The following is a 57671-nucleotide window of genomic DNA, read 5'->3' on the forward strand; positions in this document are numbered from 1 at the left end:
CCGAAGACGCACCAGGACCGGGAGGTGCGTCTTCGGGGACGCCACGGCACCCTACGGGACGACGGGACGGCGAAACCCCGGGCCGTCCCCCGTCATCGCGCTCCGGGGCGTGGCCGACTGCCCCCGGCGATGGTATGACAGTGCATCGTGAGCGCGGGCGGGCTTCGGCCTTGCCGGTCGGTCCCAGGGATCGATTCCCCGACCGCAGGCCGGATGTCCTGACCTGCCGACCCACCGTCCCCACCCCTGTTTTTTCCCCGAGATCCCCGACGAGGTGCCGCCGTGTCGAGTCAATCATTCGAGCCCCTGACCCTGGGCGTCTGCAGCTGGAGCCTCCAGGTCACCAGCATCCCCGAGCTGAACCGCCTGCTCGCCGAGCTGGGGGTCAAGGCCACCCAGATCGCCTGCGGCGACCCGCACCACGCCTCCTGGGACGAGGGGGACGCCATGCCCCAGGCCGCCCTCGCCGCCGATTTCGCCATGACCGGCGCCATGCTCGGCTTCCCCGGCGAGGACTACACCAGCCCCCAGATCATCAAGGAGACCGGCGGCTTCGGCCCCGAATCCCTCCGCGCCGAGCGCATCGATCGCCTCAAGTGGGCCTTGAGCCGGACCAAAGAACTCGGCCTCACCCACCTCATGCTCCACGCCGGCTTCATCCCCCACCCCGGCGACCCCGGCCGCCCGGCCTTCCTCGACACCCTCCGCGAGGCCGGTCGACTCGCCGCCGAGCAGGGGATCACCCTCGCCTTCGAGACCGGCCAGGAGCCGGCCGACCTGCTCCGCCAGACCCTCGACGAGCTGGCCTCCCCCACCCTCAAGGTCAACTTCGACCCGGCCAACATGCTCCTCTACGACATGGGCGACCCGATCCGGGCCGTCGAGATCCTCGGCCCCGACATCGTCAGCGTCCACCTCAAGGACGCCCGACGCCCCACCACCCCCGGCCACTGGGGCGAGGAGGTCCCGCTCGGCCAGGGCGAGGTCGACATCCCCCGCTTCCTCGACACCCTCAAGGCCGTCGGCTACGCCGGCCCCCTGATGATCGAGCGCGAGGTCGGCGACCAGGCCGCCCGCATCCGCGACATCGGCCTCGGCCTCGACCTCGTCCGCGATCACCTGGCCCGGACCCCGTAATCCCCCGCGTTGACCTCCGAGGCCCCCGATTGACGGATGACGTCGCGTCGGTGTCGGTTCTGGGGTCCCGTCGAGTCCTCGAAGACGCACCCCGGGGCGGCCCCGGTTGCTCGCCAACCGGGGCGGCGCAGCCGCGTGAGGCCGCCCCGAAATCGCTCGGCGCCCCGCGCCCTCGGTTGGCGAGCAACAGGGGGTCACCCACGTATCGTGAATGCGGTGGAAGCCAGGCGATGGGAAACCCTCCTTCAGGCAACGATTCTCGGGAAGAACCGCCGCGATCGTCCCCCCCCGCACCGGAGCCACCGACGGCGTTGGCATGAGGCTTGCTCATCCCGATCCTCGATCACGATTCGCCCGATCCCGTTGACCGACCGCCCGTCGGGGTGGCGGACCGGATCGGCCTTCCAGGCAGGAGCATTCCGACCATGCAACCGCGACACCGCCCGTCAACCGTCCCCGCCCTGATCCTCGGCGCCGGCCTGCTGCTCGCGACGCCGCCGGCCCCGGCGTCCGCCCAGGCCCCCGAACCCGGCCCGCAAGACCGCGGGGCCGCCGAACGCGCCGGGGAGCAGGTCGACCGCTTCCTCAATCGCCTCCAGCAGAACTTCCGCAACCTGTCCGACGACGTCCGCCAACGCGCCGCCGAGGTGCAGCAGCGGGTCGAAGACCTCGGCGTCGAGGCCCGCGTCTACAGCCGGATCCGCTGGGACAAGGCCCTGACCGGGGCCGAGATCGCCATCGAGTCCAAGGAAGGGGGCGTGGTCGTCCTGCACGGCACCGTGCCCGACGCCGACCTGCGCCGCAAGGCCGTCCGACTGGCCGTCGAGACCGTCGGCGTCGAACGGGTCCAGGATAACCTAACCATCGCCGCCGTGGCGCCGGCCGACGATCCCGCCTCGGCCCCCGCGCCGGCCGAGTCTCCTCGCTGAACTCCCCTTCGCGATCGGCCCCGGCACGCATCCATCCCCGAGGGCGTCCGACGCCCCCGGGCTGCGGGGGTCGGCGTCATCCGCGCTTGCTGCCGGGGCGGCCCGGCGATCGACCCGCACTCACGAGCGAAGCCGTGCTGCCGATCGGGAAGGGCTCCCGCCGGCAACACGGCCTTCAATCATCCAGACAAACCGGCATCACCAACGAGGTGGGCGACAAACGCAGCCAAACGAGACCGGTAACTTAAGAGGGGGGGAGGGCGTCGGGCGTCGGCAATCCCAAACAACGATGGATCGGCCAAAGGTGAGGGTGATCAGACGATGGCGTCGACCACCTGGGCCAGTTCCCGGCCGGCATCGGTCAGGTAGTAATAATTATGCTTGCCCGTCCGTCGCGGCTCGATCAACCGGCCGTGACGCAGCAGGGCCAGGTGATGGCTGACGGCCGGCTGGCTGGTCGAGCCCAGGTCGGTGCAGAGCTCGGAGACGTTGCGTTCCTTCTCGGTCAGCAACATCAAGACTTGCAGCCGGGTCGGATCCGACACCTGTTTGAGCAGCTCGGCGGCCTGCCGGACGTTGGCCGACGGGCCCTTGCCCCGCTTCGGGGCGGATCGGCGGGCCGTGGCGGTCGCGGTCGAGGAGGCCGAAGACTTCGACGCGCCGGCAGACTTCGTCGCGGTGGTCGACTTTGAAGGCATGTGCGGAACTCAGACATCGTTCAGGAAAGGAAATCGGCCCACGACTCCACGATCGCCGCAAGCCACGTCATGCAATGCAGCGGAAAGCGCATGCATGGGCATGAGCATTCCGTCGTAATTATACTTAAGTCGCCAGGGAGTCAAGCACCGTTGCAAAAGATGTTCGTCATGAGCAACCGTCACGGGGGAAATGCACCCTCGTATGCATCCTCAGGGCGTGATTGATCGAGACGCGAGACGCGAGGCAACGACTGCCGAGGGCCCGTCGACGGGCCGACCATCGCGCGGAGCCCGCCGCCCGGCCCGGCGGAGCAGGGAACAGGCTTGCATCGGAACGGCTGTTCAGGTTACAATCCGCCCGGCCCTGAGGTCTTGTCCCCATTGGCCCCCGAGGACGCAGGAGGTCCCGCACCATGTTGGTCTTGAGCCGCAAGATCGGGGAACGGATTCGGATCGGAGACACCGTGACCTTGACCGTGGTCCGCGTCCACGGCGACAAGGTCCGCCTGGGCATCGAGGCGCCCGACACCGTGAGCATCCATCGCGAGGAGGTCTATCAGCGGCTGCAGCACGGCCCGGCGCCGGCCGCCGACGCCCCGGCCCCCGACGACCCGGACGTCGGGGCGCCGGCCGACGCCTCCTTGTCGAGCGGCCCCTCGCGCCGCTAAAGTACAAGGGCCTGGCGACCTGGCGACGGCCCGCTCGACCGCGTTCCTCGAACACGCGGGCCGACCCGGCCCGCCGGATCGGGGGAGTGCGGGTCGCTCGGTCACCCGACCGACCCTCGTGCCACGCCGCCAATCCGCTCGGAACGCCGCGAGGAACGCCGCGATGACCGTCTCGACCTCGACCCTGCCCCGGACCGACACCGACCTGGCCTATCAGCGCTGCATCAACCCGCGTTGCGGTGTCACCCTGCCGGTCGATCGCGCCGTCTTCTCCTGCCCCGACTGCGGCGACCTGCTCGACGTCATCTACGACTGGGACCGCCTGCCGGTCCCGTCCCGCCTGAGCGACTTCGAGGCAAAGTGGTCGCGGCGGCTCGACCCGCTCTGCTTCTCCGGCGTCTGGCGGTTCCACGACCTGATGCCCTTCGTCCCGCCGGAGAAGGTCGTCACCATCGGCGAGGGGCAGACCTTGCTCCGCCCCTCGACCAAGGCCGCCCAGTACGTCGGCGTCAACGAGGGGAACCTCCTGCTCCAGTACGAGGGGATGAACCCCTCGGGCAGCTTCAAAGACAACGGCATGACCGCCGCCTTCAGCCACGCCAACATGGTCGGGGCCCGCCGCGTCGCCTGCGCCAGCACGGGCAACACCTCGGCCTCTTTGGCCGTCTTCTGCTCGGCCACCGACTTCGGCTTCAAGGCGATCATCTTCATCGGCTCGGGCAAGATCGCCTACGGCAAGCTCGCCCAGGCCCTCGACCACGGCGCCCTGACGATCCAGATCGTCGGCGACTTCGACGACGCCCTGGCCCGGGTCCGCGAGGTGGCCGACCGCCTCGGCATCTACCTGATGAACTCGGTCAACCCCTTCCGCCTCGAAGGCCAGAAGGCGGTGATGCTCCGGGTCCTCGAGGCCCTCGGCTGGGAGGTCCCCGACTGGATCGTCGTGCCGGGCGGCAACCTCGGCAACTCGTCGGCCTTCGGCAAGGCCTTCCAGGAGCTGCACTACCTCGGCCTGATCGACCGCATCCCCCGCCTGGCGGTCATCAACGCCGCCGGGGCCCAGACCCTCGACCAGCTCGTCCGCTCCCGCGGCCTGCTCTGGAACAGCGGCCTGCCGGACGAGTCGATCTCGAAGGCCTACTACGACCACCTCGACCTGGAGCACATCCGGGCCTCGACCATCGCCTCGGCCATCGAGATCAACCGCCCGGTCAACCTGAAGAAGTGCCTCCGGGCGCTCGACGTCTGCGACGGCGTCGTCCGGCAGGTCTCCGACCAGGAGATCATGGACGCCAAGGCCCGCGTCGGGGCCGGCGGCCTCGGGTGCGAACCGGCCTCGGCCGCCAGCGTCGCCGGGGCGAAGCGGCTCCGGGAGGAAGGGATCATCGCCCCGTCCGATCGGGTCGTCTGCATCCTGACCGGCCACCAGCTCAAGGACCCGAACGCGACGGTCGCCTACCACTCGGCCGACCGCGAGGAGTTCGATCGCGTGCTCGGCTCGCGGGGGGTCAAGCGGGCCGGCTTCGCCAACCGGCCGGTCGTCGTCCCGAACGAGCTGGACGCGATCATCCGGACCATCGGCCTCTACTCCGACGCCCCGCCGACGGCCTGAGCCGGGCCCCGGCCCGGACCCTCATTCCCCCCTTCGGAGACGACCGACCGTGAGCGCTGGACCCCTGAACCTTGCCATGCACGGCGCGACCGGCCGGATGGGTGCCCGGATCCTCTCCCTGATCGACGAGGCCGACGACCTGACCCTGACCGCGGCCATCGAGCGGGCCGAGCACCCCCGGATCGGCGGCGACGTGGGGCCGATCGTCGGCCTCGGCCCGCTCGGCGTCTGCCTGGGCAGCGCGATCGAGCCGGGCACGCCCGTCGACGTGGTCATCGACTTCTCGGTCCCCGAGGCCTCGCTGGCCATCGGCCGCTGGTGCGGCGAGCACGGCGTCCCGCTGGTCGTCGGCACGACCGGCTTCGAGCCGGCCCAGCGGACCGAGCTGGAGCAGCTGGCCGACCGCATCCCGATCCTCATCGCGGCGAACTTCAGCAAGGCCGTCAACCTGCTCTTCCACCTCGTCGGCGTGGCGGCCCGCACGCTCGGCCAGTCGGCCGACATCGAGATCGTCGAGCGGCACCACCGCTTCAAGAAGGACGCCCCGAGCGGCACGGCCCTCCGCCTGGCCGAGGTGGCGGCCGAAGGCATCCAGACCGACCGATTCGTGCATGGCAGGCACGGCCTGGTCGGCGAGCGGCCGACCGGCGAGATCGGCCTGCACGCGCTTCGGACCGGCGACAACCCCGGCGAGCACACCGTCGTCTTCGGCCTGATGGGCGAATGCCTGGAGCTGTCGCACCGCGCCCTGAACCGCGACGGCTTCTCCCGGGGGGCGCTCGACGCCGCCCGCTACCTGGCCGGCAAGCCGCCGGGACGGTACGCGATGGAAGACCTGTTGCAGCTTGGGGACCGATAATTCCGGGCGATCGGCGGTTCGCCTTGTCGAGCGGCCCCTTGCCTCGCTATCGTGGCTCCGCCCGAAGGTCGGGTGGAGAGAATGCATCCAGGAGGGTTCGGACGTGAGGACGGTGATCACCGGCGGGGCGGGGTTCGTGGGGTCGCACCTGTGCGAGCGGTTCCTGGGCGAGGGGCACGAGGTCGTCTGCGTCGACAACCTCCTGACCGGCCTCGAGCGGAACATCGCACACCTGCGCAACGAGCCCGGCTTCAGCTTCGTGCTGCATAACATCTCGGAGCCGTTGACGATCGACGGCCCGGTCGATCACATCCTGCACTTCGCCAGCCCGGCCAGCCCGGCCGACTACCTGGCCCACCCGATCCCGACCCTGAAGGTCGGCTCGCTCGGCACGCACAATGCGCTCGGCCTGGCCAAGGCCAAGGACGCCCGCTTCCTGCTGGCGAGCACCTCGGAGGTCTACGGCGACCCCGAGGTCCACCCGCAGCGGGAGGATTACTGGGGCCACGTGAACCCGATCGGCCCCCGGGGCTGCTACGACGAGGCCAAGCGGTTCGCCGAGGCGATCACGATGGCCTATCACCGCTACCACGGGGTCGAGACGCGGATCGTCCGGATCTTCAACACCTACGGCCCCCGGATGCGCCTGAACGACGGCCGCGTCTTGCCGGCCTTCATGAGCCAGGTCCTGCGGGGCGAGCCGCTGACCGTCTTCGGCGAGGGGCAACAGACACGCAGTTTCTGCTATGTCGATGACCTGGTGGATGGCATCTACCGGCTCCTGCTCTCCGACGAATCGATGCCGGTCAATATCGGCAATCCTTCGGAGATCACGGTCCTGGAACTGGCCCAGGAGATCATCGCGATGGTGCCCAACACCAAGAGCACCATCGACTACCGGCCCTTGCCGCAGGACGACCCCAAGCGGCGGCGGCCCGACATCACCCGGGCCCGCGAGATCCTGGGCTGGGAGCCGAAGGTCGAGCGGGCCGACGGCCTGAAGCGGACCCTGGAGTTTTTCCGGTCGGTGGTCTGATCTGAACGCGGCGAGCCTGCGGGCCCCGCGGCTCAGCGGGCGCGGGCCCGGAGCGAGACGGCGGTCGGGCGGTCGGTCTGGATCCGGAGGAGCTGGGCGGCTTCGTCGTACCAGACGGAGACGATGGCCGACGGGTCGGCCGCGCGGGCCTCGGCCGGGAAGCCGGGGGGGAAGACCAGGCGGGGGACGAAGATCTCGGTCGGGCCGCGATCGGGGTGGTGAATCCAGTCGTATTCGAGTGTGCTCGCCTTGAATCGCGGGGATCCGCGGTCGAAGGCGAAGCGGGTCGGCTCGCCGGCAGTGGCGCGGGGGTAGGGGCGGGGGCGGTAGTTGGGGCGGAGGCGGCCGGAGGGGTCGAGGATGCTGAAGTCCTCGCCGTTCCAGCCGTCCTTGAGGTGCTCGGTCCAGCCGGGGGTCAGGTTCCAGTGCGCCCCGGAGGCGAAGGCGGCGTCGAGGCGGTTGTACACTTCCTCCACGTAGGCCCCGCTGCCGGTCACCCGGGCGTCCATGCCGAACTCGCCGACGAACAGGGGGCTATTCCAGGCCGCGGCGGTCGCGGTCATGTGGTGGAAGGCCAGGTCCATCGTCGCGGTCAGGCCGTGCCAGTGGCGCAGGACGATGGTGGACGGGTTGTAGTAGTGCGGGGCGTAGGCGACAGGCCCGAAGTCGGGGCGGGGCAGGCGGGTCTGGATGCCGGTGTTCGTCTTGACGTGCCCTTCGAGGAAGAGGATCGCCGACGGGTGCACGGCCCGGATGACCGCGTCGGCGTCTCGGTAGAGCGGGGCCAGCTCGCGACGCTCGTGTCCCCAGGGCTCGTTGATCAGGTCGTAGCCGATGACGCCCGGGATCGTCACGAAGCTCGACGCCACTCGTGAAATCATGAGCAAGTAGCGGGATCGTACTCCGTGCTCGTCGGCAAAGAAGTCGGCGAAGGAGCGATGGGTGGTCGGGTCGAGGGCCATCATCAGGGGCCAGTCGGAGCTGAACGGCCCGTTGTTGGGGGCCGAGGGGCGGCCACGGGGGGAGACGGCCCAGCGCGGGAAGCCGTCGCCGGTGCCGTAGGAGGCGTGGCGCGAGAAGCCGTCCTGGTGGAAATCGACGATCGTGAACACGCCGAGCCGGGCGGCCTCGGCCGCGACGGCCATGACGGAGGCGAGGTACGCCTCATCATAGGCCCCGGGGCTCGGCTCGTAGGCTTCCCAGAGGAACAGGAGGCGGATGACGTTGAAGCCGAGGTCGGCCACGCGGTCGAGGTCGGCCGGGCCGACCCGGGGGGCGAACGGCGGGACCTTCGAATCGCCGGCCAGGTTGATCCCGCGCAAAAGGATCACGCGGCCGCTCGGGTCCACGAAATAGGGCCCCGAGACCCGGAGCGGACCGGGGAGGCCGACCTGTTGCGGCGACGGCCGGACGGGACCGGTCTCACCGGCCAGGGCCAGACGCGCCTCGGGACCGGGTCCCGGGCCAGGGCCGAGGACCAGGCCGAGGACGGCCGCCGCGAGTGCCCCGAACCTTCGACGGCCTCGGAGTCCCGAGCATCCCATTCACGACCTCCGTGTCGTCGCTTCGATGCCGATTGCGCTTACGCGCCCCGCCCGACCGGGCTCCCGTCGTGAGAATCCGATCGTGGCGGGTCATCCTCAATCTCAATGCCCCCGGGCGACGGGGCAGGGGCCGTCGTCCCGGGCCGGATCGCGGCGAGACGGCCCGGGGTCGGGCCGGCCTCGATCGCGATCGCCACGCGCCGTGCCTTCGATCATCGGCCCGAAGGGTGGGGGCCCGTGTCCCGATCGGCCGCCGATCGGGTCGGATCGCGCCGAAGACAACGGCGGTAGGCGTCGTGGCGATCGACGCGGCACGATGCCCCGGGGCGACATGGTGGCCTTTTGGTCAGGTTGCAATCACCTGTATCAATTTGCATCATACTCGACAGATGATACGCTTCAGGATGGGCCGTCTCCGAGCCGATGAAGGGGAGACGGGATCCCGCGCGTGGTGTGCTTGCTTCGAGCGCGATCGACCCTCCCGACGCACCCGGCACCCTCAAGCCCCGAGGGGGAGCGACGATTATCATGGCCAGCGGCATTGAAAGCCCGGTGATCCGGCTCGGCGAATTCCAGGATGGGCAGGAGGCCGAGTGCTTCGCCGTGCTCGTGAGCCGGGACAAGGGGACGACGAAGAAGAACGAGCCGTTCGTGAAGTGTTTCTTCCGCGACCGGGATCAGACGGTCGAGGCCCCCTTGTGGTCGGACCACCGCTTGCTGAAGCAGTCGGACGGCTGGACCGACGGGCTGGCGTATCGGATCCGGGCGCGGGGGGAATTCAACGCCCGGTACGGCCTGCAACTGAAGCTGATCGACCTGCGGCCCGCGGGCGGCCCGGACGACGAGGCGGACGGGTTCGATTACGGCGACCTGGTCGAACGGTCGAAATTCCCGAGCGGCGACCGGCTGGGGAAGATCCTCGAATTCGTCGGGCGGTACATCGAGGACGAGAAGCTCTCGGAGCTAGTCCGGCGCATTTTGGAAGGGCACGCGAAGCAGTTGGAGCTGATGCCGGCCGCGTCGCACATGCACCACAACGTGACCGGGGGCCTGGTCGAGCACCTCTGGAGCGTGACGCGGGTCAGCATCATGCTGGCCGAGCATTACGGGCGGTATTACGACGAGCTGAACCCGCCCTTGAATCGCGATGTGATCGTGGCCGCGGCGATCCTGCACGACATCGGCAAGCTGCGCGAGCTGGAATACCACCCGATCGAGGCGAAGTACACGACCGAAGGGAACTTGATCGGCCACATTTTGATGGGTCGCGACCTGGTGCGGGACACGGCGCGGGAGATCGGGGATTTCCCGGTCGAGACGCTCTTGCTGCTGGAGCACGCGATCCTCGCCCACCACGGCAAGACCGAGTTCGGGTCGCCGAAGCCCCCGGCGACGCTCGAAGCGATGATCCTGCACTACGCCGACGAGCTGGACGCGAAGTTCAACGCCGTGGCCAAGGCGCTCCGGGCCGAGAACGGCGACGACCTGTTCACCAAGAAGGTCTGGGCGGCCGAGAACCAGCGGTTCTACCGGGGCACCCCGTTGCCGCCGCCGGATCAGGACCAACCGCCGTTTTGAATGATTTAAATGAGATCATGAGCAGATCACAGACGAGAAACGGCCCCGGACGGGCGAGATGCACGTCCGGGGCCGTGTGCGTTTGCGATTGCGAATCGCTCGGAGGACGGAGGAACCGTCAGACGGCGAAGGGCCGCAGGTAGTTCTCGTGCTCCAACGGGCGGGGCAGGTCGGAGCAGCCCATCAGTTCGCAGTCGATGGCCTGGGCGGCGTGGCGGCCCTCGGCGATGGCCCAGACGATGAGGCTCTGGCCGCGGGTCATGTCGCCGGCGGTGTAGACCTTGGGGACGCTGGTGCGCTTGGTGTCGGGGTCGGCCTTGACGTTGCCGCGTTCGTCGAGTTCGACGCCGAAGCCCTCGACGAGCTTGTTACGCTCGGGGCCGACGAAGCCCATGGCCAGCAGGACGAGGTCGGCCGGGTAGACCTTCTCGGTGCCGGGGACGGGGCTGAAGGTCATGCGGTTGCCGTCGCGCTTCAGCTCGACCTGGACGGTCTCGAGCGCGGTGACCTGGCCGTTCTCGCCGCGGAAGCGGACGGTGCTGATGGAATACTCGCGGCCGCCGCCTTCCTCGTGGGCGCTGGAGGTCTTGAAGGTGTTCCACCACTGGGGCCAGGGGTTGGTCGGGTCGCGCGAGTCGGGGGGACGCGGGACGATCTCGAACTGGTGGACGCTGGCACACCCGTGGCGATGGACGGTGCCGAGGCAGTCGGCCCCGGTGTCGCCGCCGCCGATGATGATGACGTTCTTCCCCTTGGCATTCAGGGTCGGGTCGTCGGGGACGGGGTCGCCGGCCACCCGCTTGTTCTGGGCCGGGAGGAAGTCCATCGCAAAGTGGATCCCCTTCAGGTCGCGGCCCTCGATCGGCAGGTCGCGGGCCTGGGTGGCGCCGCAGCAGAGGCAGACGGCGTCATACTCGGCGAGGATCTGCTTCGGATCGACATCGACGCCGATGTTCACGCCGGGGCGGAAGGTGACCCCTTCGGCCTCCATCTGCCGGAGGCGCTGGTCGATCCGCCACTTCTCCATCTTGAAGTCGGGGATGCCGTAGCGGAGGAGCCCGCCGATCCGCTCGTCGCGCTCGAAGACGGTGACGTCGTGGCCGGCCCGGGCGAGCTGCTGGGCGGCGGCCAGGCCGGCGGGGCCGGAGCCGATGACGGCGACCTTCTTGCCGGTCTTGACCTTCGGGGGCATGGGGGCGATCCAGCCCTCGGCCCAGCCGCGGTCGACGATGGCCAGCTCGATCTGCTTGATCGTGACGGCGTCGTCGTTGATGCCGAGCACGCAACTGGCCTCGCACGGGGCGGGGCAGAGGGTGCCGGTGAACTCGGGGAAGTTGTTGGTCAGGTGCAGGCGGTCGAGCGCCTCGCGCCACTGGTCGCGGTAGACGAGGTCGTTCCAGTCGGGGATGAGGTTCCCGAGCGGGCACCCCTGGTGGCAGAACGGGATGCCGCAGTCCATGCAGCGGGCACCCTGGTTCTGGAGTTCCACGACGGGGAGGCTGGTGAAGACCTCTTTATAGTCCTTGCGGCGCTCCTCGACGGGCCGGTAGCCGGCGGCGCGTCGGGGGAGTTCCATGAATCCGGTGGGCTTACCCATGGTTGACCTCCAGCGTCAGTCGTGAGTCGCTCGGGCGGAGTAGGGCATCGGCACCGGCCTCGGCCCGCTTACGCTGCAACAGGAGGCGTCGGTTCCCCTCGGGCAGCACCTTGACGAAGTTGGTGAACGGCCAGTCCCAGTCGAGGCCGTTGCGGGGGACGAGGACGCCTTCGACCTCGTCGAGCGTCTGGGGCTGGGCGAATCGCGTGAGCATGTCTTCGACGAAGGCGAAGTCGTTCGGCTCGGCCTTGTGGCGGAGGTCGTCGAGCTCGAACTCGCCCTGGCGGCGGCGGAGGTCGGTGGCCTCCTCGAAGAGGGAGGCCATGACCTGCTTCTGGTGGTCGAGCACGCGGCGGTAGTCGCGCGGCATGACCTTGACGAAGGAGCCGAGGGCGGCGTCCCAGTCGTTAAGCAGTTCCTTGGCGACCTCGCTGCCGGTGTAGCCGGCGTGCTGGATGAGGAGGTCGCGGACGAGTTCCTGGTCCTCCAGCTCGGTGAAGGGCTCGACCTCGACCATCTCGGGGTTGCAGCGGGAGCGGAAGTCGCGGTCGCGGTCGAGGACGAAGGCCATGCCGCCGCTCATGCCGGCGGCGAAGTTGCGGCCGGTCGGGCCGAGGACGACGGCGACGCCCCCGGTCATATATTCACAGCCGTGGTCGCCGATCCCCTCGACCACCGCCAGGGCGCCGGAGTTCCGCACGCAGAACCGTTCGCCCGCACGCCCCCGGAAGAAGGCGCGGCCGGCGGTGGCCCCGTAGAGGACGACGTTGCCGACGAGGATGTTCTCCTCGGCCTTGAAGGTGGCCGATCGCGGCGGGGCGACGATGATCTTGCCGCCGGAGAGCCCCTTGCCGGTGTAGTCGTTGGCGTCGCCTTCGAGTTCGAGGGTGATCCCCCGGGGGACGAAGGCGCCGAAGCTCTGGCCGGCCGAGCCCTTGAACGTGATCCGGATGGTGTCGTCGGGCAGGCCCGCGCCGCCGTAGCGGCGGGTGACCTCGGAGCCGAGGATCGTGCCGACGGTGCGGTTGATGTTGCGGATCGGCGCCGCGAAGGCGACCGGCTCGCCGCGTTCGAGGGCCGGCTCGCAGCGGGGGACGAGGTAGGTGACGTCGAGCGACCGGTCGAGGCCGTGGTCCTGGGCGTGACGCTGACGGACGCCGACCTCGGGGGCGACGTCGGGCCGGGCGAGGATCTTCGAGAAGTCGAGCCCCCTGGCCTTGAAGTGGTCGATGGCCTTGCGGACGTCGAGCAGGTCGCTGCGGCCGATCATCTCGTCCATCGAGCGGAAGCCGAGCCGGGCCATCAGCTCGCGGATTTCCTCGGCGATGAAGTGGAAGAAGTTGACCACGTGTTCGGCCTTGCCGGCGAACTTGGCGCGGAGCTTCGGGTTCTGGGTGGCGATGCCGACCGGGCAGGTGTCGAGGTGGCAGACCCGCATCATGATGCAGCCCATCACGACGAGCGGGGCGGTGGAGAAGCCGAATTCCTCGGCCCCGAGCAGGGCGGCGATGACCACGTCGCGGCCGGTCTTCATCTGGCCGTCGGCCTGGACGACGATGCGGTCGCGGAGGTTGTTGAGCACGAGCGTCTGCTGCGTCTCGGCCAGGCCCAGCTCCCAGGGGATGCCGGCGTGCTTGAGCGAGGTGAGCGGGCTGGCGCCGGTGCCGCCGTCGAATCCGCTGATGAGGACGACGTCGCTGTGGGCCTTCGAGACGCCCGCGGCGACCGTCCCCACGCCGACCTCGGCCACGAGCTTGACGCTGATCCGGGCCCTCGGGTTGGCGTTCTTCAGGTCGTGGATGAGCTGGGCGAGGTCCTCGATCGAGTAAATATCGTGGTGCGGCGGCGGGCTGATGAGGCCGACGCCGGGGGTCGAGAAGCGGACCTTGGCGATCCAGGGCCAGACCTTGCTGCCGGGGAGCTGCCCCCCTTCGCCGGGCTTGGCCCCCTGGGCCATCTTGATCTGGATCTCGTCGGCGTTGACGAGGTATTCGCTCGTCACGCCGAAGCGGCCGGAGGCGACCTGCTTGATCGACGACCGCTTGCTGTCGCCGTTTTCGAGGGGGATGAACCGCCGGGGGTCCTCGCCCCCTTCGCCGGTGTTCGACTTGCCGCCGAGGCGGTTCATGGCGATGGCGAGCGTCTCGTGCGCCTCGGCCGAGATCGAGCCGTAGCTCATCGCGCCGGTGGCGAACCGCCGGACGATCGACTCGACCGACTCGACCTCCTCGATCGGCACGGGCGGTTGCTGGCCGAACTTGAACTCGAAGAGGCCTCGGAGGGTGCAGAGCCGTTCGTTCTGCTCGTCCACGCGCTTCGTATACGACTTGAAGATCTCGAACCGGCCGGACTTGGTGGCGTGCTGGAGGCGGAAGACGGTCTCGGGGTTGAACAGGTGGAACTCGCCGTCGCGGCGCCACTGGTACTGGCCGCCTTCTTCGAGCATGACCGGGCCGACCTCGCGATCGGCGAAGGCGCGGCGGTGGTGGAAGAGGGTCTCCTCGGCGATCTCGGCGAGGCCGACCCCCTCGATCCGGCTGGCGGTCTTGTCGAAGTACTTGGCGACGAAAGCGGAGTTCAGGCCGATGGCCTCGAAGATCTGGGCGCCTCGGTAACTCTGGATCGTGCTGATGCCCATCTTGGACATCACCTTGACGACCCCCTTCTTGATCGCCTTGCGGTACTTGGCCACGGCCTCGGCGTGGGTCAGGCCGTTGAGCTGCCGCGCGGCGATCATGTCGTCGAGCGTCTCGAAGGCGACGTAGGGGTTGATCGCCCCGGCCCCGTAGCCGAGCAGGAGGGCGAAGTGGTGCACCTCCCTGGCGTCGCCGCACTCGACGACGAACCCGGCCCGCATGCGGAGCCCCTCGCGGACCATGAAGTGGTGCAGGCCGGAGGTGGCGAGCAGGGAGGGGATCGGCGCCAGATCCTTCGTGACCGAGCGGTGCGAGAGGACGATGATGGTCGCGCCGTCCTCGATGGCGGCCTTGGCCTCCTGGAAGATCTCCTCCAGGCGGCGTTCCATGCCCGCGGCCCCCTCGGCGGCGGGGAAGAGCATGGAGATGACGGCCGACTTGAAGCCGCGCCAGCCTTCGAGCTGCTTGATGGCGGCGGTCTCGTCGTTGTCGAGGACGGGGGTCTCGAGCAGGATTTGCCGGGCGTTCTCGGGTCCGGGCTGGAGCAGGTTCCCCTCGCCGCCGAGTCCGGTCTGGACCGAGGTGACGAGTTCTTCCCGGATCGCGTCGAGCGGCGGGTTGGTCACCTGGGCGAAGAGCTGCTTGAAGTAATTGAACAGGGTCTGCGGACGGTCGGAGAGGACGGCCAGGGGGGTGTCGGTCCCCATCGAGCCGATCGCCTCCTCGCCGCGCTGGCCCATCGGCGAGAGGATGAACTTGAGGTCTTCCAGCGTGTAGCCGTAGGCGAGCTGGCGGTGCAGGAGGGTGTCGTGATCGGGGCCGGGGACCTCGGGGGCGCGGGGGATCTCTTCGAGCTTCGGCATCCCGCTCTTGACCCACTCGCCGTAGGGCTTGGCGGCGGCCAGGGCGTGCTTCAGTTCCTCGTCGCCGACGATCCGGCCTTCCTGCATGTCGACGAGGAACATCTTGCCCGGTTCCAGACGCCCCTTGTGCAGGACGTTCTCGGGGGCGATCTCGTCGAGCATCCCGGTCTCGGAGCCCATGACGACTAGGCCGTCCTTGGTGACGGTGTAGCGGCTCGGGCGGAGGCCGTTGCGGTCGAGGGTGGCGCCGATGACGCGGCCGTCGGTGCAGGCGATCGAGGCGGGGCCGTCCCACGGCTCCATCAGGCAGGAGTGATAGGCGTAGAAGTCCTTCTTCTCCTGCGACATGGTCTCGTGGTTTTCCCAGGCCTCGGGCACGAGCATCATCATGGCGTGCGGGAGGCTGTAGCCGGCCTTGACGAGCAGCTCGATGGCGGCGTCGAGGGCGGCGGTGTCGGACAGCCCCTCGCGGATGACCGGACGGAGGTGGTCGAGGTCGCTCGGCTCGAAGAGGTTCGAGGCGAAGAGGGCCTCGCGGGCCCGCATCCAGTTGATGTTGCCGCGGAGCGTGTTGATCTCGCCGTTGTGGGCGATCATCCGGTAGGGGTGGGCCAGCTCCCAGCTCGGGAAGGTGTTGGTGCTGAACCGCGAGTGGAACATGCAGAGGGCCGAGACGAGCCGGTCGTCGCCGAGGTCGTCGGCGTAGTAGTCGATGACCTGCTCGGGCGTGAGCATGCCTTTATAGACGATCGTCCGGCAGGAGAGGCTGGAGAAGTAGAAGAAGGCCCCGTCGTCGAGGCCGGCGGCCTCGACGGCCTGCTCGAACCGCTTGCGGACCACGAACAGCTTGCGCTCGAAGGCGTCGGTATCCTCGCCGAAGCGGGAGCCGACGAAGGCGTGCCAGACGCTCGGCTCGACGTCTTTGGCGGTGGCGCCGAGGGTCGAGTTGTCGGTCTTCAGTTCTCGCCAGCCGAGCAGGGGGAGGCGTTCATCTTTGAGAATATCTTCGAAGATCGCCTGCCCGGCCTCGCGGCGTTCCTTGACCGGCGAGGCGAACATGGCGCCGACGCCGTACTGGCCGGGCTCGGGCAGGGAGATGCCGAGGGGCTTGCAGCGTTCGGCGAGGAATTCGTGGGGGAGCTGGATGAGGATGCCGGCGCCGTCGCCGGTGTTCGGCTCGGCCCCCCGGGCGCCGCGGTGGTCGAGGTTGCACAGGGCGCGCAATCCGTCGCGCACGAGTTTGTGCGACCGTCGGCCCTGGAGATCCACGACGAAACCGACACCGCAAGCGTCGTGCTCATTGGCCGGGTCGTACAGGCCCACGGGGGGCGGGAAACTCGTGCTCATCAGGTTTGCTCCCTCCAGACAGACGGCTCCGGTCCGGGAGGCGCCGGCCCGCCGATCGGCCCGCGACGTGCGGGCCCCGGGGGCCGGTGCCCGGCCCCGAACCTCGGGCCGATGCACCAGCATCTCACTCAGGTTTTCTTGACGGCGGGGGTCCGGCCACTCCGGGAGGAGCCCCGGCCGTTCGGTTTCGGCTCGGCGATCGAGGGGGCGGCGGGCGACGACGATGGGGTCGCCCCGTCCTCGGCCGTCGAGCCGTCTCGCAAGGTTTCGAGGAACCGTGCCCCGGCCAGGCCCAGGGTGGCTTCGCCCCGGTGGACGATCGCCAGGGGTCGGCTCAGGGGATGATCGGTGATCGGGACCGCGACGAGGCTCCCCGAAGCGACCTCACGCTCCAGGGTCGTCCGGGGCAGGATGGCCACCCCGGCGCCCACCTCGACCGCCCGCTTGATGTTCTCGATGCTGTCGAAGGCCAGGCCGGGCTCGACCTGGACGCCGCGACGCTTCAAATGACGGTCGATCGCGCGGCGGATCGGCAGCTCGGAATCGTAGTGGACGAAGCGGGCCCCGTCGAGCCGGGCCAGGCCGATCCCCTCGGGGTCGGCCAGGGGATGCCCCGGGGGGGCGGCCACGACCATGTCTTCATCGCGCCAGGCGACGACGTCGATCCCCGGCCATTTCTTCGGGAACGAGACGATGCCCAGGTCGGCGCGACCGGTGCGGACCCGGTCGACGACCTCGCTGGGGTGCATGCACTCCAGGCGGCAGTCGGCCAGGGGGTGCCGCGAGCGGAATTCGGTGATGTGGCGGGTGAGCTGGCCGAGGCCGACCGAGTAAATCGCCACGATCCGGACCAGCCCCTCGATCTGGTCGGCCCGGCCGAGGGCCCGGACCCGGCGCTCGACATCCTGATAGCGCTCGACCAGTTCGCGGCACCCCTCGTAATACATCTGGCCGTAAGGGGTGGGGATCAAGGGGCGCTTGGATCGGTCGATCAGCTTCACGCCGAGCCGCTCTTCGAGGTTATGGACGGCCTGGCTCGCCGTCGATTGCGAGATGCCGTTCTCGGCGGCCCCGCGCGAGAAACTCGCCCGACGCACGACATCGCAGAAGATTTTGAGCGCCTCGAACTGCATCGCCGTGGGGAGACCTCGATCGGGGGGCGGCCCTGTCGTCGCCAGGCAGGCAGGGCCGCGGCCGGGTGGTCGGATCGTCGGGGCGGCCCAACCGAGGCCGCCGCCGCTGTTGCCCCGAATGCCCGCGCGACGGCCCCCAGGGGGCTGGGGGCAAATCCCCCGCTCGGCCGCCTCGCACGCGTCCAAGGGGGGCACGGTATTCGAGATTCCAATACTACACTCGGACATCAGCGGGTTCGTCAATAGCCTAACGCGCCGCCGGGGCATTTTTTCGGGCCGTGGCCGGGTGCGTGCGTGCTACGACCCGAATCCGTCGAGCGGGTGGGTCCGATCGGTCAGGGGGAGCGGGACCGGGGCCCCGGCCCGCTGCGACGCATAGGTGGCCAGGATCATCTCGATCGAAGCGCGGCCGTCGGCGCCGGAGACGACCGGCGGGCGATCGGCCTCGACGGCGGCGATCAGGTCGGCGACGATCCGGCAATTCCCGGCGTCGAGGCCGCCGTCGTCGAGCGGTTCGGGCTGGCCGACGCCGGCGCTGGTGATCCGTTCCCACGACGAGCGATCGGGGGCGGCGTACCAGCGGGGGTCGCGGACGAGATACGCCTCGGGGAGCCAGCCGAAGCCCATGACGATGGCCCCCGCCTCGCCGAAGATGCGCAGATCAAAGCGATCGCCCGCCTGATTCGGGCGGCTGGTGGCGAAGTGGGCCACGACGGGCGTCGCTTCGAAGCCATACATGGCGTCGATGCGGTCGCCGGCGAGGGGGCCGATCCCCTCGGCCCCCTCGCGGACCTGCTCGGGGCCGATCGGCTGGCCCGAATCGAGGACGCGGGCGAAGCACCACGAGGGGTCGCCGAGCAGGGCGCGGAAGAGGTCCATCGTGTGGGAGCCGAGGACCATGAGATCCTCGCCGCCGCCGCGGCGGTCTTCCTTGCCGCGGCCGCGGAGTTCGAGGATCGGGCCGATGGCGCCGTCGGCGAGCAATGCCCGGACCTGGGCGAAGATCGGGCTGACGCGGGTCTGGAACGCGATGGCGATCTTCGTGTGCGAGGCGTCGCAGGCATTGAGCATGGCGTCGCAATCCGATGGCGAGGGGGCCATCGGCTTCTCGAGGAAGATGCCGCGCACGCCGGCCTCGGCGCAGGCAATGACCATGTCGCGGTGGCCGTCGAGCCATCGGGGGCAGACGGCGACGAACTCGGGGCGCTCGCGGTCGAGCATCTCGCGGTAATCGGCATAGGATCGCGCGACCCAGAGCCGCTCCGAGGCCCGGGCGCGGCCGGCTTCGTCCTCGTCGGCCACGGCGAGGAGTTGGAGCTTCGGTTCGGCGGCGAAGGCCAGGTCGAGGTTGTGGCCGTAATTCCCCCGGCCGGTTCGACCGATGACGGCGGCGCGATACGGGGCCTGGAACATGGCGGTGGCTCGATCGGGTGTCCAACGGGCGGGGCGTCCGGTTCGCACGACGCCTGCCAGCATGACCCGGCGGCCAGCCCGACGCAAGCCGCTTGCAGTCCCGGGGTTCGGGAGTGCGTTCGGGGGATTCACGCGGCTTGATGGGGCGAGGGCCGCGTCGTAGACTTGAACCCATCCTCGCCCGAAGGCCGACGGCCGGGCAGGCGAACAGGGGTCGATCGCGCATCTTGATTGATGGAATGGGACCGACGCATGCAGACGCTCCTGATCGCCGTGGGCGCGGGCGTGGCTTTCCTGGTGGCCTATTTCACCTACGGCCGCTGGCTCGGCAGCACGATCTTCCGGCTCTCGGCCGATTACGTCTGCCCGTCACACCGCCTGAGGGACGACGCCGACTACGTGCCGACCTCGAAGCCGGTCGTCTTCGGCCACCACTTCACGTCGATCGCGGGCACGGGGCCGATCGTCGGCCCGGCGATCGCGGTGATGTGGGGGTGGGTGCCGGCTTTGGTCTGGGTCCTGCTGGGGTCGATCTTCATCGGGGCGGTGCACGACTTCGGGGCGCTCGTCGTCTCGATCCGGAACAACGGGCAGACGGTGGGGGACATCGCCGGGCGATTGATCAATCGCCGGGCTCGGATCCTGTTTTTGCTCATCCTGTTCCTGGCCTTGACGATCGTGCTGGCGATCTTCGGCCTGGTCATCGCGGCGGTCTTCCGGCAGTTCCCGGCGTCGATCTTCCCGTGCCTCGTGCAGATCCCGATCGCCGTGGGGATCGGCGTCTGGCTGCACCGGAGGGGGGCGAAGCTGGCGGTGCCGTCCCTGGTGGCGCTCGGGTTGATGTACCTGACGGTGATCTTCGGCGACCAGAACACGCCGGTCGCGGCGATGGCCGGGTTGCCGGGATGGTTGGCGACCGGAATCGGCTGGATCGAGGCGACCCTGCACACCTTCAACGCCTCGCTGGCGGCATGGCCGATTATCGTCTGGGTGGCGGTCTTGCTGATCTATTCGTATGTGGCGTCGGTCTTGCCGGTCTGGGTGTTGTTGCAGCCGAGGGATTATATCAACTCGCTGCAATTGATTAGTGCGTTGGGCTTGATCGTCGTCGGCCTGGCCGTGGCCGCGGTGGCGGGCGGGGCGCCGGTCGGCGACCTGGGACGGCCCGAGCTGGCGATTGCCGCCCCGGCGATCGACTTCAACCCGACCGATGCACCCTTGATGATCCCGTTCCTGTTCGTGACGATCGCCTGCGGGGCGATCAGCGGGTTCCATTGCCTGGTGAGCAGCGGGACCTCCAGCAAGCAGATCAGCCGAGAGCCCGACGCGCGGTTCGTCGGCTACGGCGGGATGCTGACCGAGGGGTTCCTGGCGACCCTCGTCATCCTGGCCTGCGTGGCCGGGCTGGGGCTGGGCGTGGCGGGCGAGGGGGGGTCGACCTTGCTCGGCCGCGAGGCATTCCAGGCGCGGTACGGGTCGTGGAATGCGTCGCAGGGGTTGGCCTCGACGGTCGCGGCGTTCGTCGATGGGTCGGCGAACTTCCTGAGGGCGATGGGGTTGCCGACGGGGGTGTCGGTGGCCTTGATGGGGGTCCTGGTCGCCTCGTTCGCGGGCACGACCCTGGATACGGCCTGCCGACTTCAGCGGTACGTGGTGCAGGAACTGGCCGCGGCCTTGCTGAGCCTCGGCCGGAATGACGCCGAGGCCGGCAAGGCGGGCGACGGCCTCTTCCAGCGGCAGCCGATCGGGCTTTCGGGCAATCCGCTGACCTGGCTGGCGAACAAGCACGGGGCGACGATCTTCGCCGTCGTGCTGGCCGGGGCGTTGGCGGCCTTCCCGAAGGCGGGAGACCCCTGGAGCTGGCAATCGGCCGGGCAGGGGGGCCTGATCCTCTGGCCTTTGTTCGGGGCGACGAACCAGTTGCTCGGCGGGTTGTCGTTCCTGGTGATCGCCTTCTACCTGCGGCGGCGCGGCCTGCCGAACTGGTTCTTGATCGCCCCGCTCGTCTTCATGCTGATCCTGCCCGCCTGGGCGATGCTCTGGCAGATCTTCGTCGATGCCCCGGGGCCCGGGGGGAGCTGGCTGGCGGATCGGCAGTGGATCTTGCTGGCGATCGGCCTGGTGACGATCGTGCTGGAGGGGTGGCTCGTGGTCGAGGCGGCCTTGCTCTGGCCCCGCATCCGGGGGGTGATGGAGCACCTGATCGCGCCCGAGCCGCTCTCCCTCTCGCGATCGAACGCGGCGGCGAGTGTGGGATCGGCCGTGGGATCATCGTAAGGGGAGTTGGGAGCCACGGATGAAACACGGATCAGATCGGAAGAGAGAAGAGAGAAAGACAGATTAGATCGATCAAGGAGTCGTCCCGTTCCCACGCGGAAGGCGACCATTTCCCTTGATCTCTGATCCGTGTTTCATCCGTGTTCCATCCGTGGCTCAAATCTCCTTGCACACGCGCAGGCCGGATCAGGTGATCTCGCGGCCGCAGTGGGGGCAGGTGCGGCCGTGGAATTTCTTGCGTTTCTCGACCTCCTCGATGAAGCCGGAGCCGAGGATGGCGGTCGGCAGGGCGAAGAAGCCGATGCCGAGGATGGCGGAGAAGGAGGCGAGCACGCGGCCGAGCGAGGTGACCGGGTGGACGTCGCCGTAGCCGACGGTGGTCAGGGTGACGACGGCCCACCACATCGCGGCCGGGATGCTGGAAAAGGCCTCGGGCTGGGCCTCGTGCTCGGCGAAGTACATCAGGCAGGACGTGATCAGGAGCATCAGGCCGAAGACGCAGGTGGTCAGGATCAGCTCCTCTCGCTTCGCGCGGATCACGTCGGCGAAGAGGCGGAGGGCGGAGATGTAGCGGACGAGCTTGGCGGCGCGGAAGATCCGCAGGAGCCGCAGCGCCCGGACGAATCGCAGGTCGAGGCCGAACATGGGCAGGTACGCCGGCAGGACGGCCATCAGGTCGATCAGCGCCAACGGCGTGGCCATGAACCGCAGGCGGCCCCGGACGGGCCCGGCAAACCGCGGGTCGGCCGGGGCCGCCCAGACGCGCAAGAGGTACTCGGCCGAGAAGACGGCCACCGAGAACCATTCGAAGGCGCGGAGGGCCGGGCCGATCTGCCGGTTGATGGAATCCACCGTCTCCAAAATCACGGCCAGGATGTTCAGGACGATCAAGCTCAGCAGCACGAGGTCGAACGCCCGGCTGTGCCGATCGTCCGGCCGGGCGACGTCGAGGATGGCCCAGAGACGCGGTCGGAGGGAGTGCTTCATCGGATCACGGGAGGAATCGCCGAGGGTGACGAGGGAAGGCCGGGGCGAAGCCGGGGCGCGGCGTTGCGTCTCGGCGGAGCGTGGAGGAGGGCCATTGTACCCGGATCGAGGGAGGGGATTCTCGGAGGATGCGAATCGGGATCGTACGGGGGCGATTGGGGGGGAAGGTGAGCGGCTCGCCTGCCCCCTGGCAGCTTGGGCCGGGATCTGCTATAGAGTCCGATCTGGTCAGGGATTGCATTGAGGAAGTAGTGATCGGCCGAAGGGGGATGCATGGCGAAGAATGAGCGTTGGGCCTCTCGGATCGGCCTGGTGCTGGCGATGGCCGGCAACGCCGTGGGGCTCGGGAATTTCCTGCGATTCCCGGCCCAGGCCGCCCAGAACGGCGGCGGGGCGTTCATGATCCCGTACCTGGTGTCCCTGCTGGTCATGGGCATCCCCTTGATGTGGATCGAGTGGACGATGGGCCGGTACGGCGGGAGCCTCGGCCACCACTCGACGCCCGGCATCTTCCAGTCGATGGGCAGGAGCCGGGCGTGGAAGTACCTGGGGGTGCTCGGCCTGCTGACCTGCCTCGGCATCGCGTCGTATTACCTGTACATCGAGTCGTGGTGCCTGTCGTACGCGATCTATTCGCTGCTGGGGGGCTTCGGGGCCGACGAGCCGGCGAGCTTCTTCGGCCGGATCACCGGGCAGAGCGACAACCAGCTCTTCGCGTTCAGCGTCCCCGGCCTGGTGATGTTCGCGATTTGCATCGGCATCAATATCTTCATCCTCTCGCGGGGGGTGTCGGGCGGCATCGAGGTGGTGGCGAAGGTGGCCATGCCGCTCCTGCTGCTCTTCGGCGTCGTGCTGGCCGTGCGCGGCCTGATGAGCGACCCGCTGGCCGACGAGGCCGTGAAGGAAAGCCCCTGGGTCGGCCTGAACTACATCTGGAGCGTGCCCGACTTCACCCAGATCGCCAACCCGGCGGTCTGGCTGGCGGCGGCCGGGCAGATCTTCTTCACGCTGTCGATCGGCATGGGGTCGATCCATTGCTTTGCGTCGTACCTCCGCAGGAAGGACGACGTGGCCCTGACCGGCGCGACGACAGCCTGGACGAACGAGATGTGCGAGGTCGTGATCGGCAGCGCCCTGCTCCTGCCGATCGCCGTCAGCTACCTCGGCCTGCAGGGGGTCAAGGACAGCGTGGCGGGCGGCTCGGGCTTCGGCCTGGTCTTCTTCACCCTGCCGACGTTGTTCAACAACTGGGGGCCGCAATTCGCGCCCCTGGCCGGGTTCCTCTGGTTCGGCCTCCTGTTCCTGGCGGCGATCACCAGCACGCTGGCGATGGGACAGCCGGTGATGGCCTTCCTGGAAGACGAGTTCAAGCTGAGCCGGGTCAGGGCGTCGTGGGCCCTGATGGGGATGCTGCTCTTCCTGGCCGTGCCGGTGGCGATGATCCACGAGCAGGGGGTCTTCAGCGACTTCGACTTCTGGGTCGGCACGTTCGCCCTGGTCGTCTTCGCCCTGATGGAGGTGATCCTCTTCGCCTGGGCCTTCGGCATCGACAAAGGGTGGGAGGAGCTGACCCGGGGGGCCGAGCTGAGGGTGCCGCGGGCGTTCTACTACATCATGAAATATGTGACGCCGACGTTCATCATCGTCATCCTGCTGGCGGCGATCTTCAAGCCGAGCGTCGGCTGGGACGGCTTCTTCGGCTCGATCGGCTCGGGCCAGGGGGTCCCGGCCTGGGAATGGGCGGGGGACAGCGTGATCGGCAAGGTCCTGCACAAGGACCTGGTCACCCCCGAGGACGCCTCGCCCGAGGTCGTCACCTACTACGAGAACCTGCGGACGGTCCGCACGTACGACCGGATCGGCCTGCTGGCCATCTTCGCCTTCTTCTCGATCCTGGTGGCGATCGCCTGGCGTCGCAAGGGCAAAGGGGGGACCCCGTCATGAACACCACCGGCATGACCCCATCGGCCTGGATCTTCATGGGGACCGTCTGGACGGTCGTCCTGGGCATGACCGTCTACTGCTTCGCCAAGCTGTTGACCTCGAAGCAGTTCACCGAGCCCGACCACGACCCGGACCACACGCCGACGTTCAAGCCCGAGGAGGAATGACGCCGTCCCGGTAGATGGCTCCGATGACTCATGACCCAGGGACAGGTGATCGTGGCCACGGCATCCGAATTATTCCGGTGCCGTGGTCAATCACCCCCTGACGGGATCAGTCCAGGGAGACGATCTCGCCGCCGTACCGGGTCCCCAGGGCTCGCCAGGTCGCCGGGGCGATCGACTCGGAGAGGAAGCGGACATGACCGTCCATCATCAGGACGTTGGCACCGCCGGGATGGCGGCTGCCGGCGGTCCAGGCGCCGGCTGTGATCGAACCCCCGTTCGTGCATGAAGGTCCGTTGATTGGCACGGCATGATTATAAATTGTTGAGGCGATGAGACCTTTCTTCCATTCCAACCCTCTCGTTGCAAACTCAACCTCGGCTGTCCGCAGATCGAGGCCACGGCACTGGTCGGCGAATCGCACGTATTCCCGGGATAACGGCGACCCAGGAACGTTGAACGTCTTCGCCCGCAGGTCCCGCGATGCGGAACCAGCCAACCCAGTGACCCATTCCGCGACCCCCGCCGTGTGGCTCGTCCCGTCGGCGAAGTCGCTGAGGGAGACTGCGAGACCGAACGCTCCTTCATGGAACGGTTCTCTGTGCAGTTTGCTGGGAGGAAGACCGGTCCCCGCATTGACGGCATAGTTCGTCCACACCCCCCCCCAATTGAAGCTGGAGTCCGACGGGCAGAGGAACGTGGCCACTTTCGTATTGGTAGCCTCATGCTCGTCGGAATCCAGCGCCACCGCGAGTGCCCCCTCGCCGAGATAGGGCAGGATGCGCGCGTGGGCCGAGGTCGCGATTGAGCCCTGGCCACCCCCGTAGGGCATGGGCAAGACTCCGTGGGCGTCGGCATAGCCATGCACGGCCAGGCCGAACTGGCGGAGATTGTTCGTGCAGGAGACCCGCCGCGCGGCTTCTCTCGCGGCCTGCACCGCGGGCAGGATCAGGGCCATCAGGATCGCCAGGATCGTGACGACCACGAGCAGCTCGACGAGCGTGAATCCATGCCACGCCTGCCGAACCCGAACCGAGCCGACGCCCCGTGCTGACCGAAGCATGATCGATTGCCCCTCCGTTGAGCGATCCCAGACGCCATCACGGCAACCCGCTTTGTTCGGCCATCGCCTTCCTGGACGGCACGATTGATACCCCTCCTCCCCAGTCCCGTCAACCAGAATCATTGGAGGAGGAAGGGTTCGTTCATGTGATCCGAATAGCACGACTCCGCGCATTCGGTTTCACGTGATTCTGCCCCGATCGTGACCGGGGGGCTTTACTGCACGTCTCGGCCTTCGACCACGTCGGTGATCGACGGGGCGTCGTGGGGCGGGTCCATCTCGCCGGCCTTGAGGCGGCGGAAGTAGTCGTGGTAGGCGATCATGGCCTGGCGGCCGAAGATGAGCATGATCGGGATGTTCGCCCAGAGCATGACGCCGGTGCCGAAGCTGGAAATCGTGTCGAGCGCCACGTCGGTCGTGATGAAGCCGGGCACGCAGGCGGCGACGATCAACAGGCAGTAGACGAACTTGTACGGCAGGACGCTGCGGGTGCCGAGCAGGTAGATCATCCCCTGCTCGCCGTAGTAGCTCCACGAGATCATCGTCGAGATGGCGAAGAGCCACGAGGCGATCGTCACCAGCCACTTGCCCAGGCCCGGCTGGACGCGGTTGAAGGCGTGGCTCGTGAGGGCCGCGCCGGGGTAGTCGCGGAAGACGCCGAAGCCGCCCTCGGGGAGCGGCTCGATGCGGGGCTCGACCAGGCTGACGATGTCGGACCAGGAGACGAGGTAGCGTTCTTGCGCGGCGTCGAAGGTGACGTGGCCCATGACCCGGCGCGAGGTGCCGCCGGTCAGGCGGTTCTCGTCGGCCTGGACGACGAGGAAGACCATGTCGGTGCCGGCCTGCCAGCCGTCTCGGCTCGAATCGGGCAGCGGCCCGGTCTCGACGCGCCACTGGTCGAGCTGGTCTCCCTGGACGATGCGGGGGGACTCGTCGAAGACGGCGTTCGGCTCGCGATTCCAGGCCCCGGTGAGCAAAAGGACCAGGGCCGTCAGGGTGCAGACGACGATCGTGTCGATGAACGGTTCGAGGCCCGCGACCACCCCCTCGCGGACCGGCTCGTCGGTCTTGGCGGCCGAGTGGGCGATGGGAGAGGACCCCTGGCCGGCCTCGCTGGAGAAGAGGGCCCGCTTCATCCCCCAGACCAACGCATAGCCGAAGGTCCCGCCGACGAACGCCCCCTGCGCCTCCAGCGGGTTGAAGGCCGTGCGGACGATCAACGCGAGCATCGCGGGGACCTCGGCGATGTTCACCGCGATGACGTAGAAGGCCGCCAGCAGGTAGATGCCGCACATGAAGGGGACCAGGCGGCCGGCGACGGCCCCGATCCGCTTGATGCCGCCGATGATGACCACGCCGACGATCAGGGCCATGACGATCCCGCTGAGGATCTGCGGGACGCCGAAATCCTTCTCGGTCACGATGCCGACGTTCCAGGCCTGGAACATGTTGCCGCCGGTGACGGTCGAGATGAGCAGGGTGATGCAGAAGATCCCGCCGATGACCGACCCGACCGGGGCGAGCTTCGGCCCCATCGCCGCGAAGCCCTGCTTGACCACCCACATCGGCCCGCCGTGCGGGTTCTCGGGGTCGTCCGTGTTGCGGTAGAGCATCGACAGGGTGACTTCGGTCGTCTTCAGGGCCATGCCGACCAGGCCGACCATCCACATCCAGAAGACCGCCCCCGGCCCGCCGAGCGCCACCGCCAGCGCCACCCCGGCGATGTTCCCCAGGCCGACCGTGGCCGAGAGCGCCGCCGAGAGGGCCTGGAAGTGGTTGATCGCCCCCGGGTCGGCCTTGTCGTCGTACTTGCCGAGGATCACCGGGGTGCCGTGCGTCAGGGCGCGGAACTGAGACACCCCGCTCCAGATCGTGAACAAAAGCCCCACGGCCAGCAGGAAGAACAGGACATATTCATGCCAGATGACATCGTTCAGGGCATTCAACGTGTCCAGCAGGGGTTCCATCGCGATAGTTACCTCTCGGACTGGCCCGGTCGAGGATGCGGGCGTTCGACGTGCGAGTGATCGGGCCGGGTCGGTTCGGCCCGAGGGACGGGGAGGGGGGGATGAGATGCCGGGAGAGGGGCGGCATCGTCTCCTGCTTCCGGACTGGGAGATCGACCCCGGCGCGATGCCCCGACGGCATCGCGGGCATCACGCCGGGGTCTGTGGCGGTGGAGATCGCCTGCAACGCGGGGGAAATCAGGGCAGTTCCATGACCTCGATCTTGCGCAGCGAGACGACGCTGCCGGGGTCGTGCCCCTGGAAGGCGAAGTGCCCTTGCTCGTACTGGCGGTCGTAGTCGAGCAGCTCGTACAGGACCTTGTCGTTGACCTTCACGGTGATCGACGTGACGACCTGGCCGCGGTAGTCCTTGTCGACGACCTCGACCTCCTGGGTGAACCAGGTGTCGGGCGGGACGAGTTCCTCGTAGACGTGGACGCGGGTGTAGATCGATCCGGTCTTGATCGGGTCGCCGTGGGTGCTGTTAATCTGGGCCTCGTAGCCGCCGGTGAAGCTCGGCCCCTTGGCCGACCGGAAGTACATGCCCGAGTTGCCGCCGTCGTTGATCTTGATCTCGGCGCGGAAGCGGAAGTTCTTGTAATCCCCCTTCGGGCTGTAGAGCATCGACGGGTCGCCGCGGCCGACGAGCAGGCCGTCCTCGACCGTCCAGCTGCAATCGCCGTCGGGCCGGAGCTTGATCATCTCCCAGCCGCTGAGGGTCTCGCCATCGAACAAGGAGGTCCATTCCTCGGCCTTCGGCCCGGCCGCGCAGGCCAACACGGGAACCAGCAGGGCAAGCGTCGCCGCCGCGCAAAGGGTGCGGAGCATGGTGTTCGTACCTCGATTGTCAAGCGTCTTGGAGAGGATCGGGGCGCATCCGGGCCCTCGTCCGGTCCTGGTCCATGCCGGGCCGGTCCGGCGCTCAAGGGACCACTCCGGCAAGAATGCCGGATCTTACGCCACTCGAACGCCCGACGCCAGCACCGCCCGCCCGGCGCCGGACTCTCCCTCCCCCTTTTTTTTCGTTCCGCAAAGGACCAGCGCCCATGACCGCCGCCGAGGCCATCGTCCGTCGCCGATCGTTCGTCCGGCTCGATCCCGATCGCCCCGTGGCCGACGCGGTCCTCGTCCGATTGCTCCGCCTGGCCGGCCGGGCGCACGCGCCGCACCATCTCCAGCCCTGGCGGTTCCTGGTGCTCCGGGATCGAGGGAACCGCAATCGCCTCCGACGCGCGGCGTATCATCATCCCCGCCTGTTTGAGGCCCCGGTGGCGATCCTCGTCCTCGGCTACCACCACCCGCATCAGCACCACTGGGGCGAGATCCGCGAGCAGATCAAGGGGCCGCTGCAGCTCTCGCCGGAGGACGTCGGCCGGATGAACGTCGAGGTGCTGCTCGACCACGCCGCCGAGCCCGACCTCGTTGCCTGGGCCTGCCGGCACGCCCAGGCCGCCGCAACCACCCTGATGATCGCCGCCTCGGATCTCGGCCTCGCCGCCGCCCCGATCGACCGCGTGAATGCCCCCGTGATCCGGCAGACCTTCGGGATCCCCGACGATCACTCCCTCTGCGCCGTGATTGCACTGGGCTACCCGGCCGCCGATCCCCCCGAGCTGCCTTGCCTCCCGCTGGCCGAGATCTGCTTCCAGGAGCACTTCGGCCAGCCCTGGACCCTGGGCGAAGGGGACGATCCGGCGTGCTGACACAACCTTGATCCTCATGGAATTGACGCCCGCTCGGCCTCGTTCTACGATCACGCGATGACCCGTTTCCGAGCGATCCGACGGTTCTTGATCCTCCTCGCGGTCCCGGGCCTGATCGCCGGGATGGTCGTCGCCCACTTCACCGCGCTGGCCGGCCGCGAGCCGGAACGGCGATCGCCGACGCGGCCCACCCCCCGGCCCGAGCTGCCGGGATGGCTCGAACAGCACTCCCTGATGGTCGAGCAGGCGATGGCGGGGCAGGTCGACCTGCTCTTCCTCGGAGACTCGATCACCCGAGGCTGGCTCGGCAGGGGGAGGAACCCGTTCGAAGGAGACGGGCTCGACCTCTGGCGAGAGCGGTTCGCCCCCCGACGCGCGGCCAACTTCGGCATCGGGAGCGACCGGATCGAGCACCTGCTCTGGCGGATCCGGCACGGCGAGCTCTCGGGGAGGATCGACCCGGCCGTCGTCGTCCTGATGATCGGCACGAACAACATCGGCCTCGACCCCCCGGAGGTGATCGCCGAGGGGGTCGCCACGGTGGTCGAGGAAATCCGACGCCGCCTGCCCCGATCGTCAATCCTGGTGATGGCCCTGACGCCCCGGGGCATCTCGCCGACGCTTTCCTCGCCGCCGACGCACGACCGGGCCCATCCGGACGTGGCCGAGGTCAACCGCCTGATCGCGCCGCTCGCCCGGTTGCCCCGCGTGGGGTTCATCGACTTCGGATCGGGCCTGCTCGACGCCGACGGCCTGGTCCCCCGCGCCCATTTTCCGGACTACCTGCACCTCAGCCGATCGGCCTATCTGGCCTGGGCCGAGGCGATCGAGCCCTTCCTCCGGGTCGTGCTCGGCGCGGTTCCCGAGTCGGGACGCTCAGTGGGCGTCCTCCCGGGGCAAGACGCGGACGATCGCCTCGGCCAGGTGCAGATCCTCCCGGGTCGTGATCTTCAGGTTGAACGGAGATCCGGGGACGATCCGGCACGGGTGGCCGATCGCCTCGACGAGCTGGGCGTCGTCGGTCACGGGGACCGCCAGGTTGGGGCGATTGGCGTGGGCCCGGCGGAGCAGGTCGAGCCGGAAGGCCTGCGGCGTCTGCACGGCGAACAGGCCGGCCCGGGAGACGGTTTCCGTGATCACGCCGTCGTCACCGGCCCGCTTCAGGGTGTCGGAGACGGGGAGGCCGGGCAGGGCGGCCCCGAACGTCCGGGCGGCCTCGAAGACCCGGTCGATCACCGCCTGGGTCGGGAAGGGACGGGCCGCGTCGTGCACGGCGACGAATTCGCAGCGCGGGTCGATCCGGTCGAGACAGGCCGCCACCGTGTCGAACCGCTCGGCCCCGCCCTCGACCAGGGTGATCCCGAGCCGACTGAGCGTCTCGCGGTAATGGGCCTCGAACCGCTCGCGGTCCTCGGGGGCGACGGCCAGGATGAGCTGGGCCACGTCGTCGCGACGGGCGAACGGCTCGACCGCCCGGGTCCAGACGACCCGGCCGTCGATCTCATGGTCCACTTTCTTCCGGGTCGCATCTCCGAACCGCCGGGATTGTCCGGCGGCCGGGAAAATGACGGCGAACGGCCCCATGCGCGGCCCTCCTTCGGGGGTTCGTGGCAAATCGACGGCGAGGGCATTATCTTGCGATCGACGGCCGAGCATCGTCAACTGATCGCGAGCGACGGTCGACCTCCGGGCGATGTCAGCCCGTTGGCTCGCGGTTCATCGTCGATTGCGACCAATCGACGAGGCGGGTGAATGATTCGCCCCGCGCGTCGAATGCCTCAGGAGGGGCGATCGGCACGGCACGGGACGCGACGCCGCGTCGAGCCGGGCGGCCCCCTTCGGCCCGCGCGGACATTTCTCGGAGTCGGGATCACTCATGGATACGATGCTGAACGGACTCCTGCCCATCCTTGTGCTGGCCGCGCCGGCCGCGGTCCTGTTCGGACGCTTCGCGAGCGATGGGCCGGGGGCCGACGACGCCACGGCCGCCCCGGGCGACCCGGGCGAGGGATGGCTCAGCCGCCTCGTGCTGGGGGCGGCGGTGATCGGGCTGGTCGTCGCGGCCGCGGTCTTCAGCTCGTTCGGCATCGACCGAATCCGCCGTCAACGCGACCTGGAGCGCGTGCCCCGGACCGAGGTGGCCGCGGCCCTGACGGGCGAGATCAACCTGGTCGGCAGCGCCGAGGTCGACCCGGCCGCCGGGGTCGTCGTCGCCCCCCGGACCGGCACCCCTTGCCTGTACTTCCACTACACGATCGAGAAGAAGACCAGGGATTCGGACGGGAACACCAAGTGGAGCACGATCGAGGACCGGGAGGAATGGTCCCCCACCTTCCAGCTGGTCGACGAGTCGGGCTCGATGACCATCCGGCCGGCCGAGGCGGATCATTTCCACACCAAGAACCGCGATTTCTCGGAGACGGTCGGCGACCGCCGCTACCGGGAATGGCGGATCGAGCCGGGCCAGCGCGTCTTCCTGTTCGGATTTGCACAGGTTGATGCTGAAGGGCGAGGCTCGGTCGGGTTCACCGAGCCGGGGCACTACACCCCGATGATCTCCGAGGGGGACGAGGTGGCCGAGCGCCGGTCGATGGCCGTCGGCGCGGTCTTCCTCTGCTGGGCGGCCCTGGCGTCGCTCTCCTTTGCCGTCTACTTCGGCTGCTGGCTGGCCCGGCTCCACCAGACGCCGATCTACCTGGCCCTGATCGCCATGCTCATGATCGGCGGCCTGGCCTACTGCGGCCTCCGGATGATGCACGACGACCTGAGCGGGGCGCGCAATCGCCTGCATCGCGTCCGCTCGTCGGCCCGGGACGCGGTGGCCGACCTGCTCCAGAGCCGCCGGATTGCCTGGGATGGCGACTGGGCGGCCCTCGGCCGCTTCGACGACCCGTCGGCCTTCGCCGCGCTCGACGATCGCGAGCGCCGACGCCTGACCCGGCTCCGGATCGACCTGGCCCGATCGGTCTTGCGGACCAACGCCATCCGCGAACGCTTCCCCGAGCGCGTGCTCGCCCCGTTCTGGGGGGTCCATCCCGAGCCGCCGATCCCATTACCGGACACCGATCGGGAAACGCTGGCACGGCTCGATCGCGAGTTCGAGGTCGCCCGCCTGAGCCCCGGGATCGCCGGGATCGCCGGGCCGGTGGCCCTGGTGCTTGCGGCGGTCGGCTCCTGGTTCGGCCTGAAGAAGATCAAGGAGAAGCGATACATCGAGAACGTCCCGACCTGCCCGACCTCCGGCGTCGCCGTCGGCTTCACCGAGATCATCGGCACCATCGTCCCGACCGAGGCCGGCACGACCCTCTCCGGCCCCCTCTCGGAGCGCGCGTGCGCCCAGTTCCATTACACGGTCCAGGAACGCCGGGGCAGCGGGAAGAACGCCAAGTGGGTCACGATCGAGGAACGCAAGGAACAGATCCCGTTCCGCTGTCAGGATGACCACGGCTGCCTGCTCGTCCTGCCCGAAGAGGCCGAGATCCTCACCCGCCACCGCGATTCGCGCCGGTCGGGCAAGCTCCGCTACAGCGAGACGCGCCTCGAAATCGGCGACCCGCTCTATGCGCTGGGCACGGCGACCATCGAGCCGGAAGAGATGGCCTCCTTGCGGCTCGAACGCGGCGACGAACGCTCGCTCCCCTATGTGCTCAGCAATTATTCCGAAGCGACCCTGATGCACCGCAAGGCCCGGGTCGGGCAGTTCTGGATCACGGCGGCGGTGGATGCGTTGATCTTGCCGACCTTGCTGGTCTTCGGCCTGGTCGGCTCGTTCCAGGCGACCGACTTCCTCGCGGCGACGCTGGTGGCGATCGGCTACTTCGTCCTGGCCGTGACGATCCTGCTGTTCAACGACCTGGTCTTCCTCCGCAATCGGGTCCGGCGGGCCTGGCACAACATCGAGGTCTCGCTCAAGAAGCGGGCCGACCTGGTGCCGAACCTCCAGCGGGTGGTCCAGGGGTATTTGTCGCATGAACGCGGGGCCCAGGAAGAGCTGGCCCTGATGCGGCAGGCGTACGGCGGGGGTGCAATGCTCGACCTGACCCACGCGACCGAGATGCTCACCGCCGAGCGATCGCTGCTCGACCGCATCATCGGCCTCCGGGAGGCCGCCCCCGACCTGAAAGGTGATCAGCTCACCGGCGACCTGATGCGCCGCCTGACCCTGCTCGAAAACGAGATCGCCCTGATGCGCCAGGGATACAACGACGCCGTCGAGCGCTACAACACGCGGATCGCCCACATCCCGGAGGTGCTGCTCGCGTCCGCCTTCCGGTTTGCCGAGGCGTCGTACTTTCATGCCCCGGTCGAGGTCCACGAGGCCCCCCGGGTCGACGTCGGCCCCGGAGGCGCGGCCTGAGGCGCGGGAGGCCCCGCCCCTTGCCGCGATCCCTTCCGACCGGCCAGGGGATCGGGGTAAACTGGAAGTCCTCAAGACGGCAGACGATGTTCCCAGGACGCCCGTCCTCAAGAAGGTCCCGAGACACCCGCGATGAGCCACCAATCGACCAGTGCCCCCCCGCCGACTCCGCCCCCCGGCCAGACGATCATTCTGGAGCGTCGCGAGCGGAACGGCTGGTTCCGCCGGCTCTTCTGGCCGGTCCTGATCCTCTCGGTGCTGATCAACTTCACGCTCCTCTCGCAGCGCACGGCGGGGCTCCGGCCCGATCCGCTGGAGGAGCAGTATGTGAGCGGCTCGCTCAACCCGACGGCCGACAAGATCGCCGTCGTCCGCGTGGAAGGCCCCATCGCCCTGAGCAGCGTCGACTTCGCGGTCGAGCAGGTCCGCCAGGCCCGCAACGACAAGCGGGTCAAGGCCGTCGTCCTGCGGGTCGACTCCCCCGGCGGCACCGTGACCGGCTCGGACCAGATCTGGCGCGAGATCAACTTGCTCAAGCAGACGGGCAAGCCGGTGATCGTGTCGATGGGTGGCTTGGCCGCCTCGGGGGGCTACTACGTCTCCGCCCCCGCCGACGAGATCATCGCCGAGCCGACCACCACCACCGGCTCGATCGGCGTCCTGATCGAGCTGCCCAACGCCTCCGAGCTGCTCGAAAAAGTGGGCGTGCAGTTCGAGGCGGTGACCGCCGGCGAGTGGAAGAACATGGGCTCGCCCGTGCAACCGCTTGAGGAACGCGACCTCGCCCGGTTCCAGGAGCTGGTGGACGACACCTACGCCCGATTCCTCCGCATCGTGGCCCAGGGCCGCGACCTCTCGATGGACGAGGCCCGCGCCGTGGCCGAGGGGAAGATCTACTCGGCCAACGAGGCCCTGGCCATCGGCCTGGTCGACCGCCTCGGCTACCAGGAAGACGCCATCGCCGAGGCCGCCGAGCGCGCCCAGCTCGACTCCCCTCGGGTCGTCCGCTACAGCAAGCCGATCAGCCTGGGGAGCCTGTTCGGCATCTCCGCCTCGGCCCGGACCGCCCCCCTGTTCGACGAAGCCACCATCATGGAATGGCGGACGCCCCGCATGATGATGATCTTGCGCTAAGGAATCGCGATCGGAATCGTGCCGGCGACTCCGACCGGATGATGACCTTCTCGTCACGAAGATCGTCCCTCCGATCGGTTTTCGATCGACCGATGACAGCCTCAGCCCCGGGAGCCCCCCTCGTGCAGACGGACATTCGCCTCGGCACCTTCGACATCGACGCCTCGCCCCCGATGGACCACTCGCTCTGCGGGGGGTGGATCACGCCGGTCGTCGGCCAGGACGACCCGCTTCGGCTCCGGGGGATCGTCCTCCTCGGCGCGGACGACCCGATCGTCATTGCTGCGCTCGACTGGACCGGGGTGATGAACGAGTCGCACCGCCTCTGGACCGAGCAACTGGCCGAGGCCGCCGGCACCTCGCCCGACCGGGTCGCCTTGCACTGCGTCCACCAGCACAACGCCCCGTTCATCGACCACGAGGGGAACCGCCTGCTCCGGGAGGCCGGGGCCGATCGCCTCCTCTTCGATGAACCGTTCGTCGCCGACCTGATGGCCCAGTCGGCCGAAGCCGTCGCCGAGGCCGTGCGCAACGCCGGGCCGGTCGACCGGCTCGGGGTCGGTGCGGCCGAGGTCAGCCAGGTCGCCTGCAATCGCCGGGTCATCGGGCCGGACGGCAAGATCCTCTACACCCGGACCAGCTCGACCCGCGACCCCGCGGCCCGCGCCGCCCCCGACGGGACGATCGACCCCATCTTGCAATCCCTCTCGTTCTATCGCGAGGGGTTCCCGGTCGCCCGCCTCTACTACTACACGACCCACCCGATGAGCTACTACGGCGACGGCCGGGTGTCGGCCGACTTCGTCGGGATCGCCCGGGCCAATCGATCGGCCGACGAGGAGGGCACCCTCCACCTCTACTTCACCGGCGCGGCCGGCAACGTGACGGCCGGGAAATACAACGACGGTTCTCATGAGAATCGCCCGATCCTCGCCTCAAGGGTCTATCAGGCGATGGTCAGCGCCGACGCGACGGCCGAGGACCACCCGCTCGACCACCTCTCCTGGACCACGGTGCCCATCGAGTTCAACCCGCGCGAGGATCTCGACCTCGACCGCCTGAAGGCGATCGTCGCCGACCCGAACGCCTCGACGGTCGACCGCAACCGCAACGCCATGACCTGCGGCTGGCTGATGCGCCTGCAGACGAAGCGGCCGATCCTCCTCGGCCGGCTCGACACCAACGCCAACAGCGTCCTGCACCTGCCGGCCGAGACGTTCGTCGAATACCAGCTCTACGCCCAGTCGCTCGCCGGCGGTGTCCCCCTGGCGGTCGCCGCCTACGGAGACGGCGGCCCCTGGTACATCCCGCTCGAACGCTCGTACGGCGAGGGGGGCTACGAGCCCTCCGTCTCCTGGGTCAGCACCATGAGCGAACCGATGTACAAAGCCAAGATCGAGGAACTGATCCGCAAGTCCTGACCGCAGGGCAATCCAACACCAGAACGGCCGGGCGATCCGCCCCCAGGGGTCGCCCGGCCTCATTTTTTCACATCTCGACGTGAGTACGATTGTCACTCGCCCGCATTGACGCCGGGCGCCCCGGCGCGGAAGTTCCCGACCGCCTCGGAGGTCCGCAAGGGACGATCGTAGATCCGGACCGATCGGAGTTCGCCATAGAGCCGCCCGGCCAGCACGGCGCGATCGCGAGCGTTGAGATCCCCCAGCTCGGGCGGGAACCGTCCCCAGCCGTACTGACGGATCGCGCCCCCGTCGTTGAGGATCCCATCCACCACCACGCTGATGACGCGCGGACCGGCATCGACCGTGACCGCGACGTGCTGCCAGTCGCCGACCTTCAGGGTGCCGGGACCGGTGCCGGGGTCGCTATCCCAGGTGGCTTCGTGCTCGCCGTCGCTCAGGGTGATCCCCAGCGTCGATCGCCCGGTCGTGAACAGGTGCAACCCGTGCCCGGAGTCGTCGCGCGAGTCGAGGAGCGACTGCCCCTCGGTCAGTTCCCGGAATCGGACCCAGAGGCCTATCGAGAACCCGCCGCGGTCGCCGAGGTCGGGCAGGGGGGGGATGGCCACCTCGGTCCCGCCCGCGATCGGATCATCGGTCAGGTCGAGGACCAGGCCGGAGCGTTCGACTTCGCGACGGTCGAACTGACCCCAGAGGTCGTCGAGCAAGGTCGGATCGACCCGATGGACACGAGCCACCTCTTTTTGCGTCTCGGTCACATAAAGATCACCGCTATCTTCGATGAAATCGGGGTAGCTGATCCGGACGTCCGGGTCGTCGTCGTAGAGCAGGATCTCCGGCTCCGACCAGTGGATGAACCCGTCACGCTCAATCCCGCCGCTGACCCAGGCCGGGTTCCGGCCCTGGTAGGGGTTCCAGCCCTCGCGGTGGACCGATTCCCCGCCGTGGTTGTGGAACCAGTAGAGATATTTCCCGTTCGAGAACTTCTTCACGAAATTCGCCGCCCGCGGGTGCTTCACCCGGCGCCCCTCGGGGCCATAGGTCATGTAGGCCGGAGGGGTCCAGGACCGACCGCCGTCCCGGCTGTAGGCATGGCACGGGTAGCCGTCGATGGTGCGATAGGTGGCGAACAGGGAGCCGTCGGACAGGGCGACGAGGTTGGCCTCGTCGGACACCGGCCCCTTCGGGGCCCGCAACCCGTCGTCCCCCTCGGGGAGCAAGTCCCAGCGGATGCGGGCCGGGTCGGGTTCGGTCAGGATGTTCTCACTGCGCATGAACACGCCTTGCGATTCCACCATCGCGCCGGGGACGCCCCACTTGCCCACCTTGGCGAAGCCGAAGTAGGCGGCATCGTCGGTGGTGATCGGCTTCCCGACGCCCCAGAAGAACAGGGTCTCCCCCCCGGTCGTGTTCCCCCGGTCGATCCGCATCGATCGCATCGGAATTTCAAGACGATCGTCCGACCAGGTCAGGCCGCCGTCGTCGCTCCACTTGAACGCATAAGAGCCCAGCGTATCCACCCGCCGGCCCACGTTCAGGTTGTTCGACGGGACCTCGCGGAGGTTCCTGGAGTTATACGTATAAAAGACGTAGATCCGTCCGCCCGGGACCTTCAAGGGCATGACCCACGAGGCCTCCGGCCCGTCGCTCGGCTCGATCGGGATCAGATCCGACCAGGTCCGGCCGCGGTCGTGGCTGATCGTGGCGACGATATGCTGACCAGCAGCCCCCTCGATCCCCTCACCCGTGGTCATCGTGCAGAGCCAGTGCCCCTGATCGGTCACCACCACATAGGGTTGGTCGCAATAGCCCTCGTCGGGGATGACCCAGCCATTGCGAATCGACCTCGGATCGTCATTGGCGGCAACGACCGACGCCATCAGGAGCCCCAGGGCTCCGGCACAACACGCAACGAACCATCGACACGGCATGTCAGGACCTCTCGGAATCGTGGGAGAGCCGTTTCGATTCCGAGGGTATCCATCCCTGACAGGGGTCGCAAGCGGAAGCCCTTGCAACCCCCTTTTCGTGGTTATCGACCGTTCCGCTCGAAGACCGGGTAGACGCGATCTTCGGCCCGTTGATACCGGACCTTCCCGTCGACAATCGCCGTCTCGACATACGTGCGATAATCGAGCGGGCCGCCATCCAGGATCAGCAGGTCGGCATCCTTCCCTGTTTCAATGCTGCCGATCCGGTCGTCCAGCCCGAGAATCCGGGCCGGGACGATGGTCAGCGCGGCCAGCGCGGTCGCCTCATCGGCACCGCCCCGCACGGCGAAGGCCGCTTCGAGCGGCAGGCTGGTCAGGTCGCGGCCCGCCAGGCCGTTCAGGCTGACCCCACTCGAGAGCGCCGTGACGGCAAACGCGACGGACGATTTCTGGAGGATCCCCGGCGTCTCGATCGACGTGCCGGTCGAGTCCTCCCGCCCCGGCTGCGGACGGCGGCGCGACCTGGGGGTCAGGACGACCGACACGCCGGCCTTGCCCAGTTCCTCGGCCACGACCCAGGCCTCGGAGGCCCCGTCGATCACCAGGCGATAATCCAGCTCTCGGGCGAGGGCCACCATGCTGCGAATGCCGTCGGCCGAATCCACCGCAATCCGCAGCGGGATCTCCTTCTTGACGAGCCGGATCAGGCCGTCGTCCACCGGCTTCCGGGGCTCCTTGATGTCCTTCTTCCCGGCCTCCTTGTCGGCCTCGTACTGCGCAAGCTCATCAAGATAGGTGCGAGCCTTCTTGATGTTCTCACGCCAGCTATACAGGTTGAACGGGCCCACCAGCGACGACGCGGGCAGGCTGTAGAACGGGTCCTCCGCCATCAGCATCCCCGAGAGCTCGCCGTAGGCCAGCTTGATGACCGCGTGGCTATTCGGCCTCGGTCGGACCGGCGAAGGGGGAGCGAGGGGCTCGGGGAGCGTCTCCATGACCGTGGCCGAGCAGTGCGCACAGGCTCCCGACCGATCGATCTCGCTGAAGAAGCGATCATCGAACGGCGACACCATTCCCGGGCCGTCCCCTCCGGCGAACAGGCCCAATGCCGCGTCGGATGCCTTGTCGTGATCGTCCCCATGCTCGGCAGCATGAGCAACCAGGTGATCGATCACATCTTGACCGATCTGCCCGTCGCGAGCCAGTTGCATCAGATCTTCGAGCGTCAGCTCGACCGGCCCGGGCGCTTCGGAATCGGGACCGCTTTCGAACCGGAAGCGGAACCCCGACGAACTGCCCACCTGCACTGCCCCGGCCGTGATCCCGGCACCGAGGCAGAATTTCATGTTTCGATCGAACGGATCAAGCGCATCGGCCACCTTGTTGTTATTGCCGATCGCCCGCGTGCGCACGGCCGGCCCCAGGCCCACCCCGCTCATGTCCAGCGTGATGAAGCCGGGGGTGATGACCTTGCCGGTGGCGTCGATCACCTCGGCGTCCTCGGGCACCTCGACCCCTTGACCAATTGCCTCGATTTTCCCGTCCTGCACGAGGATCGTCCCGCGGCGAATCGTCCCCTGCGTCACCGTCTCGATATCGCCCCCCACGATCGCGAGGACCGGGCCGGGAGCATCCTTTTTGGTCGCGGCGCCGGACTCGTCCGACGATTCCGACTGGGCGAAAACAGAACCCGACGTAGCCAGCACCAGCGTGATCGTGAGCGTGAGCGACGTTCTCTTGCGAAGGCAATCAATCGGTTTCATAAACAGTCTTCCCTTCGAGAATGACGGTGCGGAGGCGGCTGTACGGGTCGAACGGGTCGCCTTCGAAGATCAGGAGCGACGCGGATTTCCCCGGCTCGATCCGACCGAGCGAGTCTCCCTTGCCGATCAGGTCGGCCGGGCGGCTCGTCAGGGCCTTCAGGGCCTCGTCTCGGGGAAGGCCCGTGGCGATCAAGTAGGCGACATCGAACAACGGCGTGTCCTGTCCCGATTGGAGTGCGGCCCTGCTGAACCCCTGGGTGAAGGCCAGGTCGATGCCCCGTTCCTGCACGATCCGGGGCACGTTGATCCGGTCGCGATTCTGCGGCATCGTGTCGACGGTCGGGCGCAGCACCAGCGTCAGCCCCGGGCGATCGGCCAGTTGGTCGAGCGTCAACATCACATCGCGGCCCGAGGCAATCAGCGCGACCTGGACCTTGTCATCCTCCTTGATCGCCTCAAGCAGATATAGAATGGAGGCCGCGTTCCCGGCATCGACGATGAGCGGGGCCTTCCCCTCGACCACGGCTCGCCAGAGGTCTCGCGACGGGTTCGAGGACGACCCGGAACCCGATCCCGAGCCTTGCTGGCGAGAAGACCCCTGCTCGGAACCATTCCGGTCTGCACCTCTCTGTCCCTGGCCCGACGATCCGGAACCCCTCGCCCCTTCCAAACTTTCGCGCAGCAGGTCCAGCGTCGGGGTGCTGTTCGAGAGTGAGAGCATCAGCCGGCCCTCCCGCTCCAGGATGGCGGCGTCGGGATCGTCCGGCAGAATCCGCACCACGGCCGTCTGACCGTAATCGGGCGGCAGCAGATCCAGATAGGTCAACCCCGAGCGGAGCAAGGGTTCGAAGTTCGTGCGGTACGGGTCGAACAGGTCGGCCGCCTTCGAGAAGGAGGGGGCCCGGCTCGAGCTGGAACCGCCGATCGTGACCACCTGATTGCCGATGATGACCGTGCCCGAGCCCCCGCTCAGCGAGCCTCGCGCCGACAGGGCCGGCTCGACGATCCCGGGCATGATCGTCCGGCCCGACGCGTCGATCACCCGGGCCTCCTCGGGGATCGTCACCTCGTCCGGCGGCCCCACGGCCTCGATTTTCCCGTCGCGCAGGACGATCACGCCCGACTCGATCCGCCCGGCCTCGCCCACGGTCTCGATCGTCGCCCCTTTCAAGGCCAGCGGGCGGTCCTGGCCCCGGGTCGGGACGGGGAGGGCGGCCAGCACGAGGGCCGCCCCGAGCAGCGGGGCGAGGCGGTGGGATGTCACGGCTCGGGGCTCCGAAGGCATGGGAATCGGTCGGGTTGCGCTCGCCGGGAGCGATCAGTATCGACGACGGTCCTTCGCGATGTCGTAGATGACGCGGCCGTCGATCATCACCTGCGTCACGTAATTGCGCGGGTCGAGGATCGATCCGGTGCAGATCACCAGGTCGGCATCCTTGCCCGGCTCGATCGAACCGACCCGGTCGTCGATCATCAGGGCTTTGGCCGGCTCGATCGTGATCCCGCGGATCGCGTCCTCCTCGTTCCAGCCGTAGCGGACGGCCATGGCCGCCTGATACGCGAGGTCTTCCTGCGGGATGACGGGAGAGTCGGTATTCACGCCCAGGATGCCGATCCCGCGCTCGCTGTACTCGGCGACGATGCCGTGGATCTGCCCGTCGTCCGGGTCGAAGCGGAACCCGCGAGGCCCGGCCATCACGGGGATCTCCCGCTTCTGGATCTCCTCGGAGATCAGGTAGCCCTCGAACGTCCCGTGCCCGATCACCACCTTCAACTCCATCGCGTCGTGCAGCATCTCCAGCGTGGCCTGAATCCCCTGATAGCCTTGCGTGTGGACGAGGACCGGGATCTCGCGCCTGAAGAGGGGCTTGAAGTTTTCGAGCTTCAAGTCCAACTCGGGGGGTTCGGCGCGTTCGCCGGCGTCGTACTCGTCCCAGGCCCGGACGTACCGGCGGCCTTCTTCGAGCTGGTCGCGGATGATCCAGTTCATGCCCATCCGGCCGGAGCCGAGGGTGCCGTCTCGCCGCTCGGGATTGCCCCACTGGGCGATCTTCAGGACGCCGGGGAAGCGGACGAGCACCTCGTCCAGCGATCCCGGGCCGGCCTTGAGGATCGCGCCGAAGCCTCCCATGTTGGTGCCGCTGCCGGGGATGTAGCAGACGGTGGTCACGCCCCCCGCGATGCCGACCTTCAGGGCGTCGTTGTGCGGGATCACCTGATCGAGCGTGCGCAGGTCGGGGTTCGTCTGATAGACCATCTCGTTCAGGTCGCCCGAGCCGCCGATGTGGCAGTGGACCTCGACCAGGCCGGGCATGACGAACTTGTCGCCGCAGTCGATCACCTCGTAGTCGTCGGGCACCTCGATCTCGGACCGGGGGCCGACCGCCTCGATCTTGCCGTCCCGGACGAGGACCGTCCCATCGACGATCGGATCGCCCGCGCAGGTGATCACCTTGCCCGCATGCACCGCCACCCGGCGGCCTTCGGGGTCCTGGGCGGGCAGGGGACCGGCGGCAACCAGCAGGATGGCGACGATCGGGGCGAGTGGCACGAAGGGGAGCATCAACGTCCGTCCTCTCGGGAAAGGGAAACCCATGAGCCGTCGATCATCACGGCCAGCACGCGACTGGCGGGATCGAACGGCGGCCCGCTCCAGACCACCAGGTCGGCGTCGCGGCCGGGGGCGATGGTGCCGATCCGGTCCTCCAGCCCGAGGAACGCAGCCGGCGACGAGGAGAGCCCCGCCAGGGCGTCTCCCGTGCCCAGCCCGAGGCGGACCGCGTAGCGGACCGCCCGCGGAAGCGTGGCCGACCCGCTCCCCGCTTCCGACTGGAACCCGAAGGGGATGCCCTGGGTCGCGAGCACCTGGGCGAGGTTCACCGCCTCGCGATCGATCCGACGCACGAGGGTCGGCCCGAGGACGGCCGGCACGTCGGCGTCGGCCAGGAGGCCCGGATCCCGGAATGCGTCGTCGGCGCCGAGCAAGACGGTGTCGATCGCAAACTCCTCGCGAAACAGGTCCAGTGCCGCCCGGATCGTGTCGAGCGAGCCGACCTCGACCAGGGCCGGGATCTCCCCGGCAAACAGCGGGCGATACGGCTCGAGCGAGGCCACGGTGTTCGGCTTCTTGGGGGCTTTCGGCTCCTCGGGCAGGTCATCCGCGTCCGACTCGGCGGCGGGCTGCTCGTCATCCGATTCCGATTCATCCGCCGATTCGGCGTCCTCGTCGGGCTCGCCTTGAGGCCGGTCCTTGGTCTCGTCCTCGTCTTTGTCCTTGTCCTTGGCCTCGGGCGACTCCCCCGACTCCTCCTCGGAGTCGTCGTCGGATTGACCCGACTCCTTCGACTTCTCCTCCTCGTCCTTCTTCTTGCGGGCGTCTTCGGCCTTCTTGCGGGCCTCCTCCTGACGCTTCCTGGCGTCGAGGCGGGCCTTGGCCTCCTCATATTCTTTCTTCTTCGCCTCGTATTCGGCAAGGTCTGCCGCGTATTTCTCCCAGGAATCGGCGTACCCCTTGGCGCGCCGGAGGATCGACCGCAGGCTCGACGCGGAGGCCGTCGCGTTGCCGGAGAGGCGGAAGCGGAGGGCGACGGGGTCGCGCAGCACGGTCGGGGAATCCCCCAGCTTGAAGGCGACCACCGGGGCCGTCGGGAGGTCGCGGGGCCCGGTCAGGGCCGTCGTGATCCCCCCGCGGCGGGCCACCTCCACGGCCGGATCTCCCGAGACGAGGCGGTCGCCGAGCTTCGTGTCCATGCCCACGCTCGTCCGAGACGGGCCGCCCTGATCCCCGGACGACGAGTCCTCGTCGTCCGATCGCCCAGCAAAGCCCGAGGGCGGCCGGGACGACACGGACAGGGGGCCGCCCAGGCCCAGGTCGGTCGCCAGGTCGATCAGGCCGGGAGTCACCACGGCGCCGTCGAAGGTGAACGTCTCCGCGTCGATCGGGGCCGACACGTCAGGCCCGACCCCTTTGATCCTGCCGTCCTGGACCACGATCGAGGCGTCTACCAGCTCCGAGCCGTCCCCGACCTGCACGGCCGAGGCTCGGATGACGATCGCCTTCGGTTCGGCATCGGCCGACCAGGCCCGACGGCCGGAGACGTAGACCTCGCGGACCTGGGCATGCAGGTCGAACGGGTCGGCCGACAGGACGGCGAAATCGGCGTCCTTGCCCGGGGCGAGCGTCCCGACGCGGTCGGCCACGCCGAGCAACTCGGCCGGGCTCGCCGTGACCATCCGCAAGACCTGCTCGTCGCTGAAGCCCCCGGCCGCGAATTGCGAGGCCAGGAAGAGCAGCTCGTTCAGGTCGGCGTCCGTCGACGGGACGACCGCCACGCGGATCCCGGCCTCGACCAGGGCCTCGGCGTCTTCCCAGGGTTCGCGAGGCTCGGGGGCGTCGGGGTCGGGCAAGGGCAGCTCGGCAATCTGCCCCGGCCGCGCCCGGGGGTCGAGCACGACGGCATCCACCGTCTCGGCCCAGGAGTCGAGCCGGTCGAGCCAGGGGCGCAGGTCGTTCGGCCCGACGAGCACCAGCTTCAGGTCGAAGGCCCCGGCCAGGCCCAGCGCCGCCCGAATCTCGGCCGCCCCGGGGGCGGACACCCGCAGGCGAGCGGTGTCGGCCAAGGCCTCGGCCAGCGGATCGAGCAGGGGGTCGGTCCCGGCGTCAGGCCGCTCGGCCCGGGCGGCCTCGATCAGCGATCGCAGGCCCGCGACGGCCCCGGCCAGGCTGGAGGCGAGCTGCGGCTGCGTCGGATCGACCGGGCGATCCCGCGCCGCCAGGCGAGGGGGAGGCTCGTAGATCCGGGGCGGATTCAGGGCCTCGGGCGCGAGCACGACCCGGAGATCCCCCTCCGCGTCCAGGGTCCGGGCCTCGGTGTCGACCCCGGCCAGCTTCACCACGGCCCCCCGGCCGGGCATCAATCGGTTGCGGCCGGGGCTGAGCTGGACGGTCGTCACGCCCCCCGACAGAGGGCCGTCGAAGTCGGCGAAGGGGTCGAAACCGTCGATCGCCCGCACGCCGGGCGTCAGGGCCCGTTCGTCATCACCCGAGACCGCCCCGAGGCCCGACTCGGCCGCGACCAGGCCCGGGATCACCACCGCCGACGAGCCGAGATCCACCCGCCGAGCGGTTTCCGGCACCTCCACCTCCGTGCGGGGCCCGACCGCGACGATCCGGCCCTCGCTTACCAGCAAGACCGCATCGACGATCGGCGGCCCCTCCCCGGTCCAGAGCCTCGCCGCCCGGTACGCGACGACCTCGGCGGCCGAGGCCCTGGCATTGGCCGGATGGCCGAGCTGGAGGAGGAGCAACGGGGCCAGGAGCAGAAGAAGGCGTGCGCGCATGGTGCGTTGGCTCGGGATCGGTGACGGTTCGTCGTGCTTCGAGCACATCAACCGAGGGGGATTGATTCGGGGTGTCTCGTGCGAATCGGGCCGCCGGTCCCGGTCGCACCCCGCGAGCGCCTGCCGGGAGAGGGGCGGCCCATCGGCCAACCCTTCGTTCATTCCGGGGCCGACGGCTCCTCGTCGGGGAAGAGCAGGGCCTTCATCCGGGTATCGTCCTCGCGACGGTAAACGACCTTGCCGTCGATGATCGTGGCGTCGACCCAGGTGCCGAGCTTCAGGGGCTCGCCGCTCAGGATCACCAGGTCGGCATCCTTGCCCGGCTCGATGGAACCGACGAACGAATCGACGCCGATCAACCGGGCCGGCCGCAGGGTCAGCGCCTCGAGCGCCTCGTCCATCGGCATCCCGTACTTGACCGCCGTGGCCGCCTGGTACCAGAGCAGGCTCGGGCCGAGCGTCGAGGCCGAAGACAGCGACGAGCCGGAGGTCTGGAACGTGATCGGCACCCCCGCCTCGCGATAGAGCCGGGGCAGGACAATCTGGTCGTCCCGATCGGTCCTCGGGTCGGTCTCCCAGAAGACCAGCTCGGGATCGAGGATGACCGGCTCCTCCCTCCCGGCCAGCAGGCCGATGGCCTTGTGGCAGTCGCGTCCCAGGATCAGGGTCGCCTTCATGCCGTAGTCGTCGATCAGCTTCAACGCGTGCGGCACGTCCATGGCCTGCTCGCAGTAGAGGAAGGCGGGCAATTCCCCCTTGAGCAGGCGGACCATCGCCTCGCGCTGGGCGTCGGGTGCGGCGTCGTCCGAGGGCGATTCCTCGTCCGATTCGCCCCCGTCCGCCTCCTCGTCCTCGTCCTGGGCGGCCTTCGGCTCGCCCTCCGATCCCTGGCCCTCGGCCTCGTCGTCGGGCGATTCGGGCTCCGCCTCCTTGGCCTTCTCGTCGAGCGAGGCCATGTAGCGTTTCGTCTCGTCCAGTTCGCGGCGGAGCCGGGCCAGGTGGCTCATCCGGCTCGTGCTGCCCGCGGGCCGCAGCGAGAGCTTCAACCCGGCGTCTCGCTTCAGGACCATGTCCTCGGCGAACGTGCCCGAGGTCTTCACGACGGCCGACTTGCCGCCGAACATGGTGCTGTTGCCGGGGATCGCATGGACGGCGGTCACGCCGTTGCGCCGGGCCTCCTCGAAGTAGATCGCGTTCGGGTCGACCGCGTCCACGACCGTCACGAACGGCACGTTCGGGTTCACCTCGTTCGGCTGCACGAGCGGCTCGGGGCTATGCGGCTCGACGAAGCCGGGCAAGACCACCTTGCCGCTCGCGTCGATCACCCGGGCCTCGATCGGGATCTCCAGATCCGTGCCGACGGCCTGGATCGTGCCGTCCCGGATCAGGATGATCCCGTCGTCGATCGGCTCGCCGACGATCGGGATGATCCGCCCCCCCTTGATTGCCAGTTGCTCCTGCGCCGAGGCCCCCACCGCCGGGAGCACGGCCAGCACCAGGGCCAGCGCCAAACCACGCCTCAACCCACCCAATCGCTGCGTCGTCGCCATGACCATGACAGGTTCAATCCTCCTCCGAGGGCTTCGGGCGGGGGAATTGGACGACGCCGTCGACCATCACCCAGCGCACGGGGGTCGTGAATTCCAAGGGGTCGCCCTCCAGGGCCACCAGGTCGGCCGCCTTGCCCACGGCGATCGACCCCAGGCGATCGGCCACGCCGAGCACCCTGGCCGGCCCGATCGTGATCGCCTTCAGGGCCTCCTCCTCCGGCAGGCCGAACCGCGCGGCGAACCGGGCCTGCTCCAGCAGGTCGCCCCCGGACAGGGCGACCGCCACGCCGGCCTCGTGCAGCACGCCGGCCGTGTTCCAGGCCAGTTCGGTCCGCTCAGGGCCATACGGCCCATTGATCCGCAGCGGGCCGAGCACCACCGGCACGCCGGTCGCCGCCAGCGGCCCGGCCACCTTGTACGCTTCCTGCCCGCCCAGGATGATCGGCGCGTAGCCGAACTCGCCGGCCAGCCGAAGCACGGTCAAGATATCGTAATCGGTCCGGCTGATGGCCAGGACCGACCGCCTCCCCTGAATCACGTCGCGCAAGGGTTCGTACGGGTCGGCCTCGACCGGCAGGGTCGTGTCCAGATCCGGCTCGGCCCCACGCGAGGCGCGGTTGAGCGCCTCGCGGAGCATCGCCACCACCCCCATCCGGTTCGTCGGCTGGCGGACATAGATCGAGTCGGGCCGGGTCCGCGACCGGTTCCGCGAGGCCGGATCGGAGGCGACGGTCACCACCAGCGCCGCCTCGGCCTCGACCACCCGCCGCGAGCCGGCCGTCTTGACCACCGGGGCCATCCCCGGCACCACGTTCTCGCTCAGCGGGATGAAGGCCCCGGCGGTCGTGCCCCCGGCCAGCGCCTCGACGAACGACCGCGACGACCAGTCGATCGCCGGCAAGGGGTTGAACCTCGGCGTGATCTCGCGCGTCACCTCGACCGAAGGGCCGGTGACACCTCCCGGCAGATCCACGTCCACGAAGCCGGGGAGCAGGGTCGTCCCCTCTCCCAGGTCGAGCACCTCGGCCCCCTCGGGGGCCTCGATCGACGCCCCCACCCCGGCGATCACCCCGCCCGAGACCAGGACCGCGCCGGGGGCGAACGTCTCGCCCTCGACCGTCACCACCGATCCGGCCCGGATGAGCACGTCGCCGTCGTCTCCCGCCGCGGCCGCCGGCCCGACCGCAAGCAGCACCAGCGGCGCGGCCGCGGCGACCCATGCTCGGATTCTCAGGTGAAGTGATCGACTCATGGTGCGGCTCGACTCGGGGAGGGGCAAGCCCTGGCCTGCCCGACGGTCCTGGAAACGCTCAAGCATGATTTTGCAGCATCGCATCAAGGGGCGATCTCGCCATCGACCACCACCGCCAGGGGCCGGCTCGACAGGTCGATCGGCGAGTCGTCCCAGACCACGAAATCGGCCGGGCTGCCCGCGTCCCAGCAGGACCCGGGCTCGTCGAAGTCGGCCGGATTCGCGATCGCAAGCGCCCGAATCGCGGCCGCCCTCGGCAGGCCGGCCGCCACCATCGATGCGGCCGCGAGCCGCAGGCCCTCGGGGTCGTCGGCCGAGAAGAGGAGCCCGGCCCCGGCCTCGACCGCCTCGCAAACGCTCGCCCAGCGGCGCGATCGCTCCGGCCCGGGGGGCATCGGCCGCACGACCAGGACCAGGCCCGGGCCTTCGCCCGCCAGCCGGGCGACCCGATCGGCCTGCTCCTCGATCGCGCCGGGGCCGACCAGGGCGACGCAGCTCCCCAGCTCCTCGGCCAGGTCGAGCGCCAACGCAACCTCGGTCGCCTCGCCGACCTCGATGAACGCCCCGCACCGGCCGTCCCGGAGCGCGGCGGCCCGCTCGCGTCGCGTCGCGTCGAGCCGGTCGATCGCCGGCCCGGTCAGGTAATAATCGAGCGATCGGCGGGCGTCCTGATCCGCCTCATCCTGCGTGCCGAGGAATTGCCGGATCAATGCGTACTGGCCCGGCAGGCTCACCGGGAACCGCTCCAGGTTCCTCGACGCCTCCGAGAGCACCAGATTCATCCCGATGATCGGCTCCACCACCGGATCGACTGCCCCGAGTCGCACCGCCCCCACGGCCCCGCCAATCACGTTGCCCGAGCCCGGTGCGAACCCGGCCCGCAAGACGCCCCCCCGGACCATCTCCCGGACGGACCGGCCGGTCGGGTCGAACGCATCCACCGCCCTCAGGAACCCGGCATCGGCCCCGGCCGATTCGGCGACCGCCCGACCCTGGCCGAGGGTGCTATGGGCCGTCAGCAAGCCGGGGGTCACGGTCGCGTCCCCGACGTCGAAGACCGGGATGTCGTCCCCGGCATCGACCGCCTCACCGCTGGCCTCGATCCGCCCCTCGACCACGAGCAAGGCCCCCGGCCCGGTCGTCCCGTCGTCGTTCAGCAGGCGGCGCGTCTGCAGGACGTACCGGCCCGGCAAGCGATCGGGCAGGTCGAGATCCACCACCGTCGCCAGGTCGTCCTCCGCCGGCGTCGCGTCCTCGTCCCGGACGACGACCTCCCCGCCGGAGAGCACCAGGGCGACGGCGGTCGACGGGTCGATCGGGTCGCCCGCGAAGGCGACGAGGTCGGCCCGCTTCCCCTCGGCAATCGTCCCCAGCTCGTCGGCCAGGCCGAGCACCTCGGCCGCCCCGGCGGTCAGGGCCCGCAAGACCTGATCACGCGGCACGCCCCGGGCGACGGCCGCCGCGGCATGGGCGCGGAGCAGGGCCGAATCGCTCGGCCGATCGCCGTAGGTGCCGATCGCCCACCGGCTGTCCTCGGCCGGGAGTCCCGCCGGCCAGGAGCGGTCGCGGTCGCGGCGATACGACGGCCTCCCCCCCGATTCGAGGATCGGCCCGAGCACCATCGGCGTCCGCGACTTGACCAGCCCCTCTCGGGCCGATCGCGGCTCGCTCAGCCCCTCCACAATCAGCTTCAGGTCGAATTCCTTCGCCAGCGCGACCGCGTTGTTCAGGTCGTCCTCGCGGTGGACCTCGATCCGAAGCGGCACCTCTCCCGTGAGCAGTTTGACGAGGAACTCCTTCGTCTCATCCCGCTCCGGCTCCTTCGGAGGCCCGTCGGCCTTCGCGTCCTTCTCGGCCTCCTTCGACTCTTCCTCGTCCTCCTTGGCGGGCGTCTCGCCTTCGTCGTCGTCCTCCTCGTCCTCGTCTTGCCTGGGACGCGTCCCCGAACTACCCTCGTCGTCGTCGTCCTCCTCCTTCGACTCGTCCTTCTCCGGCTCAGGCTGATCGCCGGATTCGTCGTCCTCCTCGCCTTTCTCCTCGGCCTCCTTTTCGGCCTTCTCCTTGGCCTCCTTTTCGGCCTTCTCCTTGGCCTCGTTGTACTTGGCGAGGGCCTTCTCGTAGGTTTCCCACTCCTCCTTGTACCGCTTCACGCCGTCGAGGGTCCGCTTGAGCTGCTCGAACTGCTGATAGCGGAGCACCGAATTGCCCGACGCGTTGTTCACGCCGAGCGCCGCCTGGACGAAGGCATCCCCCTTGATCGTCAGGTCCTCGACCGTCCCGCCGGGGCCGACGCGGAGCACCGCCCCCCGGCCCCCGAGCCGCCCCGAGTTGCTCGGCTGGACGGCCACCGCCGTCACCCCCGATCGGGCCACGTCGTGCCAGTCCTCCGCGAACGGGTCGACCCCGTCGAGGATGTCGAGCGCCCCGTCGTTGCCGCCGTCGCGTTGGGTCGCGGCGGGCAGCCAGAGGACGCTCCTCGCGTCGATCAGGCCCGGCGTCACGGTCAGGCCCGACACGTCGATCCGCTCGGCCCCCTCGGGAATCTCGACCGCCTCGCCGACGGCCTCGATCCGGCCGTCCCGGACGAGGATCGTCCCCTCGATCGTCCCGGCCTCGGCCTGCGTCACCAATCGCCCGCCGACGAGGGCAATCGCCCTCGACCCGCCGGAGCGGGCGTCGGCCTCGGCGTCGCCCCCTTCCTCCGCGCGGGCCTCGCGGAGCCGGGGCATCATCATCAGCGACGCGAGAACCAGGGGAAGCGCAAGGCGCAGCATCATCATCGGCATCGTGTGAAACCGGGTCCGCGATGACCAAAGCGGCGGTGCGTCTCGGGAAGGAGAGGAGGGACTCGACCGCACCGGTTCGTTTGAACTTCTCTCCTTATTATCATAGCGACCCGTCGAGACCGGATGGGAAGCTTTTTCTACCCATTTTCGTCAAAATGCCTGATCAGCCGACGCCGAACCGTCCTCCTCCTCAGCTCGAGACGGCGGATTCGGCGAGTCCGAGGTCCCCGATTTCCCCTCGTCTCGGGCCGTTTCGGCCGCGATCACGAGCCTGTTTCCTTGCCGAATCAGGCGACCCGACTCGATCAGCCCCCCGACGACCGAGGCCACCCGACCCCGCATCTCGTCGGTCGTCCTCGGGAAGCCGAGCAGCCGGCAGACGGCGGCCGGCAGGTCGTCGGGCGCAACCCGGATCGCGTCCGCCACCACCCGCTCGGCGGCGGCCGCCACCTCCTCGGCCGCAACAAATTCGAGGCGTCGCGAGCCGCTCGGCAAGCCCGATCGGTCACGCGGCTGCGGCCGATCGAGGGCGGCGGGCCAGAGGAACGCCCCCTTCCTCCGGATCGCCCCGCCGTCGCGGAACGGGGCCGAGGCCGCCCGCTCGATCGCCTCCTTCGGCTTCCCCGCCAGCCGCTTCAGGCCGATCGCGTCGGCAATCCGTCGCACCACCTCCGCCTCGTGCACCGGCCCCTCGACCCGGACGACCTCCGCCACCCAGGCCGCGAGCCGATCCCCCGCCAGGTCCATCGGATCGACCGGCTCGCTTCCCAGGTCGAGCGCGGCGACCTGATACGGCGGCAGGGCGGGCACGTCCACGCCGTCCTCGCCCAGGTCCTCTCTGGCGATCGACGCGGCGCGCGGGACCGAGGGCAGCTCGACCCGATCGGCCGAGTCGGCCTCGATCTCCGCCACCAACCCGGCCAGGGTCCCCGACGGGTCGTGCCACCAGTCGGCCGACCAGACCTGCGCCAGCCGCCAGCCGAGCCCCCGGAGGACCGCCGGGCGGATGCGGTCGCGGTCCCTCGCCGACCGCGGCGCGGCGTAAGACGGCCCGTCGCAGAGGATCCCGAGCCGGTACCGCCCCGGGTCGTCCCGATCGACCACCGCCAGATCCACCCGCGATTCGGCCGATCCCAGCGCCCGGGCCACCTCGTACCCTTCCTGCTCGATCGCCTGCGCCAGCACGTCCTCAAATGTCGAAAGCGAGGCCGAGCGGTCGGGCGACCCGTCCATCCCGTCGAAACTCCCCCGCTCGGCGAAATGCAGGAACGTCCGCAGCGAGGCCACCCCCCGGGCCGTCGATCGCCCCCGGTCCAGATCGCTCGACCGCAGGTTCGTGAACACCTCGCAGCGCAGGCGGGCCCTGGTAATCAGCACATTGAGCCGACGCTCCCCCCCCTCGCCGTTCAGGGGGCCGAAATTCATCGACACCCGCCCCTCCGCATCGCGCCCATAACCGACGCTGATGAACATGGCATCGCGTTCGTCCCCTTGCACGCTTTCCAGGTTCTTGACGAAGAACGGCTCGACCCCCCCTTCGGCGAAGTAGTCCTCGCACGACGGGTCGTCACGCCGCAGGCGTTCCAGCCGCCGGGTAATGGCCTCGGCCTGCGCGGCGCTGAACGCGGCCACTCCGAGGGTCAACCGCCGGTCGTCCGGGGCCGCCAGTTGGGCGCGGGCGAAGTCCATCACCGCCGAGGCCACGGCGGCGGCCTCCTCCGGATTGGTCCGCGACCCGCCCCGGTCGTACACCGTCTCGGGCAGGTGCCGCAGGACGAGGCCCCGTTCCGATCGGTCCCCCTCGGGTCCCGGGAAGACGATCAACCGGCCGTCGTAGAACTCCCGGTTCGACACGGCAATCAAGGACTCGTGCCGACTCCGGTAATGCCAGCGGAGCATCCGCCGCGCCGCCCCTTGCGCCAAAAACAAACCCAGCACACTTTCGAGCGCCTCCGACGCCGACGCCAGCCGTTCCTCGTCCTCGTCCGTCCCCTCGTCGCCGGCCGTCAGGCGGTCGAAGAAGGTGGTGGGGGGCAACTGGCGATCATCCCCCACGACGATCGCCTGACGGCCCCGCAGCAGGGCCCCGAGCGCATCGACCGGACGCACCTGGCTCGCCTCGTCGAAGACCACCAGGTCGAACCCGAGCTGCCCCGGCTCCAGGTACGCGGCGACCGAGAGCGGGCTCATCAGGAACACCGGCTTGACCGCCTGCACCGCCCGGCCGGCCTGCGAGAACAGGACCCGCAACGGCAGGTGCCTCGTCTTCTTCTCCAGCTCCCGACGCAGGACGGCCAGGTCGCCCGCCAGTGCCTGCCGCCTGGGCAACCGCTCCCAGTGCTCGGCCGCCGCCCAGGCCCGGTTGTGCCCGAGCACGCTCACATCGACCGCCGCGAACCGCCGCGCGATCGCCTCGTGATCCCCCCCCGAGAACCCCGCCAAGGCCGGCCGCTCCCGGGCGGCGCGATCAATCAACGTTTCAGCCCACCGCACCCGGAATGCCGTCGCCAAAAGACGAGGGGCCTCCTGCCAGGCCTTCGCCGCCTCGACAACAGCCCCCAGCCCTTCCTCTCGGCACGACGCCGCCCTCTGGTTCACCAAGGCGACCGCGTGCAACCGCTCGGCCCGATGGCTGGTGCCTTCGATCCGATCGCGCACCTCGTCAAACGAATCGTCATCCCCTTGCGCACGATCCATGCCCGCGAAATCGGCCAGCCGATCCAGCGCGACCCGCTGCGCATCGAGCGCATCCCGCACCCGGGCCGCCGGCCCCGAGGCCCGCCTCATCGCCTCCTCATCCGCGATCGCCTCGATCGCCCCCCCCGGCAGCCGATCGTCTCGCACGGCTTCCCGCACCCGGCGGGCGAAGCGCGCGACCTCGATCAACTCCGCAAACGACGACTCCTCCCGCTTCCATCGCTGCCCGAACAAATGAGCCGCCAGGCACGCGTGACCCTCGATCGGTCCCCGCAGCCGCTGCGCCTCGATCACGGCATCCACCAGGGTCATCGCGTCCGCGTTCGACCGCGGCGGCTCCCCCCGGCAGAGCATCGCGACCCGGAACCGGGCCCGCCGATACGACCCCGAGAACCACCGCCACCAGCGACGGCCCGCCGTGTTCAAGGTCGCCCGCGTCTCGACCAGGTCGCGATCCCACGCCTCCGACATCAATCGCGCATCGAACCGTTCATGCAAGGCGTTCAGGGCCGACCCGGCCTCGAGCAGGGCATCCAGCTCGGCGGCCCACGCCTCCCAGCCCGAATCGTCGAGCGGCAACGGGGCCGAACCCGCCGCCCGGCCCGGGGGCATCGCCGCCTCGACCAAGGCCGAGGCCCCGGCCCGGTCGATCGGGCTTGCCACGCCCAGCGCCTCGGCCAGCTCCGCCGCAGCCGCCTCCAGGGCGTCCGTCGCCTCGTGCGCCGCAGCCGCCAGGCGGGCCAGCTCGGCCCGATCAGACGGCGTCCACGACGTCCGAGACGACCATTTCACCGCCTGAACATCTTCGGACGCATTCGCGGCGGCCAGCCGGGCCTGGAGCTGCTCGACGAGCAGCTCCTTCGCCTGGAATTCCGGCCCCGACCAGTCGGCCATCCCCGGCACGTCGATCGGCGGCGGGACCGCCTCGCCCATCGCCGCCCGCTCGCGCAGCAAGATCCCGGCCGCGTCGTGCGGGCTGATCCCGCTGGCGCCGATCGGCGTGTTGACCGCCTCGGCCACGGTGTTGAGCCGGTTGCGCAGGTCGGCCAGGACCTTCGCGTCTTCCTCGGCCGCCCCCACCTTCGGCCGGCCCAGTTGCAGGGTCCGCCGCAGGTCATCCAGCACGTCTCGCTTGCGCGTGCGGTTGCTGTGCAGCTCCAGGCAGGCCGCCCCCAGCCCCACGGCATCAAGCCGTCGATGCACCACCTCCAGCGCCGCCGCCTTCTCGGCCACGAACAGGACCGTCCGCCCCCGGCCGACGGCATCGGCGATCACATTCGCAATCGTCTGGCTTTTGCCCGTCCCCGGAGGTCCCTGGATCACCAGGTTCCTCCCCTGACTCGCATCGACCAGGGCGAGCATCTGCGAGCCGTCCGCGTCGAGCACCGGCCGCACGTCGAGCGGACCCAATCGGGCATCCAGATGCTCGTCGTCGTCGATCGTCGCCTCGGCCGCCTCGATCCCCTCACCCAGCAATCCCGAGACCACCGGATGCCCCGACGGCCCCGACCCTTCCGGCCACCGGCTCGCCTCCAGATCCCGGTACATGAGCAACCGACTGAACGAGAAGAACCCGAGTGCCACCGCGTCTCGATCGACGTTCCAGCCCTTTTCCCGGGCCACGGCCGCATCCACCGCGTCGAAGTAAGCGATCGGGTCGAGGTCGTCGGCCCCCGGGATCTCGGGCAGTTCGATCCCGAACCCGGCCCGCAGCCGCTCGGCCAGCGAGAGATTCGTGCCGAAGTCCTCCCCCGTGAATCGCACCCGGAACCGGTCCCGGGCGTTCGCCCGGCTCAGCGCCACGGGCAGCAAAATCAACGGCGCCCGTACCTTCCGACCGTTCTGCTCCTCCGACCAGTTGAGCATCCCCAGGGCCAGGAAGAGCGTGTTGACCCCCATCTCCTCGACCGACGTCCGCGCCGCCGCGTCGATCGCAAGTAAACGGTCCTGGAGCTGATCCTCCGGCACGTCGGTCTGAAGTTTCAGGTCGCTCGGGTCGATCGGCGGCAACTCCAGCACGCCGTTCCCCTCGACCGCTTCCCCCTCCGCGACTTCAACAGGCTCCTCGACCCGTTCCAAGGCCGGCTCGAACGTCATCCGCTTGCCGTCGCGCAGCAGGATCCGCACGATCTCCGCGGGCGATTCCCCGAGGATCGTCAGCCCTCGCCGCCTCGCGCGATAGTTCAACAGCGGATTGCGCAAGCTCAGGTCAAGCAAGGCGCGCCGGTCGGCGTCGAGCCGCTCGGCAATCAGGGCAGGGGACACACTCATGCGTCGTCTCGGTCGCTTGCAGTCATTCGAGCGTCAATCACGCCGCCCAGGGAGGGGGGCCGGTCCCGATGCCTCGGGCCCGAGGCCGCCTGATTGTAACGACCGCCCGGCCCCTCGTCCGACTCCCGAGCCTCAGAACACGACAGCCGCCTTCTCGTACAGGATCAGGGTCATCAGGGTCCCGACCGTGGCCACGATCATCCCCAGGCCGAACAGGAGCGGCCCGAGCATCTCGCCCTTCACCCCGAGCCACCGCAGGTACGCTTCCACCACCGGGCCGGCACAGAAGCACAGATTCGCTCCCAGGGCGCCGAGGACCAGCAACTCGCAGAACTCGGCCTCCGTCATCCATTGCCACCTGTCCATCCCGATGACAATCCCCATCACCTCGACCACCAGGACGAGGTTGTAGAGCACCCGCCACCGCTCCCAGCGGGCCATGAACGCCAGGTCGGGCTCACCGCCAGGGTCGGAGGCGACTCTCCTGGCCGGCGTCCCGGGCGCCGCGTAAACATTCTCGTCGTCAGGGATGCTCATGCAAGCGGTCGTTTCGGATCGTCGGCAGGATCGAGCGACCTCGGCCCGAAGGCCCCCGGCAAGAGCTCGGGAAGCCTCGCCCGCAGCCGATCCGGCCCCTCGCAGACGCTGATGATCTCCGCCCCCGGCCCGAACTCGTGGATCACCTGCCGACACGCCCCGCACGGGGCCGTCGGCGTCGCGGTCGGCGTGAACACGACCACCGCGCGGATCGCCGTCATCCCCTGCGCCACGGCGGCGAAGATCGCGTTCCGCTCGGCGCAGCTCGTCAATCCGTACGACGCATTCTCCACGTTGCACCCGCCGACGATCGCCCCGTCCTCGCCCAGCACCGCCGCGCCGACGCGGAACCGGCTGTACGGGCAATATGCCGCTTCGCTCGCCCGGCGAGCCGCGTCGACCATGGTCCGGAGCGTCTGGTCATCGACGGTCATCATGGGACCTCCCCTCCCGGTTGGCAGGCCCCTCATCCTATCGCGAGCAAACCCCGCGTGAGAAGATCTCGCGCAGAGCCGGGGAGTCGCGGCGAGAACACCGCACCCTCTCCTCCGAATCTCCGCGCGAGAACCTCCGAACTCATCCCCCTCACGCCTGCGTCGCTTCCTCCGCCGTCGCCGTCTCGGCCGCCAGCGCCTCGACCCCGACACGGTCGCAGAAGTCGCCGAAGGCTTCGCCCGGCCGTCGATCGGCCTTGAAGCGGGAGAAGACGGGGACCAGTTCGTCGACGATCTTCTCCAGCGGCACGTAATCCTTGAAGACCGTGTTCAGCCGGTCCCCCTGCACCCGGCCGCCGAGGAAAATCGTGTACGTCCCCGGCCCGGGAGAGCCGTCGGGGTTCTTCGAGGCCCCCCGGCCCACCAGGCCGATGTCGCAATTATACGGCCGGGCGCACCCGTTCGGGCAGCCGGTCATGTGCACCGCGTAGCGTTCCCCTTCCAGCCCGAGGCGGCCCATCGCCTCCTCGAACCGGTCCATGACCGAGGGCAAGACCCGCTCCGACTCCGTCACCGCCAGGCCGCAGGTCGGCAGGGCCGGGCAGGCCATCGCCCAGCGCCGGACGGTCGAGGTCTGCTCGACCGAGGCAATCCCGTATTCCTCGAGCCAGGCGTTGACCTCGTCCTTGCGATCGGCGGGGATGTCGATGAGCAGGATCGACTGCAAGCAGGTCAGTCGCGCCGGGGTCCCGTATTTCTCGAAGTAGGCCCGCAGGCCGCTGGCCATCCGCACCGACCCCTCATCCTTGATCCGGCCGTTCTCGACCGGAATCCCGAGGAACCAGCGCCCGTCCCCTTGCTCGTGCCAGCCCATGTGGTCGTCCACCTCGTTCACCGTGATCGGCTTCGAGGGGGCCAGCGGCTCGCCGAGGTATTCCTCCACCTTCGCCTTGAAGGCGTCGATCCCCCAGTCGTAGATCACGTACTTCAAGCGGGCCCGCTTG

General features: G+C 69.0%; 37 protein-coding genes and 1 pseudogene (1 of these 38 running past the window's edge). 15 read left to right on the top strand and 23 right to left on the bottom strand.

The genetic code is table 11. The features are described from left to right. Positions 1–282: 282 nt before the first annotated feature. Both AB1L88_RS23225 and AB1L88_RS23230 read left to right on the top strand, forming a co-directional pair. Positions 283–1137, top strand: coding sequence for a sugar phosphate isomerase/epimerase family protein (locus AB1L88_RS23225; RefSeq protein WP_367099084.1), 855 nt, complete (start codon positions 283–285; stop codon positions 1135–1137). A gap of 425 nt (positions 1138–1562) precedes the next feature. Next, on the top strand, positions 1563–2066 hold the full coding sequence (locus AB1L88_RS23230) for a BON domain-containing protein (protein ID WP_367099085.1): 504 nt from the start codon (positions 1563–1565) through the stop codon (positions 2064–2066). Positions 2067–2380: 314 nt separating this feature from the next. On the opposite strand, the gene AB1L88_RS23235 is transcribed toward AB1L88_RS23230, so the two are convergent. Next, the gene (locus AB1L88_RS23235; RefSeq protein WP_367099086.1) at positions 2381–2764 is read right to left on the bottom strand and encodes a metalloregulator ArsR/SmtB family transcription factor; all 384 of its coding nucleotides are present in this window, start codon (positions 2762–2764) and stop codon (positions 2381–2383) included. A gap of 413 nt (positions 2765–3177) precedes the next feature. Here AB1L88_RS23235 and csrA point away from each other — a divergent pair, with 413 nt between their 5' ends. The 4 genes from csrA (at position 3178) to AB1L88_RS23255 (ending at position 6939) form a co-directional block, all read left to right on the top strand. Next, positions 3178–3432 carry a carbon storage regulator CsrA gene (gene csrA / locus AB1L88_RS23240; RefSeq protein WP_367099087.1) on the top strand — a complete coding sequence of 85 codons (255 nt, stop codon included), beginning with the start codon at positions 3178–3180 and terminating at the stop codon, positions 3430–3432. 163 nt (positions 3433–3595) lie between these two features. Next, entirely contained in the window at positions 3596–5044 is a 1449-nt protein-coding gene (gene thrC, locus AB1L88_RS23245; protein ID WP_367099088.1) for a threonine synthase, read from the top strand. A 49-nt stretch (positions 5045–5093) separates the two neighbouring features. Further along, entirely contained in the window at positions 5094–5903 is an 810-nt protein-coding gene (dapB, locus tag AB1L88_RS23250; protein ID WP_367099089.1) for a 4-hydroxy-tetrahydrodipicolinate reductase, read from the top strand. A 103-nt stretch (positions 5904–6006) separates the two neighbouring features. After that, complete coding sequence (locus tag AB1L88_RS23255; RefSeq protein ID WP_367099090.1) at positions 6007–6939, top strand: UDP-glucuronic acid decarboxylase family protein; 933 nt, start codon at positions 6007–6009, stop codon at positions 6937–6939. Positions 6940–6971: 32 nt separating this feature from the next. On the opposite strand, the gene AB1L88_RS23260 is transcribed toward AB1L88_RS23255, so the two are convergent. Then, complete coding sequence (locus AB1L88_RS23260) at positions 6972–8483, bottom strand: cellulase family glycosylhydrolase (protein WP_367099091.1); 1512 nt, start codon at positions 8481–8483, stop codon at positions 6972–6974. A gap of 528 nt (positions 8484–9011) precedes the next feature. Here AB1L88_RS23260 and AB1L88_RS23265 point away from each other — a divergent pair. Then, complete coding sequence (locus AB1L88_RS23265; RefSeq protein ID WP_367099092.1) at positions 9012–10061, top strand: HD domain-containing protein; 1050 nt, start codon at positions 9012–9014, stop codon at positions 10059–10061. Positions 10062–10179: 118 nt separating this feature from the next. On the opposite strand, the gene AB1L88_RS23270 is transcribed toward AB1L88_RS23265, so the two are convergent. From AB1L88_RS23270 to AB1L88_RS23285, 4 genes are all read right to left on the bottom strand, one after another. Then, entirely contained in the window at positions 10180–11658 is a 1479-nt protein-coding gene (locus tag AB1L88_RS23270; protein ID WP_367099093.1) for a glutamate synthase subunit beta, read from the bottom strand. Next, a complete protein-coding gene (gltB, locus tag AB1L88_RS23275) occupies positions 11651–16504 on the bottom strand; it encodes a glutamate synthase large subunit (protein ID WP_367099094.1) in 4854 nt (1617 codons plus the stop codon). The genes AB1L88_RS23270 and gltB overlap by 8 nt, the downstream gene beginning before the upstream one ends. A 128-nt stretch (positions 16505–16632) precedes the next feature. Further along, on the bottom strand, positions 16633–17637 hold the full coding sequence (locus AB1L88_RS23280; protein ID WP_367099095.1) for a LysR family transcriptional regulator: 1005 nt from the start codon (positions 17635–17637) through the stop codon (positions 16633–16635). Between the two features lie 297 nt (positions 17638–17934). After that, positions 17935–19050: a Gfo/Idh/MocA family oxidoreductase gene (locus AB1L88_RS23285; RefSeq protein WP_367099096.1), complete on the bottom strand. Its 1116-nt coding sequence runs from the start codon at positions 19048–19050 to the stop codon at positions 17935–17937. Positions 19051–19302: 252 nt separating this feature from the next. Here AB1L88_RS23285 and AB1L88_RS23290 point away from each other — a divergent pair, with 252 nt between their 5' ends. Continuing rightward, positions 19303–21327, top strand: a complete 2025-nt coding sequence (locus AB1L88_RS23290; RefSeq protein WP_367099097.1) for a carbon starvation CstA family protein — start codon at positions 19303–19305, stop codon at positions 21325–21327. A gap of 186 nt (positions 21328–21513) precedes the next feature. On the opposite strand, the gene AB1L88_RS23295 is transcribed toward AB1L88_RS23290, so the two are convergent. Next, positions 21514–22314: an ion transporter gene (locus AB1L88_RS23295; protein WP_367099098.1), complete on the bottom strand. Its 801-nt coding sequence runs from the start codon at positions 22312–22314 to the stop codon at positions 21514–21516. Positions 22315–22587: 273 nt separating this feature from the next. On the opposite strand from AB1L88_RS23295, the gene AB1L88_RS23300 reads away from it, so the two are divergent. Then, complete coding sequence (locus tag AB1L88_RS23300; RefSeq protein ID WP_367099099.1) at positions 22588–24258, top strand: sodium-dependent transporter; 1671 nt, start codon at positions 22588–22590, stop codon at positions 24256–24258. Then, complete coding sequence (locus tag AB1L88_RS23305; RefSeq protein ID WP_367099100.1) at positions 24255–24425, top strand: hypothetical protein; 171 nt, start codon at positions 24255–24257, stop codon at positions 24423–24425. Before AB1L88_RS23300 ends, AB1L88_RS23305 begins: the two co-directional genes overlap by 4 nt. Positions 24426–24531: 106 nt before the next feature. On the opposite strand, the gene AB1L88_RS23310 is transcribed toward AB1L88_RS23305, so the two are convergent. From AB1L88_RS23310 to AB1L88_RS23320, 3 genes are all read right to left on the bottom strand, one after another. After that, positions 24532–25485, bottom strand: a complete 954-nt coding sequence (locus AB1L88_RS23310; RefSeq protein ID WP_367099101.1) for a DUF1559 domain-containing protein — start codon at positions 25483–25485, stop codon at positions 24532–24534. A 215-nt stretch (positions 25486–25700) separates the two neighbouring features. Beyond that, entirely contained in the window at positions 25701–27452 is a 1752-nt protein-coding gene (locus AB1L88_RS23315; RefSeq protein WP_367099102.1) for an amino acid carrier protein, read from the bottom strand. 237 nt (positions 27453–27689) lie between these two features. After that, complete coding sequence (locus AB1L88_RS23320; RefSeq protein ID WP_367099103.1) at positions 27690–28319, bottom strand: DUF1080 domain-containing protein; 630 nt, start codon at positions 28317–28319, stop codon at positions 27690–27692. Between the two features lie 218 nt (positions 28320–28537). On the opposite strand from AB1L88_RS23320, the gene AB1L88_RS23325 reads away from it, so the two are divergent. Both AB1L88_RS23325 and AB1L88_RS23330 read left to right on the top strand, forming a co-directional pair. Continuing rightward, positions 28538–29194: a nitroreductase family protein gene (locus AB1L88_RS23325; RefSeq protein WP_367099104.1), complete on the top strand. Its 657-nt coding sequence runs from the start codon at positions 28538–28540 to the stop codon at positions 29192–29194. Positions 29195–29443: 249 nt separating this feature from the next. After that, positions 29444–30010: pseudogene (locus tag AB1L88_RS23330) on the top strand (GDSL-type esterase/lipase family protein); the annotation flags it as partial. Positions 30011–30070: 60 nt separating this feature from the next. Here AB1L88_RS23330 and ispD read toward each other — a convergent pair. After that, complete coding sequence (ispD, locus tag AB1L88_RS23335; RefSeq protein WP_367099131.1) at positions 30071–30850, bottom strand: 2-C-methyl-D-erythritol 4-phosphate cytidylyltransferase; 780 nt, start codon at positions 30848–30850, stop codon at positions 30071–30073. Positions 30851–31070: 220 nt separating this feature from the next. Between ispD and AB1L88_RS23340 the strand changes: the two genes are divergently transcribed. The 3 genes from AB1L88_RS23340 (at position 31071) to AB1L88_RS23350 (ending at position 36106) form a co-directional block, all read left to right on the top strand. Further along, positions 31071–33551 (top strand): LemA family protein, encoded by a 2481-nt coding sequence (locus AB1L88_RS23340; protein WP_367099105.1) that lies wholly within the window; start codon positions 31071–31073, stop codon positions 33549–33551. A 132-nt stretch (positions 33552–33683) separates the two neighbouring features. After that, complete coding sequence (sppA, locus tag AB1L88_RS23345) at positions 33684–34685, top strand: signal peptide peptidase SppA (RefSeq protein ID WP_367099106.1); 1002 nt, start codon at positions 33684–33686, stop codon at positions 34683–34685. Positions 34686–34807: 122 nt separating this feature from the next. Further along, positions 34808–36106: a hypothetical protein gene (locus tag AB1L88_RS23350; RefSeq protein WP_367099107.1), complete on the top strand. Its 1299-nt coding sequence runs from the start codon at positions 34808–34810 to the stop codon at positions 36104–36106. Positions 36107–36198: 92 nt separating this feature from the next. Here the strand turns inward: AB1L88_RS23350 and AB1L88_RS23355 are convergent, their stop codons facing one another. From AB1L88_RS23355 to AB1L88_RS23410, 12 genes are all read right to left on the bottom strand, one after another. Continuing rightward, positions 36199–37986 carry a LamG-like jellyroll fold domain-containing protein gene (locus tag AB1L88_RS23355; protein WP_367099108.1) on the bottom strand — a complete coding sequence of 596 codons (1788 nt, stop codon included), beginning with the start codon at positions 37984–37986 and terminating at the stop codon, positions 36199–36201. A 152-nt stretch (positions 37987–38138) separates the two neighbouring features. Continuing rightward, entirely contained in the window at positions 38139–39800 is a 1662-nt protein-coding gene (locus AB1L88_RS23360) for an amidohydrolase family protein (protein WP_367099109.1), read from the bottom strand. Further along, a complete protein-coding gene (locus AB1L88_RS23365; protein ID WP_367099110.1) occupies positions 39787–41064 on the bottom strand; it encodes an amidohydrolase family protein in 1278 nt (425 codons plus the stop codon). The genes AB1L88_RS23360 and AB1L88_RS23365 overlap by 14 nt, the downstream gene beginning before the upstream one ends. A 54-nt stretch (positions 41065–41118) precedes the next feature. Then, positions 41119–42363: an amidohydrolase family protein gene (locus AB1L88_RS23370; protein WP_367099111.1), complete on the bottom strand. Its 1245-nt coding sequence runs from the start codon at positions 42361–42363 to the stop codon at positions 41119–41121. Next, positions 42363–45140, bottom strand: coding sequence for an amidohydrolase family protein (locus tag AB1L88_RS23375; protein WP_367099112.1), 2778 nt, complete (start codon positions 45138–45140; stop codon positions 42363–42365). The genes AB1L88_RS23370 and AB1L88_RS23375 overlap by 1 nt, the downstream gene beginning before the upstream one ends. A gap of 158 nt (positions 45141–45298) precedes the next feature. Continuing rightward, a complete protein-coding gene (locus AB1L88_RS23380; RefSeq protein WP_367099113.1) occupies positions 45299–46696 on the bottom strand; it encodes an amidohydrolase family protein in 1398 nt (465 codons plus the stop codon). A 7-nt stretch (positions 46697–46703) separates the two neighbouring features. After that, positions 46704–47942 carry an amidohydrolase family protein gene (locus tag AB1L88_RS23385; protein WP_367099114.1) on the bottom strand — a complete coding sequence of 413 codons (1239 nt, stop codon included), beginning with the start codon at positions 47940–47942 and terminating at the stop codon, positions 46704–46706. A gap of 83 nt (positions 47943–48025) precedes the next feature. After that, the gene (locus tag AB1L88_RS23390; RefSeq protein ID WP_367099115.1) at positions 48026–50722 is read right to left on the bottom strand and encodes an amidohydrolase family protein; all 2697 of its coding nucleotides are present in this window, start codon (positions 50720–50722) and stop codon (positions 48026–48028) included. 156 nt (positions 50723–50878) lie between these two features. Further along, complete coding sequence (locus AB1L88_RS23395; protein ID WP_367099116.1) at positions 50879–55696, bottom strand: DUF3320 domain-containing protein; 4818 nt, start codon at positions 55694–55696, stop codon at positions 50879–50881. Between the two features lie 132 nt (positions 55697–55828). Then, entirely contained in the window at positions 55829–56233 is a 405-nt protein-coding gene (locus tag AB1L88_RS23400) for a hypothetical protein (protein ID WP_367099117.1), read from the bottom strand. Continuing rightward, a complete protein-coding gene (locus tag AB1L88_RS23405; protein ID WP_367099118.1) occupies positions 56230–56670 on the bottom strand; it encodes a cytidine deaminase in 441 nt (146 codons plus the stop codon). Before AB1L88_RS23405 ends, AB1L88_RS23400 begins: the two co-directional genes overlap by 4 nt. 148 nt (positions 56671–56818) lie before the next feature. Further along, on the bottom strand, positions 56819–57671 hold the 3' end of the coding sequence (locus AB1L88_RS23410; RefSeq protein WP_367099119.1) for an NADPH-dependent assimilatory sulfite reductase hemoprotein subunit. Its footprint extends 935 nt past the window's final position; the window shows 853 of its 1788 coding nt (coding positions 936–1788); its start codon lies beyond the right edge, outside the window — the gene reads right to left on this strand; its stop codon occupies positions 56819–56821.

Origin of the sequence: Tautonia sp. JC769, from assembly GCF_040717455.1 — a bacterium.
GTDB lineage: Bacteria > Planctomycetota > Planctomycetia > Isosphaerales > Isosphaeraceae > Tautonia.

Coding starts and splice junctions, on each gene's coding strand:
- AB1L88_RS23230 (WP_367099085.1), top strand. CDS start 1,563: ATGCAACCGCGACACCGCCCGTCAACCGTCCCCGCCCTGATCCTCGGC.
- AB1L88_RS23235 (WP_367099086.1), bottom strand. CDS start 2,764: ATGCCTTCAAAGTCGACCACCGCGACGAAGTCTGCCGGCGCGTCGAAG.
- csrA (WP_367099087.1), top strand. CDS start 3,178: ATGTTGGTCTTGAGCCGCAAGATCGGGGAACGGATTCGGATCGGAGAC.
- thrC (WP_367099088.1), top strand. CDS start 3,596: ATGACCGTCTCGACCTCGACCCTGCCCCGGACCGACACCGACCTGGCC.
- AB1L88_RS23260 (WP_367099091.1), bottom strand. CDS start 8,483: ATGGGATGCTCGGGACTCCGAGGCCGTCGAAGGTTCGGGGCACTCGCG.
- AB1L88_RS23265 (WP_367099092.1), top strand. CDS start 9,012: ATGGCCAGCGGCATTGAAAGCCCGGTGATCCGGCTCGGCGAATTCCAG.
- AB1L88_RS23270 (WP_367099093.1), bottom strand. CDS start 11,658: ATGGGTAAGCCCACCGGATTCATGGAACTCCCCCGACGCGCCGCCGGC.
- gltB (WP_367099094.1), bottom strand. CDS start 16,504: ATGAGCACGAGTTTCCCGCCCCCCGTGGGCCTGTACGACCCGGCCAAT.
- AB1L88_RS23280 (WP_367099095.1), bottom strand. CDS start 17,637: ATGCAGTTCGAGGCGCTCAAAATCTTCTGCGATGTCGTGCGTCGGGCG.
- AB1L88_RS23285 (WP_367099096.1), bottom strand. CDS start 19,050: ATGTTCCAGGCCCCGTATCGCGCCGCCGTCATCGGTCGAACCGGCCGG.
- AB1L88_RS23290 (WP_367099097.1), top strand. CDS start 19,303: ATGCAGACGCTCCTGATCGCCGTGGGCGCGGGCGTGGCTTTCCTGGTG.
- AB1L88_RS23295 (WP_367099098.1), bottom strand. CDS start 22,314: ATGAAGCACTCCCTCCGACCGCGTCTCTGGGCCATCCTCGACGTCGCC.
- AB1L88_RS23300 (WP_367099099.1), top strand. CDS start 22,588: ATGGCGAAGAATGAGCGTTGGGCCTCTCGGATCGGCCTGGTGCTGGCG.
- AB1L88_RS23305 (WP_367099100.1), top strand. CDS start 24,255: ATGAACACCACCGGCATGACCCCATCGGCCTGGATCTTCATGGGGACC.
- AB1L88_RS23310 (WP_367099101.1), bottom strand. CDS start 25,485: ATGCTTCGGTCAGCACGGGGCGTCGGCTCGGTTCGGGTTCGGCAGGCG.
- AB1L88_RS23315 (WP_367099102.1), bottom strand. CDS start 27,452: ATGGAACCCCTGCTGGACACGTTGAATGCCCTGAACGATGTCATCTGG.
- AB1L88_RS23320 (WP_367099103.1), bottom strand. CDS start 28,319: ATGCTCCGCACCCTTTGCGCGGCGGCGACGCTTGCCCTGCTGGTTCCC.
- AB1L88_RS23325 (WP_367099104.1), top strand. CDS start 28,538: ATGACCGCCGCCGAGGCCATCGTCCGTCGCCGATCGTTCGTCCGGCTC.
- ispD (WP_367099131.1), bottom strand. CDS start 30,850: ATGCTCGGCCGTCGATCGCAAGATAATGCCCTCGCCGTCGATTTGCCA.
- AB1L88_RS23340 (WP_367099105.1), top strand. CDS start 31,071: ATGGATACGATGCTGAACGGACTCCTGCCCATCCTTGTGCTGGCCGCG.
- sppA (WP_367099106.1), top strand. CDS start 33,684: ATGAGCCACCAATCGACCAGTGCCCCCCCGCCGACTCCGCCCCCCGGC.
- AB1L88_RS23355 (WP_367099108.1), bottom strand. CDS start 37,986: ATGGCGTCGGTCGTTGCCGCCAATGACGATCCGAGGTCGATTCGCAAT.
- AB1L88_RS23360 (WP_367099109.1), bottom strand. CDS start 39,800: ATGAAACCGATTGATTGCCTTCGCAAGAGAACGTCGCTCACGCTCACG.
- AB1L88_RS23370 (WP_367099111.1), bottom strand. CDS start 42,363: ATGCTCCCCTTCGTGCCACTCGCCCCGATCGTCGCCATCCTGCTGGTT.
- AB1L88_RS23375 (WP_367099112.1), bottom strand. CDS start 45,140: ATGCGCGCACGCCTTCTTCTGCTCCTGGCCCCGTTGCTCCTCCTCCAG.
- AB1L88_RS23380 (WP_367099113.1), bottom strand. CDS start 46,696: ATGGTCATGGCGACGACGCAGCGATTGGGTGGGTTGAGGCGTGGTTTG.
- AB1L88_RS23385 (WP_367099114.1), bottom strand. CDS start 47,942: ATGAGTCGATCACTTCACCTGAGAATCCGAGCATGGGTCGCCGCGGCC.
- AB1L88_RS23390 (WP_367099115.1), bottom strand. CDS start 50,722: ATGATGATGCTGCGCCTTGCGCTTCCCCTGGTTCTCGCGTCGCTGATG.
- AB1L88_RS23395 (WP_367099116.1), bottom strand. CDS start 55,696: ATGAGTGTGTCCCCTGCCCTGATTGCCGAGCGGCTCGACGCCGACCGG.
- AB1L88_RS23400 (WP_367099117.1), bottom strand. CDS start 56,233: ATGAGCATCCCTGACGACGAGAATGTTTACGCGGCGCCCGGGACGCCG.
- AB1L88_RS23405 (WP_367099118.1), bottom strand. CDS start 56,670: ATGATGACCGTCGATGACCAGACGCTCCGGACCATGGTCGACGCGGCT.